Source organism: Paratissierella segnis (assembly GCF_014385195.1).
Classification (GTDB): Bacteria; Bacillota; Clostridia; order Tissierellales; family Tissierellaceae; genus Paratissierella; species Paratissierella segnis.
In genome coordinates this window covers 57,672-115,342 of record NZ_JACRTG010000008.1, presented here as the reverse complement: position 1 = coordinate 115,342, position 57,671 = coordinate 57,672, and the positions used below count along the sequence as shown (strand labels likewise).

Annotated in this window: 52 protein-coding genes and 4 pseudogenes (2 of these 56 cut by a window edge); 9 read left to right on the top strand and 47 right to left on the bottom strand. The window is 33.2% G+C overall.

Annotation, left to right across the window (positions count from 1 at the left end):
* From H8707_RS03045 to msrB, 13 genes are all read right to left on the bottom strand, one after another.
* On the bottom strand, positions 1-748 hold the 5' portion of the coding sequence (locus tag H8707_RS03045) for a dihydroorotate dehydrogenase (RefSeq protein ID WP_262428682.1). The gene continues 155 nt to the left of window position 1, outside the view; 748 of the gene's 903 nt are visible here — the first part of the coding sequence; it begins with the start codon at positions 746-748; the stop codon falls past the left edge of the window.
* Positions 741-1,445: a dihydroorotate dehydrogenase electron transfer subunit gene (locus H8707_RS03040; RefSeq protein ID WP_262428681.1), complete on the bottom strand. Its 705-nt coding sequence runs from the start codon at positions 1,443-1,445 to the stop codon at positions 741-743. Before H8707_RS03040 ends, H8707_RS03045 begins: the two co-directional genes overlap by 8 nt.
* Positions 1,446-1,447: 2 nt before the next feature.
* Positions 1,448-2,920 (bottom strand): sodium:solute symporter family protein, encoded by a 1,473-nt coding sequence (locus H8707_RS03035; protein ID WP_262428680.1) that lies wholly within the window; start codon positions 2,918-2,920, stop codon positions 1,448-1,450.
* A complete protein-coding gene (locus H8707_RS03030; protein WP_262428679.1) occupies positions 2,917-3,126 on the bottom strand; it encodes a hypothetical protein in 210 nt (69 codons plus the stop codon). The genes H8707_RS03035 and H8707_RS03030 overlap by 4 nt, the downstream gene beginning before the upstream one ends.
* A gap of 11 nt (positions 3,127-3,137) precedes the next feature.
* Complete coding sequence (locus H8707_RS03025; protein WP_262428678.1) at positions 3,138-4,403, bottom strand: dihydroorotase; 1,266 nt, start codon at positions 4,401-4,403, stop codon at positions 3,138-3,140.
* On the bottom strand, positions 4,400-5,611 hold the full coding sequence (locus tag H8707_RS03020; RefSeq protein WP_262428677.1) for a M20 family metallo-hydrolase: 1,212 nt from the start codon (positions 5,609-5,611) through the stop codon (positions 4,400-4,402). Before H8707_RS03020 ends, H8707_RS03025 begins: the two co-directional genes overlap by 4 nt.
* Before the next feature lie 158 nt (positions 5,612-5,769).
* The gene (locus H8707_RS03015; protein ID WP_262428676.1) at positions 5,770-6,945 is read right to left on the bottom strand and encodes a PucR family transcriptional regulator; all 1,176 of its coding nucleotides are present in this window, start codon (positions 6,943-6,945) and stop codon (positions 5,770-5,772) included.
* Between the two features lie 175 nt (positions 6,946-7,120).
* Complete coding sequence (locus tag H8707_RS03010; protein WP_262428675.1) at positions 7,121-8,734, bottom strand: DEAD/DEAH box helicase; 1,614 nt, start codon at positions 8,732-8,734, stop codon at positions 7,121-7,123.
* 142 nt (positions 8,735-8,876) lie between these two features.
* The gene (locus H8707_RS03005) at positions 8,877-10,352 is read right to left on the bottom strand and encodes a sensor histidine kinase (RefSeq protein WP_262428674.1); all 1,476 of its coding nucleotides are present in this window, start codon (positions 10,350-10,352) and stop codon (positions 8,877-8,879) included.
* Positions 10,342-11,028: a response regulator transcription factor gene (locus H8707_RS03000; RefSeq protein WP_262428673.1), complete on the bottom strand. Its 687-nt coding sequence runs from the start codon at positions 11,026-11,028 to the stop codon at positions 10,342-10,344. The genes H8707_RS03005 and H8707_RS03000 overlap by 11 nt, the downstream gene beginning before the upstream one ends.
* Entirely contained in the window at positions 11,006-11,581 is a 576-nt protein-coding gene (locus tag H8707_RS02995) for a DUF4342 domain-containing protein (RefSeq protein ID WP_262428672.1), read from the bottom strand. The genes H8707_RS03000 and H8707_RS02995 overlap by 23 nt, the downstream gene beginning before the upstream one ends.
* A 148-nt stretch (positions 11,582-11,729) precedes the next feature.
* Complete coding sequence (locus tag H8707_RS02990; RefSeq protein WP_262428671.1) at positions 11,730-12,221, bottom strand: hypothetical protein; 492 nt, start codon at positions 12,219-12,221, stop codon at positions 11,730-11,732.
* Between the two features lie 65 nt (positions 12,222-12,286).
* Positions 12,287-12,739, bottom strand: coding sequence for a peptide-methionine (R)-S-oxide reductase MsrB (gene msrB, locus H8707_RS02985; protein WP_262428670.1), 453 nt, complete (start codon positions 12,737-12,739; stop codon positions 12,287-12,289).
* Between the two features lie 79 nt (positions 12,740-12,818).
* On the opposite strand from msrB, the gene H8707_RS02980 reads away from it, so the two are divergent.
* Together H8707_RS02980 and H8707_RS02975 are read left to right on the top strand one after the other, a co-directional pair.
* Positions 12,819-14,588: a M3 family oligoendopeptidase gene (locus H8707_RS02980; RefSeq protein WP_262428669.1), complete on the top strand. Its 1,770-nt coding sequence runs from the start codon at positions 12,819-12,821 to the stop codon at positions 14,586-14,588.
* Positions 14,589-15,198: 610 nt separating this feature from the next.
* Positions 15,199-15,924: a hypothetical protein gene (locus tag H8707_RS02975; protein WP_262428668.1), complete on the top strand. Its 726-nt coding sequence runs from the start codon at positions 15,199-15,201 to the stop codon at positions 15,922-15,924.
* 57 nt (positions 15,925-15,981) lie between these two features.
* Here the strand turns inward: H8707_RS02975 and H8707_RS02970 are convergent, their stop codons facing one another.
* From H8707_RS02970 to H8707_RS02955, 4 genes and pseudogenes are all read right to left on the bottom strand, one after another.
* Complete coding sequence (locus H8707_RS02970; protein WP_262428765.1) at positions 15,982-16,410, bottom strand: MOSC domain-containing protein; 429 nt, start codon at positions 16,408-16,410, stop codon at positions 15,982-15,984.
* 15 nt (positions 16,411-16,425) lie between these two features.
* Positions 16,426-16,875 (bottom strand): annotated as a pseudogene (moaC, locus tag H8707_RS02965) (cyclic pyranopterin monophosphate synthase MoaC); the annotation flags it as partial.
* Positions 16,876-16,877: 2 nt separating this feature from the next.
* The gene (gene moaA / locus H8707_RS02960) at positions 16,878-17,834 is read right to left on the bottom strand and encodes a GTP 3',8-cyclase MoaA (protein ID WP_262428667.1); all 957 of its coding nucleotides are present in this window, start codon (positions 17,832-17,834) and stop codon (positions 16,878-16,880) included.
* A 41-nt stretch (positions 17,835-17,875) separates the two neighbouring features.
* Positions 17,876-18,901 carry a molybdopterin-binding protein gene (locus tag H8707_RS02955; RefSeq protein WP_262428666.1) on the bottom strand — a complete coding sequence of 342 codons (1,026 nt, stop codon included), beginning with the start codon at positions 18,899-18,901 and terminating at the stop codon, positions 17,876-17,878.
* Between the two features lie 173 nt (positions 18,902-19,074).
* Between H8707_RS02955 and H8707_RS02950 the strand changes: the two genes are divergently transcribed.
* Positions 19,075-20,112 carry a sulfate/molybdate ABC transporter ATP-binding protein gene (locus tag H8707_RS02950; RefSeq protein WP_262428665.1) on the top strand — a complete coding sequence of 346 codons (1,038 nt, stop codon included), beginning with the start codon at positions 19,075-19,077 and terminating at the stop codon, positions 20,110-20,112.
* Between the two features lie 56 nt (positions 20,113-20,168).
* On the opposite strand, the gene H8707_RS02945 is transcribed toward H8707_RS02950, so the two are convergent.
* On the bottom strand, positions 20,169-20,657 hold the full coding sequence (locus tag H8707_RS02945; RefSeq protein WP_262428664.1) for a MogA/MoaB family molybdenum cofactor biosynthesis protein: 489 nt from the start codon (positions 20,655-20,657) through the stop codon (positions 20,169-20,171).
* A gap of 143 nt (positions 20,658-20,800) precedes the next feature.
* On the opposite strand from H8707_RS02945, the gene H8707_RS02940 reads away from it, so the two are divergent.
* The 4 genes from H8707_RS02940 to modB all read left to right on the top strand — a co-directional run bounded on the left by H8707_RS02940 (position 20,801) and on the right by modB (position 23,330).
* A complete protein-coding gene (locus tag H8707_RS02940; protein ID WP_262428663.1) occupies positions 20,801-21,079 on the top strand; it encodes a DUF1294 domain-containing protein in 279 nt (92 codons plus the stop codon).
* 336 nt (positions 21,080-21,415) lie between these two features.
* The gene (locus H8707_RS02935) at positions 21,416-21,754 is read left to right on the top strand and encodes a winged helix-turn-helix domain-containing protein (protein WP_262428662.1); all 339 of its coding nucleotides are present in this window, start codon (positions 21,416-21,418) and stop codon (positions 21,752-21,754) included.
* A gap of 96 nt (positions 21,755-21,850) precedes the next feature.
* On the top strand, positions 21,851-22,651 hold the full coding sequence (modA, locus tag H8707_RS02930) for a molybdate ABC transporter substrate-binding protein (protein WP_262428661.1): 801 nt from the start codon (positions 21,851-21,853) through the stop codon (positions 22,649-22,651).
* Between the two features lie 13 nt (positions 22,652-22,664).
* Positions 22,665-23,330 carry a molybdate ABC transporter permease subunit gene (gene modB / locus H8707_RS02925; RefSeq protein ID WP_262428660.1) on the top strand — a complete coding sequence of 222 codons (666 nt, stop codon included), beginning with the start codon at positions 22,665-22,667 and terminating at the stop codon, positions 23,328-23,330.
* Between the two features lie 5 nt (positions 23,331-23,335).
* Here the strand turns inward: modB and H8707_RS02920 are convergent, their stop codons facing one another.
* From H8707_RS02920 to H8707_RS02820, 22 genes and pseudogenes are all read right to left on the bottom strand, one after another.
* A complete protein-coding gene (locus tag H8707_RS02920; RefSeq protein WP_262428659.1) occupies positions 23,336-24,127 on the bottom strand; it encodes an XdhC family protein in 792 nt (263 codons plus the stop codon).
* The gene (gene yqeB, locus H8707_RS02915) at positions 24,128-24,922 is read right to left on the bottom strand and encodes a selenium-dependent molybdenum cofactor biosynthesis protein YqeB (RefSeq protein WP_262428658.1); all 795 of its coding nucleotides are present in this window, start codon (positions 24,920-24,922) and stop codon (positions 24,128-24,130) included.
* Positions 24,923-25,000: 78 nt separating this feature from the next.
* Positions 25,001-25,738, bottom strand: a complete 738-nt coding sequence (gene yqeC / locus H8707_RS02910) for a selenium cofactor biosynthesis protein YqeC (protein ID WP_262428657.1) — start codon at positions 25,736-25,738, stop codon at positions 25,001-25,003.
* A gap of 38 nt (positions 25,739-25,776) precedes the next feature.
* Positions 25,777-26,484 (bottom strand): gamma-glutamyl-gamma-aminobutyrate hydrolase family protein, encoded by a 708-nt coding sequence (locus H8707_RS02905; protein WP_262428656.1) that lies wholly within the window; start codon positions 26,482-26,484, stop codon positions 25,777-25,779.
* A gap of 12 nt (positions 26,485-26,496) precedes the next feature.
* A complete protein-coding gene (locus H8707_RS02900) occupies positions 26,497-27,294 on the bottom strand; it encodes an alpha/beta hydrolase family protein (RefSeq protein ID WP_262428655.1) in 798 nt (265 codons plus the stop codon).
* A gap of 595 nt (positions 27,295-27,889) precedes the next feature.
* Positions 27,890-28,027, bottom strand: a complete 138-nt coding sequence (locus tag H8707_RS02895; RefSeq protein ID WP_262428654.1) for an AgrD family cyclic lactone autoinducer peptide — start codon at positions 28,025-28,027, stop codon at positions 27,890-27,892.
* A gap of 64 nt (positions 28,028-28,091) precedes the next feature.
* A complete protein-coding gene (locus H8707_RS02890; RefSeq protein WP_262428653.1) occupies positions 28,092-28,829 on the bottom strand; it encodes a DUF4367 domain-containing protein in 738 nt (245 codons plus the stop codon).
* Positions 28,813-29,373 (bottom strand): RNA polymerase sigma factor, encoded by a 561-nt coding sequence (locus H8707_RS02885; RefSeq protein ID WP_262428652.1) that lies wholly within the window; start codon positions 29,371-29,373, stop codon positions 28,813-28,815. Before H8707_RS02885 ends, H8707_RS02890 begins: the two co-directional genes overlap by 17 nt.
* A 515-nt stretch (positions 29,374-29,888) precedes the next feature.
* Positions 29,889-30,014, bottom strand: a pseudogene (locus H8707_RS02880) (uracil-DNA glycosylase); the annotation flags it as partial.
* Positions 30,015-30,039: 25 nt separating this feature from the next.
* On the bottom strand, positions 30,040-30,858 hold the full coding sequence (locus H8707_RS02875; RefSeq protein ID WP_262428651.1) for a hypothetical protein: 819 nt from the start codon (positions 30,856-30,858) through the stop codon (positions 30,040-30,042).
* Between the two features lie 37 nt (positions 30,859-30,895).
* Positions 30,896-31,012, bottom strand: a pseudogene (locus H8707_RS15205) (hypothetical protein); the annotation flags it as partial.
* Between the two features lie 495 nt (positions 31,013-31,507).
* Positions 31,508-32,139, bottom strand: a pseudogene (locus tag H8707_RS02870) (uracil-DNA glycosylase).
* Between the two features lie 12 nt (positions 32,140-32,151).
* Positions 32,152-32,889: a TIGR03915 family putative DNA repair protein gene (locus H8707_RS02865; RefSeq protein ID WP_262428650.1), complete on the bottom strand. Its 738-nt coding sequence runs from the start codon at positions 32,887-32,889 to the stop codon at positions 32,152-32,154.
* Between the two features lie 207 nt (positions 32,890-33,096).
* A complete protein-coding gene (locus tag H8707_RS02860; RefSeq protein WP_262428649.1) occupies positions 33,097-34,347 on the bottom strand; it encodes a putative DNA modification/repair radical SAM protein in 1,251 nt (416 codons plus the stop codon).
* 100 nt (positions 34,348-34,447) lie between these two features.
* Positions 34,448-35,125, bottom strand: coding sequence for a uracil-DNA glycosylase (locus H8707_RS02855; protein ID WP_262428648.1), 678 nt, complete (start codon positions 35,123-35,125; stop codon positions 34,448-34,450).
* 126 nt (positions 35,126-35,251) lie between these two features.
* On the bottom strand, positions 35,252-36,700 hold the full coding sequence (locus H8707_RS02850) for a TrkH family potassium uptake protein (protein WP_262428647.1): 1,449 nt from the start codon (positions 36,698-36,700) through the stop codon (positions 35,252-35,254).
* Positions 36,651-38,054, bottom strand: coding sequence for a Trk system potassium transporter TrkA (gene trkA / locus H8707_RS02845; RefSeq protein WP_262428646.1), 1,404 nt, complete (start codon positions 38,052-38,054; stop codon positions 36,651-36,653). The genes H8707_RS02850 and trkA overlap by 50 nt, the downstream gene beginning before the upstream one ends.
* A 104-nt stretch (positions 38,055-38,158) precedes the next feature.
* The gene (locus tag H8707_RS02840; protein ID WP_262428645.1) at positions 38,159-39,484 is read right to left on the bottom strand and encodes a glutathionylspermidine synthase family protein; all 1,326 of its coding nucleotides are present in this window, start codon (positions 39,482-39,484) and stop codon (positions 38,159-38,161) included.
* 14 nt (positions 39,485-39,498) lie between these two features.
* A complete protein-coding gene (locus H8707_RS02835) occupies positions 39,499-40,785 on the bottom strand; it encodes a glutamate--cysteine ligase (RefSeq protein WP_262428644.1) in 1,287 nt (428 codons plus the stop codon).
* A 129-nt stretch (positions 40,786-40,914) separates the two neighbouring features.
* On the bottom strand, positions 40,915-42,087 hold the full coding sequence (locus tag H8707_RS02830) for a cation diffusion facilitator family transporter (RefSeq protein WP_262428643.1): 1,173 nt from the start codon (positions 42,085-42,087) through the stop codon (positions 40,915-40,917).
* A gap of 119 nt (positions 42,088-42,206) precedes the next feature.
* A complete protein-coding gene (locus tag H8707_RS02825) occupies positions 42,207-42,758 on the bottom strand; it encodes a hypothetical protein (protein ID WP_262428642.1) in 552 nt (183 codons plus the stop codon).
* 67 nt (positions 42,759-42,825) lie between these two features.
* On the bottom strand, positions 42,826-44,505 hold the full coding sequence (locus tag H8707_RS02820) for an ABC transporter ATP-binding protein (protein WP_262428641.1): 1,680 nt from the start codon (positions 44,503-44,505) through the stop codon (positions 42,826-42,828).
* 256 nt (positions 44,506-44,761) lie between these two features.
* On the opposite strand from H8707_RS02820, the gene H8707_RS02815 reads away from it, so the two are divergent.
* The gene (locus tag H8707_RS02815) at positions 44,762-46,252 is read left to right on the top strand and encodes a polysaccharide deacetylase family protein (RefSeq protein ID WP_262428640.1); all 1,491 of its coding nucleotides are present in this window, start codon (positions 44,762-44,764) and stop codon (positions 46,250-46,252) included.
* 14 nt (positions 46,253-46,266) lie between these two features.
* On the opposite strand, the gene H8707_RS02810 is transcribed toward H8707_RS02815, so the two are convergent.
* The 4 genes from H8707_RS02810 to H8707_RS02795 are packed head-to-tail and all read right to left on the bottom strand — an operon-like array spanning position 46,267 to position 52,417.
* Entirely contained in the window at positions 46,267-48,096 is a 1,830-nt protein-coding gene (locus tag H8707_RS02810) for an ABC transporter ATP-binding protein (RefSeq protein ID WP_262428639.1), read from the bottom strand.
* Positions 48,071-49,834, bottom strand: a complete 1,764-nt coding sequence (locus tag H8707_RS02805) for an ABC transporter ATP-binding protein (RefSeq protein ID WP_262428638.1) — start codon at positions 49,832-49,834, stop codon at positions 48,071-48,073. Before H8707_RS02805 ends, H8707_RS02810 begins: the two co-directional genes overlap by 26 nt.
* Before the next feature lie 57 nt (positions 49,835-49,891).
* Positions 49,892-50,671, bottom strand: a complete 780-nt coding sequence (locus tag H8707_RS02800; RefSeq protein ID WP_262428637.1) for a hypothetical protein — start codon at positions 50,669-50,671, stop codon at positions 49,892-49,894.
* A gap of 9 nt (positions 50,672-50,680) precedes the next feature.
* Positions 50,681-52,417 (bottom strand): sigma-54 interaction domain-containing protein, encoded by a 1,737-nt coding sequence (locus H8707_RS02795; protein WP_262428636.1) that lies wholly within the window; start codon positions 52,415-52,417, stop codon positions 50,681-50,683.
* Between the two features lie 319 nt (positions 52,418-52,736).
* Between H8707_RS02795 and H8707_RS02790 the strand changes: the two genes are divergently transcribed.
* Complete coding sequence (locus H8707_RS02790) at positions 52,737-54,023, top strand: L-cysteine desulfidase family protein (protein WP_262428635.1); 1,287 nt, start codon at positions 52,737-52,739, stop codon at positions 54,021-54,023.
* A gap of 61 nt (positions 54,024-54,084) precedes the next feature.
* Here the strand turns inward: H8707_RS02790 and H8707_RS02785 are convergent, their stop codons facing one another.
* The 3 genes from H8707_RS02785 to H8707_RS02775 form a co-directional block, all read right to left on the bottom strand.
* On the bottom strand, positions 54,085-55,029 hold the full coding sequence (locus H8707_RS02785) for an LCP family protein (protein WP_262428634.1): 945 nt from the start codon (positions 55,027-55,029) through the stop codon (positions 54,085-54,087).
* A gap of 479 nt (positions 55,030-55,508) precedes the next feature.
* Positions 55,509-57,320, bottom strand: a complete 1,812-nt coding sequence (pepF, locus tag H8707_RS02780) for an oligoendopeptidase F (RefSeq protein WP_262428633.1) — start codon at positions 57,318-57,320, stop codon at positions 55,509-55,511.
* Positions 57,321-57,374: 54 nt separating this feature from the next.
* Positions 57,375-57,671, bottom strand: the end of a protein-coding gene (locus H8707_RS02775; protein ID WP_262428632.1) for a hypothetical protein. The gene runs 639 nt beyond the window's last position; the window shows 297 of its 936 coding nt (coding positions 640-936); its start codon lies beyond the right edge, outside the window; it ends in the stop codon at positions 57,375-57,377.

The following is a 57,671-nucleotide window of genomic DNA, read 5'->3' as shown; positions in this document are numbered from 1 at the left end:
CATCCTGCCAAGTGCTAATTCCACCTAGTCCCATAACCGGAATTTGAACTGCTTTGGATACCTGATGAACCATTCTAAGGGCAATTGGTTTTATTGCAGGGCCGGAAAGTCCCGCATAACCATTGTCGAAAATTGGCTTTTTTCTATATATATCTATTGCCATTGCCAAAAATGTATTTACCAATGAAATGCCATCTGCACCCTCTTCTTCGCACATCCTAGCCAAATCAACGATATCTTCAGCATTAGGGGACAATTTGATTACAAGCTTATGCTTGCAAAGCCTCCTAACCTCTCTTACCAATTGCCTTGCAACTTCAGTTTTTATACCAAAGTTCATTCCGCCTTCTTTTACATTGGGACAGGATATATTCAATTCAATTATATCAAGTTTTTGGTCATTGAGCTTTTCGATTCCTTGAAAATAATCGTCAAATGAATGTCCACTTAGGTTAACAATATTGACCAAATCCTTGGAATTTATAAAGCTCAAGTATTCGGAAATAAATCCGTCTATTCCGGGGTTTTCCAATCCAACACTGTTCATAATTCCTGAGGAGGTCTCCCATATTCTTATGCCTTCATTGCCTGATCTTTTGTTCAGTGTTAATCCCTTAGATGATAACCCGCCTAATTTCTCTATATCAAATATATCATCTAATACTGTTCCGAAGCCGCAAGTCCCCGAGGCCAAGACTACCGGATTTTTAAAATCAACCCCGCTATAATTAACATTCAATTTAGTCATCTATAAATACCTCGCTTCCTAAGAAAACCGGACCATCTTTGCAGGTCAACTTATTTCCGTTTTTTGTCTTGCAAGTGCATACATAGCAGATTCCTATGCCACAACCCATTCTATTTTCTAAGGAAGCATATACTGTAGCCTTTTTATCTTTTGCATTAGTATATATATCTTTCATTAAGCTTTTTGGTCCGCAGGTGAAAATATAGTCGTATTTATCAGCGTCTACAAGGCTCACTACTCTTTCATTTGTCTTTAGAATTAAATTGTCTGATACGGATGATAGCTCTTCTCGAAGTATCTCCACACCTCTTAAGCTAAAATATATATCTATTATATTATCTTCGTCTTTGGACAATTCCTTTGCTGCAAGATACATAGGGGCAATCCCGACGCCACCTGCTACTAAAGCAATCTTTCCCTTTACCTTGGGAAAGCTGCTTCCATAAGGTCCATGGCAAATGATGTCATCTCCTGCTCTAAGCTTAGACATTATCTTTGTACCTTTGCCTACTATCTTATATAGAAATGTTAGAGATGAATCATCTCTGTCATAGATGCTCAATGGTCTGGATAATAAGGGATCATCATCCCATGCTCTTAACATACAAAACTGCCCCATTTTCCCATTGTTTTTATGTTCAATCTTTATCAAATAATATTCATCTGTCAACCTTTTATTGTAAATTATGTTTCCCATTTTTACCCCCTAAGTTCTGAAAAAAACTTTTCCTCAACAATAGTATTGTCCTTAGATTTAAATGCCAATGATACTACAACTGTAATGATTATATTTAAGAAGAATGCCCACATAAATCCAGGGTATCCAAGAGGACTTACCTGCATTATCCTCATAGCAAATAATAGTATAATTCCCACTGTCATTCCTAAAGCTGCGCCTTCTTTTCTTGTGCCTTTCCAATATAATCCCAATATAAATGCAGGCGCTAATTGTGCCAATCCCGTATATGCTATATCCTGAACAACTTGTACTAATGATTCAGGTGGTTTAAGTGCAATTATTGCCGCCAATATAGCTAATCCAAATACTACGATTCTTGATATAATCATATTTTTAGAATCAGAAACCTTATCCTTACTTTTTAATAGGATTAAATCCTGAGATACAATCTGAGAACTAACCAACAGCATTGAGTTTATAGTTGACATACCTGCTGATATAGCTGCCGCCATAATTAGGGCCGCTACAAACCAATTGGAATAATTTCTCATCATAAGCGGCAATACAGTATCAGCAGCCTGTACATCTGTCAATAACTGATGCCCTGCCAATCCTATAAATAATGTTGAAAACCCAAATATTAGTATTTGAGATACCGGAATGCTGATAGCTGATTTAGCCAGTGCATTCTCATCCTTAGCCATTAACGATCTAGTCCAAATATGAGGACAGAACCAAATTCCAAAGGGAAGCACTATAAATTGCATAACCCAATATTTGTTGGTATACATTCCTTGTGCTCCCGGTCTAGAGAGCAATTCCGGAGTTTTTTCAATTGCTGTTTTAAATAGATTTACAATTCCCCCTGCAGGTGAGATAGCTACGTATGCAGCTAATACTATGCCTACCATCAGAACTATTGCCTGAATAGCATCCAGTAAAACTACTCCCCCCGCTCCTCCTATCAATACATAAGCTAGTGAAAATAGTACACAGAGTATAATAGCAACTTGATATGATACTACATTCCCTGTAATTACCTGCATTGCTCTTGCGTTTCCTACATACTGCATAGCTAAGAATACCATTGTCATAAGTACAGATATTATTGAAGCCAATACTTTGATGTAATTGGAGTCATATCTATCTTTAAAATAATCTCCAATTGACATATAATTGTATTTGTTTGCAAGCTTTCTAATCTTATTTCCAAAATAAATTACCATCAATGCAACCCAAACTTGACTAAGTACTATAACAATATATGATATCCCGTGAGAATAATACATTCCGGGAGCACCTAAAAATGCAAAGGTACTTTGCATGGCTGCTATCATGGTAAGCGGAAGCAAAACAGAACTTACTCCTCTGCCTGCCAAGAAAAAACCTGTAGCGTCTTTTGATTTAGCTCTTTTGCCTTGCCATACGGTAATACCAAGCATCATTATCAAATAAGCTACAATTATCAAAAAGCTAAGTAGATCTGTATTCATTTCTTTTCCTCCTTTGCACTTTCAGTGAATTTTTTTGCTACCCATAGTACAAATATTAGATTTATAACCATCAAGCTCCACCAATATAATAGCGGTAATGGTAGCCAACCAAATATATATGGTTCCGGGCTGGCAGTAAATGAAAACGGAATTATTGCTAACAATAACAATACTACAAAAATGCTTAAAATTAATTTATGATTCATTTTGTACCCTCCTATTTTAAATTTTTATATACTATGTTTCCACCACAGATGGTGTACTTTACTTTTCCATAAAGGGTCTCCCCTATAAACGGAGAATTAGAGGATTTTGACTTGAATTTACTGACTACGTACGATTCATTGTCATCGAATATTACTATATCGGCCTTTGAGCCAATACTTAAGCTTCCGCAATCTAGATTATAAAGCCTTGCAGGGTTAATTGTCATTTTTTCAAGTAATTTCATAAGGGATAAATGCCCATTTCTAACCAAGTTGGTAATTCCTAAAGGCAATGATGTCTCAAGCCCTATTATCCCACTAGGAGTTTTTGTTAATTCTCTCATCTTCTCTTCTGAACTATGGGGTGCATGGTCTGTAGCTATAATCTCAATTGTGTCGTCCTTTATCCCTTCGATAATTCTCATTTTATCCTCTTTTGTCCTCAAAGGAGGATTCATCTTTGCTAAGGATTTGTGTTCTAAAACTGCATCTTCCGTTAATGAAAAGTGATGTGGTGTAACCTCAGCATATACATTAGCCCCCAATCCTTTTATAAATCTAATCATATCCACAGAATTACCGGAACTGATATGCTGTATATCAATGGTGGCTCCTGTATATAATGCCAACATAGAATCCCTTGCTACCATAACATCTTCAGAAACATATGAAGCACCTTTGATTCCTAATCTCTTTGAAACCTTACCATCATTTATCCCCGGTATTCCGATGAAATTAGGATCTTCCTCATGAAAGCTCAAAGGTACATTCAATTCTTTTGCTTTTAACATTGCCTTAAGAATTGTAGCTTCATTATTTATTGGTATCCCATCATCGCTAAATCCCACAGCTCCTAATTTATAGAGCAAATCCATATCGACTAATTCTTCCCCTTTAAATCCTTTAGTGACTGCCGCTACTGTATGAACGTTTATCTTTGATTTTCCCATTTTTTCTAACACAGATTTCAATGTGTCTTCGTTATCTATTATCGGATTGGTATTTGCCATTGCAATAACAGTAGTGAATCCTCCTGCTGCTGCTGCATCTGAGCCTGTCTGTATATCTTCCTTATAGGTAAATCCCGGATCTCTAAAATGGACATGAACATCTACAAGTCCCGGAGCAACTACCATATTTTCAGCATCGATGATTTCATCATCATAAATATCATCAAATTGACCTATTGCCTTAATCTTACCATCTCTAATCAACAAATCTGCATTTTCATTGTATCCGCTACTTGGGTCTATTATTCTCCCATTTTTTATTATCATTGTTGGTCTCCTTTCAAATATTCTAAGATTATCTTTGCACCAAGAGCTGCATCATCAGTTCTTGCTTCTTCCTCGGGATTGTGACTTATCCCTTCTTTGCACGGTATAAAAATCATCCCCGTTTTAGTTATGTTAGCTAATTTCATGGCATCATGTCCTGCACCGCTGGGCATAATTTTATGTTCTATTCCTAAGTTTTCAGCAATACTCGAAAGCTCTTTTATTAAATTTACGTCCAATTTCACTGCTTCTGTTGAAGATATAAATTGTATATCACAAGATAAGTTCCTCTTTTTACATACTTCATTGATCAATCTCTCAATCTTAATTCTAATATCTTCCATAACGCTATTGTCTCCATCTCGAATATCAATTGAAAATATGACTTCTCCTGGAATTACATTGATTGAATTTGGAAAATTGTCTATGACACCTACTGTTGTTACTGCATTGGAAGTAAAATCTCCTTGACCGATCTTTTCAATGCCTAAAATAATCTCTGCCGCACCACAAAGTGCATCTTGTCTAAGATTCATGGGTGTTGCGCCTGAATGTTCAGCTAATCCTCTGATTTTAACTTGTAGTCTGATATTACCTGCAATTGCGCTTACAACTCCAATTCTAAGACTTTCACTTTCCAAGATTCTGCCCTGTTCTATATGAAGTTCCAAATAGTTCTTAACTCCTTTTATCTTTTCCGGTGATTCATTATATCCTCTATTTGCAAAGATATCTTCCAGTTTTTCTCCTTTTTTGGACTTAAGAACTTGAAAATATTTCGGATTAACTCCGTTTGTAATCAACTCACTCCCAAGAGTACTCTTCATAAAATTGCTTGACTCTTCACATCGAAAGGCAACTACTTTTAAAGGAATGTTAAGCTTTTCTTCCTTTATTATCTTAATGAGCAATAAGCCTACGGCAACTCCCAATACACCATCATACCTTCCGCCATTTACCACAGAATCCAAATGTGAACCAACCAAGTAGTATTCTTCATAGTCACCTAAGCTTAAAAAGGTATTTCCCACCTCATCAGCTGTTACTATATATCCTTCCTCTAAACCGATACGACTTAATTCTTCATGCATTTTATCTTCGTCTACAGTATATGCAAGTCTTGTAACTCCACCGTTTTTATCGGCACCAATATGGTAAAATCTTTTCATAATATAATTTAAGTAATCAGTTGATTTCTCTAATTCCATGCTAATCACCTCCACACTATTGAATTTAATTGATGCAAACCATTTCACTTCTACTCAATTAAATATTATCACACTTTACTTGTTTCCAATATGTACAACTGTACAAAATTACCATCAATTATTTGTATAAAAAAATCCCTAGGATTTTTATCCTAGGGTCAGCCTTTAATCTTTTTATATAATAAAAATAAATATAAATTGAAATTGTGTTCAAAGATTGAAGTATCATATCCGGTTATCTCTTTGACTTTCTTCAAACGATATCGTACGGTGTTTTTGTGGATGAATAGATCCTCACTGCATTTTGCAACATCCATATTATTGGCATAAAATGATTCTAATGTAAGCAATAAATCACTATCTATATTATCAAATTTTTTATCAAAGATTACATCTCCATTTTCCCTTAGACATTTCTCCAAAACTGAATAGATTTTTAATTCATCGTAGCAATATACGTAGCAATATACATAGTTATGATTGTTAAATACCTTACCAAGCTCCAAAACCTCTAATGAATGAAAATAGGATTTCTTGAGACATTCTAAACCCTCTCCTATAGAACCAACACCTACTTTTACATCTTCCAATCCACAGATCTTAACGTTTTTATCTATAAGTTCAAGGATACTTTTTAAATTATTTTCGATATCTTTTTCTTCACTTGCAAAAAACAATATTGTTGATTTTTCTTCCATAGTAACTACCGGGTTATATGTGAATTTTATTAAAGTATCACTTTCCTTAGCTATTGATTTTGCAGTCTTTCTCAATATATTTTCTTCTTTATCATTTGTTTTATGATTGATATTTAAGGTTATGGCTAATGTATAACTTTCTTGTATATTGAACCCTAAAAGCTTTCCTCTTTGAAGCATGATTGCATAATTGTCATAATTGTTAAATATTATATCTTTCATATATTTTTCAATCATGTAATCAATATCCCTATCTTCAAGGATTTTATCCATAGCATTTACAATTATCTCAATATATGTCATTTCTACCGGAATTTCAACTAAAACCAAACCCCTGCAATCTGCTCTTTCTATTATTGATTTATCCAATTCTTTCACATACGGAACTATTTTAATTGCCAAGCATGAACAATTTTCATCTGCCAAACTATCTATTAGCTTTGTTTGTTCTATTATACTGTCTTTGAACGCAAAAAGGCTTGTAATTAAAAAGTCGTTACCCTTTAACCATTTAACTATATCCGGGACTTCCAGCACAGTTACATATGAAACTCTTTTATTTAAACCTTGTTTGCCACCGATAACTTTTAATTTTCTTAATGCAGGTATAGATAAGATATCTTTAACAGTTGCCAATGTTTAAACCTCCTATGTAATGCAATTCACAACCTAATTCAATTCATAATTAAAAACAGTAAAGAACTAATAACTAAGAGTGAAGAGTAAAGGTGTCACTCAACTGAAAGGATAAACAAAAATGCTCTTTTAAACCTTAAGTTATGGCCATAAAGAGCATTAGCTTCAGCAATATTTATCTGGTTTTAGGGTTGGCAATTTCCACCTTTACCCTAGTACCTTTTATCCTCTTATCCGTTAATTGACTTACTACATCCTTACCATATTCTTTCGGTACTTCAACAAAAGTAAATTTATCAAACATGTCAATATTGCCTACTAAATTCTTATTCAAATTAGTCTCCTGAAGCAGCGCAGACAATATATGTCTAGGACTTACTCCCTTTCTCTTCCCTATATTGATATAAAGTCTTACCATTCCTCCGGTGTTTTTACAACCTCTTGATTTGGACTTATTCCCTTTATCCACCATATCCAGTTCTTCATGCCCATCCAGTCTGTTTTCCTGCATGTAGAATTTAAGAAGCGCTGCTGCTATGTCGATTGAGGTATAGTCATCTTGCAATAGGGAGTCTACTATCTTTTCATATTTGGATAATTCTCCTCTATCCACTTCTTCTTTTATCTTTTCAAGCATACTCAAAGTATATCTTTCTTCTATATCCTTAAGGGTCGGCAAGTCTCTTCTCTCTATTTTAGTCTTTGTATACTTTTGAATATCCTTTAATTTATAGATATCTCTGCCTGCAACAAAGCTAAATGCAACCCCAGCCCTGCCGGCTCTGGCTGTTCTTCCAATCCTATGGACATAATACTCTTCATCTTGCGGCATATCATAGTTTACTACAAGGTCAACATTGTCAACATCCAATCCTCTTGCAGCAACATCTGTAGCTACCAATATATCGATTGTACCCTTTCTGAATTTGCCCATTACAGTATCTCTTTGAGGTTGCTTCAAATCCCCGTGAAGTCCGTCAGCAAAATATCCACGGCCTTGCAGCTCAGTAGTAAGCTCATCTACCCTTTTCTTAGTATTGCAAAATACAATAGTCAATTTAGGGTTGTGCATATCAATCAACCTGCTTAAGATTTCAGTTTTCATATGCTCTTTTAATTCAAAATAGCATTGCTCAACCTTTGGAACTGTTAGCTCCTTATGCACTACTTTGATCATTTCCGGATCTTTCTGATATTTGGATGCAAATCTGACTATTTCATGGGGCATGGTTGCCGAGAAAAATATAGTCTGTCTTTCTTTAGGCAATGTATTCATTACAAGTTCAATATCGTCTCTAAACCCCATATCAAACATTTCATCGGCTTCATCCAGTACCATCATCTTTATGTTGTCAGTCCTTATGGTTTTTCTTCTGATATGATCTATTACTCTACCGGGTGTCCCAATAACTATTTGAACGCCTTTCTTTAAAGCACGAAGCTGTCTTTCTATAGGCTGCCCTCCATATACAGGCAATACCTGCAATCCTTTTTTAAATCTTCCCAACTTACTTACTTCTTCTGCCACTTGTATAGACAATTCCCTCGTTGGGCACAAGACCAATGCCTGTATATTTCTTTCCTCGGAATCACACATTTCAAGAATCGGTATGCCGAAAGCAGCTGTTTTTCCCGTTCCTGTTTGAGCTTGACCTATGATATCCATACCTTTTAGCAATAATGGGATGGATTTAGCCTGAATCGGCGTCATTTCTTCAAATCCCAGCTCTTGAATTCCTTTTTTTATCTCATTTGATAAATTTATCTCTTCAAAACGTAATTTTTCCATTAAATAAATTCGTCCTCCTTAATCCTTAACTTATTAAGTATATATATAATACCTACAAAATGCAAGAAAAATATTGTTTCGTCAAGCATTAATTTCTATATCAGCGTCAAATATTATTCTTTACTTAACTGTCGATATTTAGTCAATAATCTTCCATTTGAATTGTACTATCAGCCTCAGGAAATGCAATAGTTATACGAGTGCCTACATTTATCCTGCTTAATATTTCAAAATATGCTCCATGACGTTCTATTATCCATTTGGCAATAGATAAACCTAATCCTGCACCTCCGCTTTTTCGTGCTCTTGATTCGTCTGAACGGTAAAATCTATCAAATATATGAGGAAGATCATTAGAATCTATTCCAATTCCACTATCCTGTACCGTAATATTAACTTTACCTTGATTTCTTTCTACCTTCAATATAATCTCCTTTCCACTAGGTGTATATTTTATACTGTTATCAACTACAATTCTAACAGCCTGCTTAAAAAGCTGTTTATCGGCCTCCACATATGCAGGAATAGTCATATCCATTTTAAACATATGGTCTTCATCAATCATCTGCATTTCACGTACAATTTCTTCCACTATCTCACAGGAATCGAACAACTCCTTTTGAAGTACAATAGTTTCACTATCTCCTCTGGCAAGAAATAATAATTTTTCTACTAACTCCTTCATGCCCTCTATCTCACTTTTAATCGCATCAATAGACTCCTGAAGAGTCTTTTCATCTTTTTTACCCCACCGATCAAGTAAATTTATATAGCCCTGTATAACAGATATTGGAGTTCTAAGTTCATGAGATGCATTTGAAACAAATTCTACCTGTGATTGATAGGAGTCATTAATACGATTTAACATCTGATTTATAGCTGATGCTAAAGCTTTTAGTTCATTCTGTGAGCTATCCACAGATATACGTCTGTCAAGCCTACTTGCATCTATATTGCTGATTTCTCCTGCCAAATCCTTAAGATTTTGCCCATCAAAAGATTGAGCTGTATTGAGACTTTTAGTTGTTTCCGCTAATTCCGTAAGAGGTCTTAATGTCCTTCTAATTATTTTTTGACCCTTTCCTATATTTCTAAATAAAATTATTCCTTCTACTATTATTAAAATAGCAAATAACCTTAAAAAACTCATCACTTCAAGACCGATAGGATATACCACCTGATAATGCGATGAACTTATAGAAAATCCTATGGAATAACTTATAGAATTTATCTTATCTGATAATGTTCCGTTATCATATGTATGAGATATAAAAATATTTCTCCTTGCATTGTTGATTTTGACAGGCAAATAGTTTTGTATAAGCTTTGGAAGAACAATTCCTCTGGATGATTTCTCTTTTAATATCGTATATCCTTGTTCCTGATGTCTAACAGAATCTCTATTGATATCCGAGGTAGTTATTGTTTCAATTACCTCCTGAATCTCTATTTCGGTTTCCCATAAAATTACAAAAAAACTCATCAGGAAAATAAGGATATTAATCGCCAAAAATCCGGATAATAACCTTCCTATCATTTCCAAGTTGAGTTTTAATACAAGTGATGAACGTATTTTACTAGAAAAACTAATTGGGTTTTCTTCCTTTTTAAAGCTCATCTTTTATTACATACCCCACTCCTCTTACAGTGTGAAAAATTTTTATTCCAAAAGGCTCTTCAAGTTTTACTCTAAGATACCTAATATATACATCCACAGCATTTGTTCCGCCATAAAAATCATATCCCCAAATACGATCAAGTATCTTTTCACGACTTAAGACTATCCCTTTATACTCTAATAAAAAATGCAATAGATCAAATTCTTTCTTTGTTAAATATACCAATTCATCATTTACATGAACCTCTCTATTTTTGGTATTAAGACTTAAAGCTCCTGATACTAATATGTCCTTCAGCTGACCCTCATTATTAACCTCTTTTTTCCTAAGAACAGCTCTAATTCTCGCTAATAACTCTTCTATTGCAAAAGGTTTAGTGATGTAGTCATCAGCCCCACTGTCGAGCCCTGTTACTTTATCAACTATAGTATCTCTTGCAGTAAGCAATATAATGGGTATATCAGAGGACTGCCTTACTCTCCTAAGAACCTCTATACCGTTCAATCCTGGAAGCATAATGTCCAATAACACAAGGTCAAAAAGACTGGATTTGACTAACTCCAGCCCCGATCTTCCATCAAATGCCTTTTCTACTTCATACCCTTCATACTTAAGTTCAAGCTCTAAAAAACGTGCAAGTTTTTCTTCATCCTCAATTATTAGAATTTTTACCATTAGTATTATCACCTTTGAATTCTTTCTTTAAGTTTTCAGCTGCACTGGAAACTGAATCCATCGCACAATTAACCGTATCCTTTCCAAGTTCAGGACCACTAAATGCATATTTATAACCTAAGAATAGTCCTATAATCATAATTGGAATTGTAATCCAAAAAGCAAATATTATTAAAACTACTAGAATAGTAACCGGGATTGACATAATTCTTGTCTCATTTTTTATAACCTCAAAGTTATTTCTATTTCCTTTTTTAAACAGTTTCTTGACAAAGGAAATGAATTTGTTCAAAATCTCCGAAAAGGATGAGCCGGATTCATCATAAATTTCTGGTTGGACATTCCCTACAGCATCATTACTTTGATTATCTTGATATGAATCCTTGGAACTGTAATAGCCTCCATCCTTAGGGGCTTTGATTTTACCTTTCTTCTCAAGATTTATTATGGCCTCAAGAATATCTCCATTAGTCTCCTCTAGTGCATCTTTTGCTTCGTTGAAAGTAATATTTGCATACCTTCTTAATTCTTCTACTTGTTGTAAAGTAACCATAAAATAAATACCTCCTACTATTTAATATGATTAAATTATAGTAGTGGAAGCTTTAAATACAATTCAAGAAAGATTAAAATTAGATTAAAAAATACATCTGGCTTTTCATTTTACTTTCATCTCATTATAGCAAAAGAAGTCCACTTTATCAAAATTTATCACTTAAAGGGGTTGTCGCACGCGTATATACATTAATAAAATAATCTTCCTTATTATTATTCAACAATTTTATTGTATCAAAAGCATCTCCGGATTCTTTTTCTATTAAATAAAGCAATTTACTATTACCACTGGTGCTTTGAGATTCATAGGAAATTGTAAATATCTTGTTTTCTAAATCGAATGTAACATTCTTATAAGTATTTTCTACTCCATTAAATAATATATAGTGCTTATCTCCCTTTGAATAATAATACTCAAAGACTCCGTTTGCAAGATTATTTTCAGTTATGAAATCATTTAACTTTTTATCTCTTAACCTATCTATATCTATCTCTTTGACTACGATTCCATCATCTAAACTATATACATCTTTATATACCTCTCTTGTCTTAAAAAAATAACAAGCACTTAATATCAAAATAATAATTAATGAAACTAAAATTATCCTATATGATTTACTTTTCTTAGATTCAGACATTCCCAATTCCCCCAATTCTTTAAATTTATCACTCAATAGCTATATTGTACAATATAGCTACCATATTACTCAAACAATTTCAAATATTCCCCATACCCTTCTCTTTCCATATCTTCCTTTTTAATAAACCGCAAAGATGCGCCATTGATACAATATCTAAGTCCACCTTTATCCTTAGGTCCATCAGGAAATACATGGCCTAGGTGTGAGTCTGCGTATTTGCTTCTGACCTCTGTCCTTCTCATACCATGTGATGTGTCATTTTTCTCAATTACATGCTCTTCCTCTAATGGATTTGTAAAACTAGGCCATCCACAGCCTGCATTGAATTTATCCTTAGAAGAAAATAATGGCTCACCGGAAACAATATCCACATATATACCTTCTTCATAGTTTTCATTGTATTCATGTGTAAATGGTCTTTCTGTTGCATTTTCTTGTGTCACCTTATATTCTATTGGAGACAATTCTTCAATTAAAGACTCCCTTTCTGGCTTTTTAAAATCCTTATATTTCATATTTTTCACCTCAATTATATTGTTACCCATTTACAATATGATATAATATTAAGAGCATCGAAATATAGGAGGGATTGTTATGAGATGGAATTTAGATAAGCTATATACATCTTTTGAATCAAAAGAATTTCAAAGCGACTTAGGAAAATTAGATGAACAAATTATTGAATTTAACAATTGGGCTAATGAAAACTTATTATCATTGGATAATCCGGCCAAAAAAATTGAAGATTTCATAAAATTTTCAGCAGAAATTTCAACTATCCTTACAAAATTAAGGTCTTATGCCTCACTTACATCTAGTGTAGATGCCAAAAATGAATCCGCATCAAAATATAAGGATATATTATCTGTTAAAGCTTCTGAAATGACTAAACCCAATGTAATGTTTCAAAGTTTTATGAAAAATATCCATAACCTGGATGAATTGGTTGAAACCTCCGAATCCTTAAATGAACATAAATTTTATTTAAATCAAATAAAAGAAAAGTCAAAATATATGCTAAGCGAACAGGAGGAAATACTTGTATCTAAAATGTCCAACAGCGGTTCAACTGCATGGTCAAATCTTCAAAATAAAATATCCTCAACATTGCTTGTTGATATAACATTGGATGGAGAAAGAAAGCAATTGCCTCTACCTGTTGTAAGAAATTTAGCTTATGACAAAGACTCTGACATAAGGCATACAGCCTATGAAGCAGAACAAGCAGCATATATGAAAATTGAAGAATCCTCAGCAGCCGCATTAAATGGGATAAAAGGCGAAGTTATCACCACTTGCCAATTGAGAGGATACAAATCTCCGTTGGACGAAACGTTTATTATGTCCAGAATGGATGAAGAAACCTTGAATGCTATGCTTACCGCTATAAGAGAATTTCTGCCGGTATTTCACAAATATTATAGAAAAAAAGCTGAAATTCTAGGCTATAAGAATGGATTACCATTCTACGAAATGTTTGCTCCTGTTGGAAAGGTAAATAGAACTTTTACCTATGAAGAGGCTATGGAATATGTAGTTGATAATTTTAGAACCTTTAGCGATAGACTGGCTGATTTTGCACAAAATGCATATGAAAACAATTGGCTTGATGTAGAACCAAGAGATGGTAAAAGGGGTGGCGCTTTCTGCTCCAATCTCCATCCAATAAAAGAAAGCAGGATCATGGCAAACTTCAATGGAAGCTTTTCAAATATGATTACTCTGGCTCATGAATTGGGGCATGGCTATCATGGATTGAATTTAAGGGATGAATCCATCTTAAATAGCAGATATCCAATGCCAATTGCAGAAACAGCCTCCATATTCTGTGAAACTATAGTGGTAAATGCGGCTTTAAAGGAAGCAAATGAAGAAGAAGCATTTGAAATATTGGAATCTTCAATTTCGGATGCCGGTCAAGTAATAGTTGATATATTGAGCCGTTTCTTGTTTGAATCAGAAGTATTTGAAAGAAGAAAAACACACTCCCTATCGGTTAATGAACTTAAAGAAATAATGATGAATTCGCAAAAAGAAGCTTATGGGGATGGACTTGATCACGATATCCTGCATCCATATATGTGGGTAAATAAACCTCATTATTATAATGCAGAGCTAAGCTATTATAACTTTCCATATGCCTTTGGACTGTTATTCTCCAAGGGACTGTATGCAAAATATCTAAATGAAGGGAAAGAATTTGTTACAAAGTATGATGAGTTGCTAAGTGCTACCGGAAAGAATAATATTAGAGACGTGGCATTGAGAATGGGAATTGATGTTCATGATCCGGAGTTTTTCAGAAGCTCATTGAGATTGATTGAACAGGATATTGAAAAATTTATGGAACTGGCTGATAGATAAAAAACAATTCACAATTCACAGTTCACAGTTCACAATTCACAATTCACAGTTCACAATTCACAATGCACAATCGACCCTTGGGTCATCCTGCCGTGTACCCTTTGTAGTCTAAGGGTGAGGTGGACAGTATAAGCACTGCTTTCTAAGGATCTCCGGTTTTAAAGATAGGTAAAAAGTAAAAGGTAAGAGGTAAAAGATAATGAAGAACTAAGAGTGAAGAGTGAAGAGTTTGTTAGGGTCGAACTTTGGGGAATTACGCATAGATTCTTCGCTACGCTCAAGAATGACTCAATCAATGATTATACTGCACTTATAGACCCAAGATTTCTGCTGTTGTCATCCTGAGCATAAAGCGAAGGATCTCTGTTTTATTGATATTATAAATGCTATAAGATTCTTCGCTACGCTCAAGAATTACCCAAGCAATGAATCGGGGTCTTAAAAGGGATATAGTAAGGTTGTTGATGTGAAATCGACAACCTAAAATTTTTCGCATTTTTTTATAATATTTTGTTGACATCCTTTATATTTTATTATATACTAAATTTAACAACTTACTATATTGCATTGAGTTGTCAGTTGGCAAATATATGGAAAGGAGGCCAATAAAATGTTATTAACTACTGGATACCTAATAAAGGATAAATATAATACAAGAAAACGCGAAGAATATACTATTGAATTGATACCTAAGGCTAATTTAAATGAAGTTATAGATTTACAGCTTGAAGTGTATGAAGGAATTGATAATAAAGAAATATTATATTTAGATTCCTATGATGAAATGTATGAAGATTTAAAAAATGGAGCTAAGGTAATTGGTGTCCGCAACAATAGAGGTAAACTCATCTCATATAGATATATTGGCTTTCCGGGAAAAGATTCTCGAAATTTAGGGTACGATATCAACCTCCCTAAAGATGAATTGGATAGTGTAGTGCATTTAGAAACCACAGTAGTGAAACCTATTTATAGGGGAAATAACTTACAAAGTTTGACCCTAGAAATTGCAACTGAATTGGTTAAAGAAGAAGGCTACAAACATTTGCTATGCACAGTTTCACCATATAATTTTTTTAGTTTGTATAATGTAATGAAAAATGGTCTAAAGATAAAAAAGTTGAAGAAAAAATATGCGAGAACTGAAAATGAGGAAGGCATGTGGAGATTTATACTACATAGGGATTTGAAAAATCCTTATTCCAATCCGGTAGATTTAGTAGTCTCCAAATGGGCTAATCTTGAAAAACAAAAAGAACTAATAGAAGATGGCTATATAGGGTTTGAAATATTTAAAGATACTAGGCTTTTGAATTATATGAAATTCGAAAATTAATAAAAGGACTTGGTGCTCCCCCTGCACCAAGTCCTTTTTTCATGAATAGACATGGATTTAGTAAATTTCTATTGAATCCTCTTCTTTTATCGTCCCGCCCTTTAAAACCTTAGTAAATATGCCTTCCTTTGGCATTACGCATTTCCCCACAGTCTTAGCTATTTCACATCCCGTGTGACATTCCTTTCCTATTTGAGTTACCTCCTGAACGGTCTCACCAATTTTCAATTTTGTGCCTATAGGCAATTCATATACAACTATTCCTTCGGTTGTAATATTCTCAGCAAAATCTCCCGGATATACTTCCAGACCTTCTTTTCGCATTTTATTGATGCTTTCGATTGCAAGCAAGCTTACTTGTCTATGCCAACTACCGCTATGAGCATCATTTTCCAGTCCATAATCTTCTATAAATAACCCGCTTCCTATAGGCTTTTTAGCTATACCTTTTGTATCTGATATATTGACAGAAACAACCTTACCCAAACATCTCCTATATTCACCGGACTTTCCACCGGTCTTTTTTATCAATTTTACTTCTTCTATAATCATGCCTCTATCAATAGCCTTGCACATATCATAAATAGTAAGACAAGCTATGGATACAGCTGTCAAAGCTTCCATTTCCACACCGGTTTTACCTGTTGTTTTTATCTCAGCCTCCACGTCTATATAATTTTCTTGTATTGAAAATCGGATATCCGATCCGTTTAAATTTATATTGTGACACATGGGTATTATATCGCTTGTCCTTTTAGAACCCATAATTCCTGCTACTTGGGCTACAGACAAAACATCTCCCTTGGTAATAAGACCTTGTTTTATTTTTTCTACTGTTTCTTCCTTCATTTTTATTCTTCCGGTAGCTATTGCCGTTCGCTTTGTATTTTCCTTTTTAGATACATCTACCATATGAGCTCTGTCGTTTCCATTGAAATGAGTGAATTCCATAACTAACCTCCTATCTGATTCATATTTTTGTAAATATATTTTTCATACTCAAGATGATGTTCTTCTTCCTTTATTAAAATGGATTCCATAATAATCTTCTTAACATCTTTCCCTTCTGCTAAAGCGCTCCTTAAATCTATTTCCCTATCTGAATGTAAACATAACTTCAATTTTCCTGTTGATGTAAGTCTTACTCTGTTACAATTCTTGCAAAATTTACATGATATAGGGCTAATTAAACCAATTTTCCCTATGGCGTTAGGTAGTTTATAATAAACTGCCGGAGAAGACTTGTCCTCACATTCTAGAGCTATAAGTTCCTTTGCCGATTTCAATACCTCATTGTTTGAAATAAAATTATCCTTTGCAAAATCGGCTGCCTCACCTATAGGCATAAGCTCTATAAATCGTGCCTCTATATCATTATCAATAGTTAAGTTGATGAAATCTTCAATCTCATCATCATTAAACCCACCAATTAAAACAGTATTTATCTTAATGGGAGTAAGTCTCATTTTTTGAGCCTCCTCAATACCCTCTAATACACTAAAGATATTGCCGCCACCAGTTATGGATTTATACTTTTTTTCATCCAAAGTGTCAAGGCTTATGTTAAGTCTATTTAATCCTGCATTTTTTAAGCCTGCAATATTGTCCTTGATTAGTGTCCCATTGGTTGTCATAGTTAATTCCCTAATTCCGTTAAGCTTTGAAACCCTTTCTATTAAATCAATTACGCCATGTCTTATTAAGGGCTCCCCGCCGGTGAACCTAATCTTTGTGATGCCTAATTGTACAAATATCTCTATGAGTTCATAAATTTCCTCTAAGGACAATATATCATCATGCTTTAATTTATCGATGCCTTTTTCAGGCATACAATATTTACATCTTAAATTGCATCTGTCGGTTAATGAAACCCTTAAGTAATTTATCTCCCTATCAAAGGAATCCTTCATGATATCACCATATTCTCATTAAATAATTTATTGTTCTATACCTACACTCCCCCACCAAATTGGCAATTTGGATAATGACACTTTTCACAATCCAAACAAAGTCCGCCATAACCCAATTTTGACAGATGAGCCTTGTCAATTTTTATGTTTGCCGCGGCATAGGGGAGTACAATATCAAAAATGGTATTTCTCTTGTACATTGCGCACCCCGGTACTCCCATAACAGTAGTATCATCATCAAAATAGGCTAACAAAAACATGGCTCCGGGTAGTACCGGCGCTCCATAAGTGACTATTTTAGCTCCGCTTATCTTTATAGCTGCCGGAGTTAAATCATCCGGATCAACGCTCATACCTCCGGTACAAATAATCAAATCCGCTCCTCTCTCTTTAATTTCAAGAATAGAGGATTTAATTCGTTCAGTATCATCATCACTGGTAATATGTTCTATAACTTCGACCCCTTGATTTTTTAGCTTTTCAGCTATAATTGGAGTAAAGGTATCCTTGACCCTCCCATAAAATACTTCATTGCCGGTAGTTACAATTCCGGCTTTTAGTTTTTTAAATGGAGTAATCTTTAATATAGGTTTATTCCCTACTATTTTTTTAGCACTATTCAACTTTTCATCCTCAATAACTAAAGGAATAATACGCATTCCGGCAAGCTTTTCTCCTGCTTTCACAGGCAGATTTCCCATTCTTGTTGCTATCATTATATCGTCCAATTGATTTATTCTATTCAATTTTTCCACATCAACTTGGAAAAAACCCTCTTGAGTTGCCTTAATCTCTACCTTCCCTTCCTTTACATCTGTTGCAGCCATATAATCGTTTAGACATAATTTAGACAATATATAAGCCGCCTCATCCTCATGGATCATTCCTTCTTTTTTTTCATATACGTAAATATGTTCTTTACCCATTGACAAAAGAAGGGGAATATCCTTTTTTTCAATTATATGCCCTTTTCTGAAAGCAGCGTCTTTTATCTCATCTTTTACTATTCTGGTCATATCATGACATAATACACTGCCTACCGCATCTTCTATCCTTATTCTTTTCATAATATCATTCCTCGAATAAAAGTAATTCTTTGAGATAATTCATCATATATAATTTATATATAATACATATCAAAATATGCTATATATCGTTAAATTGATATTAATCGGTAGTAATTCACTATATTTGAATTAGGTTTTAATTGAATGCCTATAGTTTGAAGGAGTGATAAATAATGCTCTTCGTAGACATAAAAAAGAAATTGGGTAATTTTGTTCTAGATGTAAATTTCAATATAAATTCCGAAGTTTTGGCTTTATTTGGTCCTTCAGGCTGCGGGAAAAGTATGACCCTAAAATGTATAGCAGGATTGGAAATTCCTGATGAAGGCATAATTCAACTGAATGGGCGAACACTTTTTGACAGCAATAACAAAATAAATTTAAAACCTCAAGAAAGAAGGGTAGGACTTTTATTTCAAAATTATGCCCTATTTCCAAACATGACTCTTAAGCAAAATATTGAAATCGGTATACCAAAATCCAATAAAAATAAATATGCTACAGTAGAGGAGATCATGAGTGATTTCCATCTGAAAAGCTTAGAATACAATTACCCTCATCAATTATCCGGAGGTCAGCAGCAGCGGACAGCCTTGGCAAGAATGCTTGTTAATTCCCCTGAAATACTAATGTTTGACGAGCCCTTTTCTGCACTGGATGATTTTTTGAGATGGCAAATGGAACAAGAACTTATATCCATATTAAAAAAACATAAAGGAAGCGCTCTATATGTTTCGCATAATGGTGACGAGGTATTTAGAATAAGCGACAAAATAGCTATTATGAATGATGGAAAGATAGAAGAAATAGGTGAAAAAGAAGAATTGTTTAATAATCCAAGGTCAAAACATACTGCTATTTTAACCGGATGTAAAAATATATCCAAAGCCGATAAAGTAAATGATTATGAAGTTTATGCTAAGGATTGGAAAATTAGATTAAAAAGCAGTAAGTACATAAAGGATAATGTTAAAAACGTGGGCTTATATCAAGATGGAATCAAGTTCGCAAATGATGAAAATTGTGAGAACTTATTTAGATTGAAAATTAAAGACATAGCAACAAATCCGTCTTCAACCACTCTGATGCTTGAAAATAAAAATTCTAACTATATTTATTTAGAGATACCTAATAGCGAGCTGAAATCTAAAGTCAATGCTGAACACATTGATGTCAGTATAGACAAAAATAAATTGTTATTATTATATTAAAACGCATTTACAAACTAATTTTATATATGCAGCATTTATTCTTTTGTTTATTGTATCTAACTTCCACACTCGGAGGTTTCGCCTTTTAATATTTCCAGTCCATGATGGATGCTATCTAAAATATAGTCCAAGGATTCTCTTACTGCCTTAGGGCTTCCCGGCAAATTTACTATGAGCGTTTGATTTCTTATTCCTGCAACACCCCTCGAAAGCATACCCCTAGGTGTTATTTGGAGGCTATTAGACCTTATAGCTTCAGCTATGCCGTTTGCCATTCTGTGACAAACTTTTGCAGTTGCTTCCGGCATCACATCTCTTAAGCTAAATCCTGTCCCACCTGTGGTTAAAATTAAGTCAACTTTCAAATCATCTGCCATTGAAATCAATTCTTGTAAAATAATTTCTTCCTCATCAGGCACGATTATTTTTCTTTCTACTTTATATCCCTTAGCTTCTACCATTCCCACAATCAATTCTCCTGATTTATCTTCTCTTTGTCCCGATGAACCTTTGTCGCTTGCTGTTATTACCCCTACTTTAAACATAAACTCACTCCGTCCAATTAGATTATTAGTTATATCCTTTTCTAAACTTCTATTATTATAACAACGATAAAGCTAAATTTAATAGTTCTATTCCTATTATTATACTATATAATTATTTTATAAGAACTGAAAGGATGATAGCTTTGTTACATAATATAAATGATAATATACTTTTAAATTATTTAGTTTTAGTAAATCTAATAACTTTTGCTGCGTTTGGAGTGGATAAGTACAAGGCGAAATGGAATAAATGGAGGATACCTGAATCCAATTTAATTTTTTTATCAATAATAGGGGGATCCGCAGGTGGTATACTTTCTATGTTAATCTTTAAGCATAAAACTCATAAGATGAAGTTTAAAATAGGGATGCCAATTATTTTATTGTTGCAGATACTAATTTTCATATATTTTATAATATAATTTCAGGGGTTATAAATTGTGAATTGCCCCCAAAGGTGTCATCCAGAGCAAGGAGCAGGCATCTTCGGTTTTAAGACCACGATTCACTGCTTTCGTCATTCTTGAGCGTAACGAAGAATCTCATATTTTATTGAATTTTAAATAGACATAAATATCCTAGTGGGCGGATAGGACCATCCGCCCCTACAAAATGACAACAGCAGAAATAATACTGCAAAGCTCGATCCTAGCCTCTCTTCACTCTTAGTTCTTCACTCTTCACTATCTTTTCAATTGTGAATTGTGAATTGAATTAAGTTGTGAATCGTAAATTGTGAATTGGTCAGGAGTGTTATTATGTCCTATACAAATTTAAAATATCAATTAAAAATAAAAATTTATAAAGATACTCCAAGTTTTGGTCCGGGTGTCGTTGAGATAATGGAATTGGTTGAAGAAACCGGAAAGTTGTCCGAAGCTTATAGAATTATGGGACTATCATCGAGTAAAGGTTGGAAAATAATTAAACGCGCTGAAGATGACCTTGGATTTCCCTTGATTATTAGCGTTGTAGGGGGAAACGGCGGAGGAAGTTCTGAACTCACTAAAGAAGGCATAGATATATTAAATAGGTATCAAAGTTTTATAAATGAAGTCAAAATTGATGCGGATAAAGCTTTTAAAAAGTACTTCTAATATTATTCGTATTGTGCGCCCTAAAAGGAAAAGGGCGATTAAAAAAATAAGCGTTCATCTCGATTGAGATGACTGCAAATTAAGGGGGATTTAAAGATGACTTTTAAAAAATTAATTGGTATTTGTTTGGTAATTCTGTTGTCCTTATCATTATTAGCCGGATGCAATAAAGAGCAAGAAAAGATTCCAGCTGCCAATGAAGAAAATGTTGAATTATTAATTTCTGCAGCAGCAAGTTTGACAGATGTACTGAACGAAATCAAGGAAATTTATAAGGAAATTGAACCTCATACTACTCTTACATATTCATTTGGAAGTTCGGGGGCTTTACAAACACAGATAGAAGAAGGCGCACCGGTTGATATCTTTATGTCAGCTGCACAAAAACAAATGGACACCTTGACAGAAAAGGGTCTTATATTAGATGAAACAAATAAAACATTATTAGTCAATAAAATTGTGCTAATAACCCCTGCTAACAGCAATTTGAGTCTTTCTTCTTTTGAGGACTTGATAAAAGATGAAGTCGGGAAAATTGCAATAGGGGATCCGGGAAATGTGCCCGTCGGGCAATATAGTGAAGAAATATTTGAAAATCTAAACATAAAAGATAAAGTAAGTCCAAAAACAGTATTAGGTAATGATGTGAGAGCTGTATTAACATGGGTTGAAAATGAGGAAGTAGATTGTGGCATTGTATATGCTACCGATGCTTATACAAGTGATAAAATAAAAATAATAACTGAAGCTCCGGCAGGAAGCCATAAGGAAGTAAATTATCCGGTAGCTGTAGTTAAAACAAGTAAAAATGATGAAGCTGCAAAGAAGTTTATAGACTTTTTATCTACAGATAAGGCTATAGCTCTATTTGAAAAATACGGCTTTTATATGAAATAATTAGGACACTATTATGAATTATTCTCCATTGTTAATATCCTTAAAGGCAGCTATAATTTCTACATTTATTACTTTCATTATAGGCATTTATAGTGCCTATTTTGCAACAAAATTGAATAAATTAAGGGGACTGTTAGATGGGATTTTAACTCTTCCGCTGGTGCTGCCTCCCACAGTTGTTGGATTTTTCCTATTGACCTTACTTGGGAAAAACAGCATTATAGGAAAACTCTTATCTTCATTTGATTCATCAATTATATTTTCCTCCAGCGCAACCATTATAGCTTCTACAGTGGTATCTTTCCCCTTAATGTACAGAACCGCCCGTGGCGCTTTTGAACAGCTGGACAGAAATATTGTCTATGTTGCTAGAACACTTGGATTAAAGGAACATGAGATATTTTGGAAAATTGTAATGCCAAATTGTTTTTCCAGCATTATGGCAGGTACTATTCTCTCATTTGCCAGAGCCATGGGAGAATTTGGCGCAACAATTATGATTGCAGGCAATATTCCCGGAAGAACGCAGACTATGGCGGTAGCGGTTTATAGTGCTGTACAAGCCGGCGATAGGGCATTGGCATATAGATGGGTTTTAATAATGGTATTGTTATCGTTTGTCTCGATTCTTCTTCTGAATAATTTTGAAAGCAAGCGATATGGTAAGCTGAGAGCGTAAGAAAATCAATTTAATGCTTTCATATGTCCTCCGCTTTTATGGTTTTTGACCGATAAGATCTCAGCAAGTATGCTAATTGCAATTTCTTCAGGGGAATTGTCAGCAATATTAAGCCCAATAGGAGAATATACCTTTGATAATTGATAATCTGTAATACCCCTGTTTTTCATCGTACTGAACATATTCATGACTTTCTTTTCGCTGCCTATAACTCCAATATATTTTGCTCTTGAATTTATTACTGCTTCTAGGGCTTCACCATCATATTTATGCCCTCTTGTTACTATGACAATATATGTATTTTCACTTATCTTGTACTCTTTCAATTCTTTATCAATTTTTCCTATAATTAATTTCTTGGCATTGGGAAATCTCTCATGACTTATGAATTCTTCTCTATCTTCAAATATTACGATATCAAAATTTAAGAGAGACGCCACATTATATAATGCCAATGAAACATGCCCTCCTCCTACAATTAATATCTCCGGACTAGGTTTAAACACCTGAATAAATATTTCAATTTCACCGCCGCAAACCATTCCTTCATCTGCTAAAGTTAAAAAGATACTTTTATCTTCTCCATCTTCTATAGCTTCTAATGCTAATTCTATAATCTTTTTTTCTATGGCTCCACCGCCTATCGTTCCAATAATTGAGCCATCTTTTAGAACTGTCATTTGAGTTCCGACAACTCTTGGTGTAGACCCGTTGGATTTTGTAATGGTCACCAAGGCAAGCTCAGCACCTTTTCCTGCAAGTTCCAGTGTTTTCTTTAAGATAAATATATCCAGCATTTATTTTTCCTCCTTACGTAAATACAAGAGTGCCTCCAATACGCCGCCGCCTATGGATCTTGCTTTATCAGAAATCGTAAATGCATTTATCCTCATGCTTCTAGGGTCAATATCCCCTATTTTGAGTCCTTTGCTTACAGACAACCCGTCTTTTATAAGCCCCCTTACTATTCCTGAAATTCCGGCACAAATATATTCATCCCCTATTTTACAGATGGGAGTGTCTTTTTCAACGTAGTCACCTATTTTATAGATATTAGAAATAATTCCATCCTTTAAAGCTCTAATAACCCTTTCTTCACTATACCCCATTATAGTTCCCGGAATCCCTGTATCCACCTGTGCGCTTCCTTCATACAAAACCTTTCCGAGATTATGACCTCTTATACTTTCGACAACCAAGTCCACATCTACTCCGGTCTCAAATCCCGGTCCTACCCCTATCGTTATAGGAGCCATCTCCCTCGTAGTGCCTAAATTCTTCTTAGCTAAAATGCTATCTACGACTGCTATTGGCTTTAATATCTTGATACATTCTCCAGCTTCATCTACAAAAACAGGTATCTCACCCTTGTTTATAGAGTTATAGATGCCTCCTATTCCCTTTACATGAACTGCCTTTACACCTTCTACTATTACTTCTTTTTCATATATAGCTTCACTAAAGGAGACTGCGCGTCTTACAGACAAAGGATTTTTGATTTCCAGTATAACAACATTAAATCCGGACATAAATAATCTATGAGCTATACCAGTTGCTACGTCTCCTCCACCCCTTATGATTACTATATCCATATAAACACCTTTCTTCACAATTCACAATTCACAGTTCACAATTAAAGAAGAGTGAAAAGTGAAAAACAATTTCTACATTTATGGCTTTAGAGGCAGATTCATTAAGAAACTTTTCCCAATAACAACTTCTATAGCGGTATCTTTCAATTCCAATTCAATTTTCTCAACAACACCTAGTTTACTATCATCTACTTTGTTTAGAAAAAGAATTTTTCTCCCCTTTGCACCTTTAAAAACCCCATCTTTATGTATTGATAATTTTACAATATCATTATACTCGATTATATGATAAATTGATGTTTTAAGAACATCTGCCATTATTTCCTGTCTATGAGCTATGTCACATATTCTTTGACCCAAACAATCAATGCCAATCATACCTACTGTAATAGTTGTAAGATTCGATACAACCGGCTCATGACTTAAAGGAGCTTTTATTGGCTTTCCTCTAGAGCCATCTGCTTCTATTAAAATATAATCAAATATATCCATATTGATTAAATCATCTATTTTTGAAATATTGCTAACTTTAAGTTTACCGTCTGTCTCATATTCTCCATAAACTGTTATTGAATTTTTTCTAGGGATATAACCATAAGGCATATCCCCAATAAAAATAGCATCATATCCTTTTTTAGGCTTAAATATTGCTGTTGACGTTGTTGATAATACAGTCCTGCCCTCATTTTTTAGTTCGACAGCCAGCATCTCTATAACTGTAGTTTTACCGCCTCCGCCAACAAAAGAAATCACTTCTTTTTCGTTTAAGTTTAATTTTTTGATTAAATATTCTTTACTCATTGCTTCTAAATCCACTTCTACTCTCTCTTTATACTATGCTGTCTTCCTTGGGATTATTTGCATTTATTCACAAAGTAATTGAACAATTTTGCAAATTCAATATCATTATATATCATTGCCTCAGGATGGAATTGAACCCCTAAAACAAATTTATCATTTGTAGATTCTATTGATTCAACTATTCCATCGACAGCAGTGGATGTTACCTTTAAATTTTCTCCTAAATCTTTTATACTTTGATGGTGTTGAGAGTTTACAACCAATTTATCCTTTTCAAATATCTCATATAGTAGGCTATCCTTTAATACATTTATAGTATGAAACCCCTGACATACATTTTCGCTGTACACATGGGCAATGGAGTAAGGCAATTGGACAAATATATCCTGATAAATTGTCCCCTTCAATGCAATATTTATTATTTGTAAGCCTCTGCATATTCCCAATACTGGAATATTTCTTTCATATGCACGTTTAAATAATTCCAATTCCATTTTATCTCTAGCTATAGAAATAGAGCCGATTTCTTTAATTGGCTCCTCACCAAAATTTAAAGGTGAGATGTCTCCTCCGCCTGTCAATAGTAGACCATCTACCAAATCAAGGTAATTGTCTATTTTATCCCCATCCATTACTATAGGAAGTACTATTGGAGTTCCTCCACCGTCAAGTATTGCGTCCACATAGTTATTGTTTATTTCCAACATTTTTCTATTTACTAATTGTTCATATTGGGCTGTCAAGCCAATTATTGGTCCCATGAAACCTCTCCTTTATAGATATTTATTAAACCAAATACAAGCTTCTTCCATCATGTTGGTTGTTACAAAATGATTCAAATAAGGGTATTCAACAAATCTTACCCTTGACTTATCCTTATATAAAGGTAATATTTTCTCATAAAACTTCCTTTGAGGATTGGGATTTACTACCATATCACTGCCACCATTTAACATCAACACAGGTCGGTCAACTAATTTGTCAAGATGGTTCATTGGATCAAATTTATCAATCTTTTCTTGTATTTCCATTGCAGGCTCTCCAAACCCTTCTAAAGATTCCTTAAATATAATATTCGATTGCTCCCAATTAAATGATCCATTAAATACAACTGATGCTTTAATATTCGGAATTTTAGTAAAAACTCCTGCCGTTGTAAAGCCCCCCATAGAATGCCCCGCAACCCCTATTCGTTCCGAATCTGAATTTAAGCTATTTATAGCATAATCTATAATTTCATTTGCTTCGTCAATATTTTTTAAAATTATATTCCAAAAATACTTAACAGCACTTTGTTGGTTATAATTATGTAGTGCATTTCTTTCTCCATGATAGATGGAATCCGGAATTATAACCTGATATCCCAGACTACATAATATGAAACCCCTAAATCTTTGTGCTGCCTTACTAGATGACCAGCCATGATAAAACACAATAGTTGGAAAGTACCCTATTTCCTCCTTTGGAGTAAATATCAAGGTAGGTATATCCCCAATCTTTATATTCTTTTCAATAATATTTTTAAACTCCACAGTTCGTACTCCTCCCATGTACAATATTATATTATTCATTATATCAATTTTCCGTTCTAAAAACCAATAAAATACCCCACCTATTAAGATGGGGACTTGTTTTTATTACTTATAGGACTTCCTCTTGTCTAGTAAGTTTTTTTGTTATCCGGTCTTTACCTTCAACAATACGAGTTACCATCATCGAAGCAACGGTATCCCCAGTAGAGTTTAACCATATCGCAGGTGGAGCAACTAAAAATCCTATAGGGATGTTGCATACCCTACCAACATAAAATAGATACTACGCCAAAATCCACATAACAAGTGATGGTAACAAAATATTCAAATATTTATTTTCTTTCATTTGGTATTTTCGTTTAAGATTTGTAGTTATTACAATCATCCATGAAGCCGAATGTTATAATTGGTGAAATTTTATGATATTTTTGGGCTAGATAAGCAGACTTACTTATAACGGAGCATGGCCATAGGGCACTTATAATTAATATAATTACAAATATTATTATAAGAGTATTAAACATCTTATCTGTCTTATTTATCTTATCCATTTATAAGTCTCCCACGATTATATTTAATACCTAAAGTGAACCTATTTTGATTTCTATTAATTTCTATTTCATGGTTTGAGTAACTAGATATTCTTTAGACTATCAGGTGCCTTAGGTTGATATAATGCTCCCCAACAACCTACCCCAATGCAAGTTTTAGGAGTTAGCGACAATAATACTATCAAACATACAATACAAATCTTTACATTAGATTTTTTCATATAAAAATTCCCCCTTTAATATATAAACAATCGAAGGGGGAATTTTGTTACACTTATTTTAAATTTATTTGTTTTTTTCTAAGCTCTCTGCCATCTTAATCATTTCTTCTAATTCTATATCTGATAAAACATAGAAACTTGATTCTTCATTATTCCAAAATAATGCAATGAAATCTCCTTTTATTAAAGCTATTCCTTCTTCTCCATTGATCTCTACATCTTCTTTCACTGCATCTTCAGAATCTAATTGATAACTAGTACCATTTGGCGATTGATCAAACAATATTTTCTGGCTGTTCTCATTTGTAAAAGTAATTATTACTGTTTTACCGAATTCCTCTATGGAGTCTAATTCAAAACCTTCAGGGATATATCCTGGAACATAGTATCCTTTTATTTCATTGTAAGAATTATCTTCTATTGATTTATCTTCTTCAACTTTAATACCTAAATACCTTTCAGTGCTTTCTATTATTAAATTAAATACTCTTGCCCTAAACGCATCTACGGAAACTGTCAATACTGTCATTGAAATAGCAACTACAAGAAATATAATAGCTGCTTTATTCGTGATATTTTTAAATATACTCCAATTTCTGTTTTTTCTTTTAGTGTTGTTAATATCACTATTGAATTTATAAAACCATTCATCTAATGATTTAGGCGTGTTCATTTTATTTATTTCTTCTCTATTAGAATCAAGGTCTTGATTAAGATTTTGAACATGATGGTATCCAACATAACTAAAAAAAGCTTTATCTAATATTTCTTGCTGTTCGTTATTGTCATTGTTTAAATTCAACAAAATCTACCTCCTGCTCTAAAATTCCCTTTATTGCTCGCTTTGCTCTATGTAATCTAGCCCTAATATTACCTTCTGTTATATTTAGCAATTTGGAAATTTCCGAATTGGAATATTCGTGATAATATTTCAGTGTTAGTATATCAGCATATGACGGGTTGATTTCTTCTAATTTCTCTGCTATTAACTTAGCTTGATCTAATCTTATGATTTCTTCTTCCAAGCTCAAATCCTCCGATTGAAGTTCTATTTTTTCATCATATGGTGTAGGAGATATTTGTTTTCTTCTGTTATATATATTTATAGAAAGGTTTCTAACTATAATAACAAATAACCCTCTTGTTTTGTTACACTCAATTGTATCTATTTTTTCAATTATTGAAGATATTTTTATTATTGCCTCTTGGACAACATCTTCTGCTTCCTGTTCATCTTTTAGTATGTTGTATGCAGTCCATAATGCATCCTTTTTATAGCTAATATATATTCGCTCCAACTTACTCCTTACTTCTTCATTTTCGATAACCATTAAAAAAACCAGCAATATGATTCCCCCTTTTATCGAAGATACTTGTTATACTTGGACTAAACCTATTCTCATCAATGTTCATATTAATTGTCTATATGTTGAAAAGGTGCATATATTGCCTTAAGAATATCAATTATCTAAGTATAATTCAACCCTAACTGTATAGATGACATGTTTCAGGGTGTAAAGACATAAAAGATAATTTTATAAAATTATTTTTTACAATTTATAGTAAGAAGAGGAGATTTCTCCACTTCGGTCGAAATGACGCCTTCAGCGTAATTAATATAAAATAAAGGCACTAATCATTAAAGACATATTAAATAAAGCTATAATTAATTAGTACCTTTGTTAGAAATGTCAAATATAGATTGAAATACACTTACATTACTGAGTATTGGTGTAATTGTGATTTTACATATATAAATTCTCCCTTTAATATATAAACAATTAAAGGGGGAATTTTGTTACATTAATTTAAAATTCATTTATTTTTATTACTTTCTGCTACTTTATAATCAATATATTCCCTATATATTCTCAATCTGCCAATCTATAGGTTCTTTTCCGATATGCTTTAGAAAATTGTTGGTCTTTGAAAAAGGTTTAGAGCCAAAGAATCCTCTAAGTGCTGACAATGGGCTTGGATGCACTGATTATTAGGTCTTCTCCAATGAACATCTATCTAAATTGTATGTTTAAAAAAGGTAAATCTTCCCCTGATTCATCGGGTATTCTTTTATATAAAAGATATTCCTTTGTTGTATCACTTAAGTCTATTGAAATAATAACTTGATCTTCAAATTCCTTAAAATCAATACTATCAACATATATTAGATTTATATCCTTTAAAATACCTAAATCTAAATCATCTGATATTTTAGATTCTCTAAGCTCGATTATCATATTATTGTCTATAAATTTTACATAAGTTGATGGGATATCAGGAAATGCCGCATAAAATTGAGCCTCTTCTCCTTCATATGCTGAAAAATAGATTTTCAGTCCATTCCTCTCTATTTTCAAATCTCTTATAACACCTTTATCCGAGGATTTAGCTGCCATACTTTCCCCTACTTCACTCCACTTATCTTCCTTTGATAATTCATATTCTTCATCTTTTTTAGTAGCACGAACTAAGTATGGGAACACTTCATAAGAATTAATGTTATTTCCACCACTTACCTCAAATATTAATTCATGGTCACTTATAGCAGATTTAAAAATAACTGTATTCTCTAATATAGGTAATATATATTTTTTTTTCTCTTTAAAATTAACTACATTAAAATATATGTCATTTTCGTTTTTGAATTTTACTAATACCTCGCTATCATTAATTCTAGTGTATTCAAGAAAATTCTTTCCGTAATATTCTTTTGTATCTTCTATAGATGTAGGAAAGTCTTGGATTTTCGTTTGTCTAATATTATTGCATGAAACTATGAAAATACTAGCCAGTAGAATCATAATTAAATAAAAAATATTTTTTGTAGTCATATATAACCTCTCTACTTTTTAATACCTCTACACAAATTTAGTTCATAGGATAGTCCTTTCTACTACTACTCCTACCGCCAAAACCATACCATATACACTGAGAAACAAAATTTTGACAGTCCGTATCAGCATATACTTTAAATTGTGAAGTATTATAACTACTAGAATTAGTAGTTCCTGCAGACCCAGCTTCTAATCTAAAGGTATATACTGATGTTACAGTTGCTGTTTTTCAAATCTTAGCGTAGCTAATAATCAATTGCACTACTAGTATCAGAGGTGCTTTCCACCACTTAGTCCCCTGATATACATATCCATATGTAACTAACCTATAGGAGTATCCACTAACTACATACCAATCATGTGACATACTACAACTAGTTCCTAATATAGAATTTGACCAATTTAAAATTGAAAAAATTTTATATCACTAAACATTGGTGCAATTTGCTCACAACCATTTAACTTTATTGCATTTGCATAATTTGGAGCTAGTGACAATAATACTATTAACATACAATAAAGATTTTTTCATATATAAATTCCCCCTTTAATATATAAACAATTAAAGGGGGAATTTTGTTACACTAATTTTAAACTTATTAATTTTTCTTAAACTTTTTGCTACTTTATATAATCAATATATTCCTTATATATTCTCAATCTGCCAGTCTATGGGTTCTTTTTCTATACTCTTTAAAAAATTGTTGGTCTTTGAAAAAGGTTTAGATCCGAAGAAACCTCTAAATGCGGACAATGGACTTGGGTGTACGGATTTAATAATATAATGCCATTTATTTGTTATAAGTTTTTCTTTGCTTATGGCATTATTTCCCCAAAGAATAAAGATAACAGGGTCCGTTCTATCCTTTAATAATGAGATAATCTTATCCGTAAATATTTCCCATCCTATATCCCTATGGGAATTTGCTTCACTTGTCCACTTTTCTAAATATCCGTTGTTTGGGATGTAGCATCCTAAATCATCATGAAGTTCCTTGTACATATTGACTAATGATGGAGGTATTCTTACACCCGGTTTAACTGAAAACTTAACCCATGGGCTTGATTTGGTCCATGATATGGGTCTTGTCCAAGGATTACAGCTTTTACATCTTTATAAGCTGTATAATGCAATGCGTTGAATATATCATACATATTTGGATATGTAGTCTTTGTCCTATATTCCTGAATCAAAAATCCTCTTAATCTTTTGTAATAGTACTTCTCTAATTCCTCGTTTAATAATTCACTCCAACCATTCTTGAAAATTTCAGCCATATTTACACCACCCTAATTTATTTCAACTAAATGTTTCCAATATTTCATAGGCATATGGTTCTTTTTAAGTCTTAAGTTTTTTCTGCTCTCAATAGATATATGCTTGTAATATGCCTTCCACATATCTTGGTATTCCTCTTCATCTTCTCTAATTATTATGTCATCTTCCAGGGTGAAGTCCTTGATAATCCATTCTTTTCTGTTGTATAACACAGCTATGTCTCTTTTCATATCATGAATAATCCAATTTTCATTACTTAATCTATTTGCGAAATGAGGTGCAAGTAGCCCAATGATATTATATTCAGGCTCCACCGATGAATAAAAAAATCCATTTTCAAGCATCTTAAACCTCAATAGCCCAACTAATCGATGTTTTTCCGTAGCTACTTTATGATATACCCTATCCATGGTCAAAACTGCATCATTGGATAAATTACTATCAACATTAGCACCCATTTTATACCCTATACGCAGATAATTTAATATAGCCATTCCGCTCTTGGGAATCTCAGAGAGATAGGCATAAAATACTCTTTTCAATGATTCCTCAGATATTTTTTCTTCAATTGATTTATATACTTTTGAGGCTTTTTGTGCATCTGTTTCTATGCGGTATCTTTGAATTAGAAAGTTATCCTCTTCCCAATCTTTGGGGATAATATCATCCGGGTTTTCATGTCTATAATATACTTCATAAATGGAAGTCAATAGCCCTTCAAATGTACCATCATATATGTAATGAATCATAAAAACACCTTCTTTCAATTCACAATGCACAGTTCACAATTGTTGGGGTCGAGCTTTAGGGTCTCAAAAGAGGAGATCCTTCGGTAGTTAAGTTAATACTGCCCGTCTCAGGATGACATCCCGAAATGATTATACTGTCATTAAACAGTTTACTTATAGAACCATTTATGACCTTAGAGGCAGATTCATTAAGCAATTGTGAATTAACTAATACACCTTGTCAAACATAGACAGTTGCACTATTCCATCCGTCACTATTTGTTTATCTACAATTCTATTTCTAATAGCTTCTTCATTCATACTCTTTAGTCCATAATGCTTTCCTTTACAGGTAATGAAGTATTGAGCTCGTTTTAGCACTATTCCCATTTTCTTCAAATCATCAAAACCTAAAGATGCAAATCTCCTTGCAGACATTATCTTCATTGCTGATTTTACACCGATACCAGGTACTCTAATGAGCATATTATAGTCGGACTTGTTGATTTCAACCGGAAATAAATGAATGTTTCTCAGCGCCCAATCACATTTTGGATCCAGCATCAAATCAAGATTGGGTTTATTCTCATCTAATAACTCTCCTGCCTCAAACCCATAAAACCTTAGAAGCCAGTCAGCCTGATACAGTCTATTTTCTCTTACCAATGGAGGAGATTTTATTGCCGGGAGATTGGAGTTGTTTGATACCGGAACAAAAGCCGAATAGTAGACCCTTTTTAAATCGAAACCCTTATACAACCCTTCAGACAATCTAAGGATTTTTAAATCCGCATCAGGAGTTGCCCCCACTATCAATTGTGTGGTTTGCCCTGCAGGCACAAATTTTGGGCTAAATCGAAATTTTTTCCTTTCATCTACAGATCTCACTATAGAATTTTTGATTTGCTCCATGGGTTTGAATATATTTTCCTTATTTTTCTGTGGGGCTAAGATTTTCAACCCCTCTTCTGTGGGTAACTCTATATTTACGCTCATTCTATCCACAAGATGACCAACCTTATCCACAATATCCCTATCTGCACCGGGTATTGCTTTCACATGTATATATCCATTAAAATTTTCTTCTTCTCTTAATTTTTCTACCACCTTATATATCATCTCCATTGTATAATTTGGAGATTTATAAACTGCTGAACTTAAAAATAGCCCTTCGATGTAATTTCTTTTATAAAAATTTATAGTGATATCAACAATCTCTTCCGGGGTAAAGGTAGCTCTAGGTACATCGTTGGAAACCCTGTTTACGCAATAAGCACAATCATAAACACAATAATTAGACATCAATATCTTAAGCAAAGATATACATCTTCCGTCATCAGTCCAACTGTGACAAATACCTGACAGGCTTGCATCTCCTAACCCGCCATCTTTGTTTTTTCTATTGCTTCCGCTTGATGAACAAGATACATCATATTTAGCCGCATCGGCTAAGACCTTTAACTTTTCTATGACATCCATAAAAAAACACCTCAAGAATTTTTTCTTGAGGTTATTATATCATCATTTATTTATTTTGGCAAACATATGTTTGTACAAAGTGTTATATTTTTATATTTCTTTATATATTTTCAATCTGCCAGTCAATCGGTTCTTTTCCAATGCTCTTTAAAAAGTTATTGGTCTTTGAAAAAGGTTTAGAGCCAAAGAACCCTCTTGATGCGGACAAAGGACTGGGATGTACGGACTTGATAATATAGTGCCAATCATTTGTTATGAGGCTTTCTTTGCTTATGGCATAGTTTCCCCACAATATGAATACAACCGGATCAGTCCTATCATTTAATAGTGAAATAATCTTATCAGTAAATATTCTCCAGCCGATATCCCTATGTGAATTTGCTTGCCCTGCTCTCACTGTAAGCGATGCATTTAAAAGCAATACTCCTTCTCTTGCCCACTTTTCCAAATATCCATTGTTTGGAATATAACAACCCAAATCATCATGAAGCTCCTTGTACATATTGACTAATGACGGCGGTATTCTCACACCCGGTTTGACTGAAAAGCTTAAACCATGCGCCTGATTCGGTCCATGATAAGGGTCTTGCCCGATGATTACAGCTTTTACATCTTTATAGTCCGTAAAATGCAAAGCATTGAATATATCATACATATTGGGATATATGGTCCTCGTTCTATATTCGTTTATTAAAAATGCCCTTAATTTTTTATAATAATCTTTCTCCAATTCTTCGTCGAGGAATTCTGCCCATCCATTCTTAAAAATTTCGGCCATATTTACACCATCCTTGTATTGATTTACATCCTCTACCGTCTTTCACTGTCAACTATAATCTTTCATATGTCATCTGTCAACTTTCCACTGTCAATTGTCCACTGTCCACTGTCAACTGTCAACTGTTTAAACTTCCTTCCTCCAATTTCTTGGAGCCAAAAGTGCTATTATAGTAAATAACTCAAGTCTACCTAATAGCATTAAGAAAGTAAATAGCACTTTAGTAATCTGATGATATTCAACAAAATTTCTAGTAGGTCCTGCAAAACCCAATGCCGGACCGATATTGCCTAAGGCTGAAGCCACAGAGCTGGCAGCACTTTCCAAATCAACACCTTCTAGTGTGACTAACAAGGTAGATATTACAAATATCAGCAAATATAAAGCTATGAAGCTATTGATTCCTGCTATGGTTTCATTTGGCATTACCTTATCATTACTTTTTATAGGCATTACTGCTCTGGGATGAAATATCTTACCTATTTCTCTTCTAATTAGCTTAAGCATTATCAATATCCTTATTACCTTCATACCTCCGGCCGTTGAACCCGCACAGGCACCTATAAACATTAATAGCAACAATATTCCCTTACTAAAACTCGGCCATAAGTCAAAGTCTACTGTGGAATATCCTGTGGTGGTCATTACAGAGCTAACTTGGAAGAACGAATCTCTCATTGCCAATCTAAAGTTATCGTATGATGTTGCAAATAAATTTAATGCTATTGCTAAGACCGATATTGCAATAATTACAACATATAGTCTTAATTCTTCATCCCCTAAAAATTCCCTCACTTTACCTTTAAATAATAAATAATAAAGTGAAAAATTCACCCCGGAAAACACCATAAAAAATCCGATTACTAAATGTATATAGGTGCTGTCATAATATCCTACGCTTGCATTTTTTGTAGAAAATCCTCCTGTACCCACTGTTCCAAAGGTATATACTAAAGAGTCAAATAAATTCATTTTACCAATTAAAAGCAGTATAACCTCTATTATAGTTATTACAAGGTATATCTTATAGAGTGTCTTGGCAGTATCCCTTACTCTGGGAGCTATTTTACCTGCTACAGGTCCCGGACTTTCTGCCTTATATATTTGAAACCCTCCTACCCCAAGAGCCGGAAGCAATGCCAGAGTAAATACCAGTATACCCATGCCTCCAATCCAGTGGGTAAATGACCTCCAAAATAAGGTACCCTGTGGAATCACTTCAACATCTGCCAATATAGTAGCACCCGTTGTTGTAAATCCGGATACAATCTCAAATAAAGCATCTATATAAGTCTTTGTACTCCCCGGCAAATAAAGAGGCAGTGCTCCAAATAAAGAAGCAACTAACCAGCTTAATGCCACTATTGCCAAACCGTCATGCGCGCTTATGCTATTGTCTTTGACCTTTCTCTTGGCTAGAACCATTCCTAATATAAAGGTTACTAAAATAGTAAATAAAAATGCATTCTTATCTACTCCATTTGTGTATATGGATATTACATAGGAAGGTATCATTAAGACGGATTCAACTATTAGGATGAATCCTAGAACCTTTAGTACGATTCCATAGTTCACTTAAAATTCCTCCCTTATTATCTGTAAAAAACATCTTAAGGCTTGGTAAATCCTCTGTCAAGCAAAATACTACAATTCTATCCTTGGGTTTAATAACTGAATCACCCTTAGGTACAAATACCTTGCCATCTCTTACTATAGCTCCGATAATAATTCCCTTAGGTAAATTCAATTCACGCAGCGGTTTATTGATAATAGGCAAATCCTTATCAACTATTATTTCTGTTACTTCCCCATCACCGCCTAATAGCAAAGATACAGAAACTACCTTACCGCCTCTTATATATTTTAAAATATAACTTGCAGTTATATAAACAGGATTTACAGCTGCATCTATGTTTAGCCTATCAACAATCTTAGCATAATTAGGTCTGCTTATCTTTGCCACTGCTTTACCTACACCTGCTTGCTTTGCCATAAGAGCCATTAGCAAGTTCTCCTCGTCAAAACCTGTAGTACCGATAAAAGCATCCATAGAGCCCATATGTTCCTCCTCTAATAGAGGTAAATCTGTTCCATCCCCATGAATTACTAAAACATCATTTAGCTTTTCGGTAAGCTCCTCACATCTTTTTTTATCCTGCTCTATTAGTGTTACTTGTATTTTGGATTTGGACAATTTATCCGCAAGATAATATCCTATATTTCCTCCTCCTAATATCATAACATTTTGGACTCTCTTTTTCCTGTAATCATCTTTAAATAACTTATTTATCTTTTCAATTTCCTCACTCTTACCAATTATATGAATGATATCTCCTTCTAATATTTCAGTAGAGCCGCTTGGAATTATAATAACTCCATTTCTGGATATTGCAGTTATTAAGAGATTTTCAAAACCTTTTAAATCCATGACCTTTTTACCAACAAAATACTCATTGCTACGAATATTGAAATCTACCATCTGCACTTTACCGTTGGCAAAATCTCCTGAAAAACCATAGGATTTTAACAAATACTTTTCTATTGAATTTGCAGTTGCTAAATCCGGATTGATTATATGATCAATTCCCAGCCCTGTCTTGATAAAATCCAACTGAGCCATATATTCAGGATTTCTAATCCTTGCTATAGTTTGCTTACACCCTAATTTTTTAGCTAATGTACAAATTAAAGTATTGGTTTCATCACTATCTGTTGAGGCTACCAACAAATCATATTCGGAGATATTTATTTCTTTTAATGCTCTTATATCTATGCCGTTAGCAGTAACTGTCAACACATCCAAATGTTCATTTACTCTATCTAGAATCTTTGCATTTGTATCCATCACAGTTACATCCATATTCTCAAAGACCATGGATTCTGCCAGCTTGATGCCAAGCTTTCCGGCACCTACAATTATTACTTTCATATAGAATTTCACCTCATCTAATTAATATACCACGATTTTTAAAATATACAATAACTAAAAATAGCAAAAAAAATATATTTTTTTTGCTATTTATATCATTGGTGCTATCTACCTTTTACTATGACATTTGGTAAGGTAAAATAATCCGTTATCCCAGATATTACATTGTTTTTTCCTATCCTTGTATAAATTCCGGCAAATTTTTCTTTATACATAAATAATCCGAGAATGCTCTTAAATTCCTGTATCTTTAGTTTGCCTTCTTCAAATACTACAAAATCCCTAGTAAATGGCTCAAAATATTCCTGATATAGATAGTCCTTATTCCATATTTCCTCCAATTTTATCCTCCATTCATCAAATGTTAAATCCTTACCGGCAAATACCCCTTGTGATGCATTTAAATCCAAAGGTTTCAGTATATACTTATCTTTGTTGCTCAAAACCAAGTCAAATACTACCTTATCCCCTTTAAATAATCCCGTAACAGGTATATGTTTTTTTATAAATTCTCTTTCTTCTCCCGACAAAAATTCTTGAGTATCTTCATCATGCAATATCTTGAAAAATATTTTATTGTGAATTACTTGGGATTTGATCGAACCTATGCAACAAAACGCTCTGTTTTTATAGGCTTCAATGAAGTCATGTATTTCATCAGACTTTTCTATCAATTCAAATGTTACAATCCTTCTATATACCAAATCGATTCTATATTGATCATGATATAATTTACCATCCCTGTATTCTAAATCTCTAGGATCTGCAATTATACAATTGTACCCTTTTCTTACATAGGCTTTCTGGAATTCCTGGAATTCTTTAATAGTGCCGCTTTCTTCAAAATCAATGATTGCAACATTGGGTTTCAAATTTTTAGGGTCATATTTTTTATACAACTCTATACTGCTATCAACCCATGTATCAAACAGTTCAAAATAACCTAATCTATACTTAGTTTTAAATTCCTTAAGGCTTTCTGTTTCCAATAATATCTTGCCTATTGTATTGTCCTCATTCATAGCTGAAGAACCATCTGTATTTAGCTCACAAAACATGAAATTGTCATAGTCCTTATAAAATATATCAAACCTTCCCATGGGTACATTTATATCATAGCCATTATCTATTTGTATGAGTTCTTCAATAAGCCTAGGAAAATTAAACTTCTTCCTAAATTCTCCATCATTTACATATCTATCTGTAACTTTGTTTGCTATGGAAATCATCATATCCCCAATTTTGTTAAAATCATCTATGTTTTCCTCTGTAATAAACATTGGATGATATAAAAATGGTATAGGCTTTCCCTTATATTGTGCATTTGAATTCTTCACCTTTTCAACAGTTAAATTATAGTCTTTATAGTATCTATCTTGGTCTGATTGTATCAAATCTATATACTCTTTATTTATTTTCTCTTCTTTCATTAAATCACCTCATCTCACTCTTTTAATACACACCAATCTAATGCCTTCTTCTTGCCTTGCCCCAACATCTCTTCGGTTATCTTATAAGGATTTGTGTCTTCTGAAACCATCCCTTCTAAAGGATATATATATGGAACTTCATCCTCATCCAGACCATTTTTTGCTAAAGAAACAAGCCATTTACCTAATTCCAATATACTCTTATCCTTATAATGCGCATTAAGTCCTAATTCAAACATTTCTTCCTTTGTTTTTTCTACATCTTCAATATTTATATCTTTAGTATATTCATAAACTATGTCTAAGTTCTCCTTATTATATAATAAGCCTTTCCACAATGCTACTACTGCAAAATTTAGTGGATATGGTATTGAATCCATCATTCTGATTTCAATAAATGTTTTAGTTCTTACATCAGGAAAGAACATAGTAAGCAAATGTTCCAGTTCTTCTTTTTCATAATCTTTAGGGTTGAATACTTCTTTGACCAATTTCTCATCGGTAAATTCTAATTTGCCTTTCTTAATGGTAAATATTGGGGGCCTATTAAGAATATACTTCGCATATGATTCATAATTAAAACTTTCGTCTAAAGCTCCCTCGGCTACGCCGGACCTATTTGTGTCACAATTTTTCCATATAAAAGCTCTTAAATTATGCTTTTCATATCTCTCTCCTTCAAAGAATACCGCATTTTCAAATAGGGAATACATAATAGGCGAAAGAGCATTGGTTACTCTAAATTTCTTTTTATAATCCTCTTCATCCTTATAGTCCATAGATACCTGCAGTGCAGCAGTCCCTTTCATCATATTATGAGCATGACTTCCTCTTTTTTTGAAATACTCAAACATATAATCATATCTCTTTTTAGGAAGAAGCTTAATCTCATCTATTTTAGTTACCGGATGATATCCAACTGCAATTAATGCTTGATTTTTACTATCCAAAATTGGTATAAGTTCCTTTAAAAATTCTAAATAACCTTTTTCGATATTCTTTATGCTTCTATCAGCTGACAAACTGAGTTCCAATTGACTTCCGGGTTCCAGGGTGATCGTCTTGTTTCCTTTTCCCAATTCTAATATATATTCTCCTTCATATTTGGAGTTCCAACCGCTTTTTTCTAAATCTTTTAGGGTTTCTGCTACTCCATTTTCACCATAGTAGGAAACCGTCTTAAATGTATCCTTATATATTACAAAATGCTCAAATTCAATTCCTATTTTGAAATCCTCTTCTTTTTTCTCTCCATCTTTTATATATTTTACTATTTCTTCGACTTGTCTGTTATAGTCCATGATAACCTCTCTCCCATATAATTAATTTTTCTAATTTACAATCCAGAATTCACAATCCTTTTATACTATTAATCTTAAGATGCCCAGATTACTGCTTTCATAATTGTAATTTGTACATTGTGAATTGTCCTAGTATTCAACATCCATTACTAAATTGCATTTAATACCCTTACATCTCTTTTCCATATTCCGTTCCAACTCAGCCTTAATATCTTCTATGTTATCCTGTTTGCTCAATGCATTTCCATCGAGTACCAAGTGGAATTCTACAACTTTTTCTCCTTCGACTTGAAAAATCTGAAAATCATGCATAGACTTAATATTCGGATTTTCTTTGATAATTTGTTTAATTTGCTGTCTTAATTCATATCTTTCTTCAGATTCCGGATATAAGGGGTCCATATGTATTACCAAGTGTAAATTGTATCTTTTCCCAATTTCTCTCTCTGCAAAATCTATTATATCATGTATAGTAACCGTATCAATATTGCTGGGAAATTCAACATCTATTGTGGCCATGGTTTTCCCGTGTCCATAGGAATGTATCGTTAAATCATGGGCACCTGTCACATAATCATAAGATAAAATATCTCTATATATCGAATTTATAAGCTCCTTCGGCGGAGCTTCTCCTATCAAGGGACTAATTGTTTCTTTAACTAAATTATATCCTGAGTAGATAATCAAAATCGCAACTACCATTCCAACAAAGCCATCTATCGGAAGGGTAGTAAATTTTCCGATTACAAGGGACAAAACTACTACAGATGTAGTCAATACATCTCCCAAGGCATCTGCTGCTGTAGCCTTTAACCCGGAGGAATCAATTTTTTCACCCAAATCCTTATTAAAACGACTTAGCCATATCTTTGCTGTTATGGAAATTAGCAATATTACGAAGGGTATTAGTTCGAATTTTACAGCCTTTGGATTTATTATCCTATCATATGATGATTTTATAAATTGAATCCCTACTAAAATTACCATAAAAGAAACCATTAGAGCGGATATGTACTCAACTCTTCCATGTCCATGGGGGTGCTCTCTATCCGGCGGCATATTGGATATTTTAAACCCAACTAACGTAATAATTGATGAAGCGGAATCAGAAAGATTGTTGACTCCATCTGCAATAACGCTGATTGATGAAATGAGTACCCCAATAATCAATTTAGTTATGGATAATATTACGTTTATTATCAATCCCACAATACTTGCCAAATATCCTATTCTCAGTCTATTTTCACTGTCATTAAAATCTTGACTGCCTTTTGTTGCAATATTTAGAAGAAATTTTATCAAATTTATTCCCCCAATTTATATATAAATGATATATACAAGATATAACCTATCTTTTAATATTACCCATTTATAACATAAAAAAACAACCCCCATCAAAAGATGAGAGCCTATACTTTAAATTATATGCTGGACTTAATCCTAGCAATATCCTTCCAATTTTCTGCTGTATTGATTTCAACACGAGACAGATCATTTCTAATGGATAAGATATTATTTTTTAACTCTATATGTTTTGTTGCATTTTTAGCCTCTATTTCATCCAGTTTATTTTCCAATGTATCAAATCTATTATCCACTCCGTCAAAGCGTTTATCTATTGCATCAAATTTTTTGTCTACTCTATCAAAGCGTTTATCTATTGCATCAAATTTTTTATCTACCTCGTCAAAGCGTTTATCTACTACATCAAATTTTTTATCTACCTCGTCAAAGCGTTTATCTACTACATCAAATTTTTTATCTACCTCGTCAAAGCGTTTATCCACTACATCAAATTTTTTATCTACCTCATCAAACCGATTATTTGTTTCATCACTAAATTCTGTTAATTTCCCCTCTAGTTTATCAAATCTACCTTCTAGCGTATCAAATCTACCTTCTAGCGTTTCCATCCCTTTTTCCACATTATCGAACTTACTTACTAAAAGTTCAAGTAATTCTCTATCGGTCATATGTGTCCCCCCTATAAATTTTTATTTCCGAATAGAATTTATATTACTATTATAGTATCATAATTAATTAAAGATTTCCATCTAATAGCTTTTTGGTCTTCTCTAATATATTATGTCCTTCAATATAATAGATCCTATCATACAGTGTTGATAAATCTATATCTTCTCTATGTGATGTTGAAATTATTGTCTTATCCATTTTATTGAATATGCTTTCTAAATCTACAGCCTTTGACAGGTCCAGACCAGATGTAGCTTCATCTATTAAAACTATAGAAGTATCTTTATAGATAGCTCTTGCAACTTCTATTCTTTGCTTTTCTCCACCTGACAAATTGTCTCCTGAATCCAATAATACAGTATATAATCCATCTTCCAGACTATTAATAAATTCATTTAGTCCTGCATTTTCAATAGCCTTATTTAATTTTTCATAGTCGATGTCTTTCTCATCCTTAAATAATACAATGTTTTGTAATATACTGTCTCTAAACAACATTGGATTTTGAGAAATAACAGAAATACTATTAAATAAATCCAACCTGCTCATTTCATTTATATTGATATCTCCTATATAAATATCTCCTTTTCCCGCGGTTAATTCCCTTGTTAACAGCTTCAAGAAGGTTGATTTACCTGACCCGCTATTCCCCCTGAGCAAAATATGTTCTTTGCTATTTATATGTAAGTCTAGATTCTTAAAGATGCCCTTATCATCATAAAGAAAATCTAAATCTTTAATCAAAATATCAGAATTCTTAATGTCGTCTTTCATGCTACTTATATCTTCTACAGGAAAATTTAACTCTTCCTTTAAATTATTGGCTATACCTTTACAAGCTCTAATCTGACCATATTGTGACATTATTGTATACATTGGATAGATTATCAAGTTCATTAATGACATAAATACAGGAAAATAAACTACATCTATATGACCCTTAATTATTAATATTGTTGCTATAAAAAATAATAGGGTTTGAATAGATAATGAAACTTGATTTATTAAACTATTCATCAATCCAGTAGTAAATACTGATTTGCTATAATTTTGTTCCGTTGATTCAGTTTTATCTCTGAACAATTTCATAAATCCAAACAATGCATTTGATTTATATAGTACTTGATAGCCTCTTAACCCATCATCAATTGTTTCGTTGTATAAACCTAAGGAATCCATATATGCTTTATTGTTTTTTGCTGCATATGAAGATAATTTATTTGTTATGACTATTGTCAATATTCCCGATATTAGAATTACTAGGGTCATTATGTGATTTATGTAGAAAGAATAAACTAAAGCAAAAATAAATAAAAATAATTGATTTATAATATCCTCTATAGCCAACAATAAATTTTGTTCTAAAAACTTAATGTCGTTGTTGAAAATAGAAGCAAAGTATGATCTGTCTTTTTTCTTAAAGTCAATAGGAGATCTAGATAAAATATTTTCCATTAAAGTTGACTTAATATTATAATTCCATTCATATATAACCTTCTTCTTAAAGTATAAATACAAAAACCTAATTAATAAACAAAATGCTGTCCAACACACTAAAAATATAACTGCCTTTTTAAGTAAATTATATTTCCCATCAATTACTATACTAGATAATAATTGAGTTAAATATGTTAGACCTAAAGATGTAAAAGACATACATGCAGAAAATAAGATAAATAAAACCCAATTGATACTTTTAGGGACAAGCCCTTTTATTGAACTATTTCTATTATAAGATGATCCCATAAATATCATCAGCCCCCAATTCCCTGTTTCCCATAATATGAAACATGCCCTTCTTTATTTTTCGGCAAACCTCCCTAATAATATGATATAATATAAACAAAAAATAGTAAACCCAATTCGAATTGGGGTGAAATTCATCTTCTGAAATCACAAAATAAAATCCCTATTGTTTATACCCATTCTCCTTCCTTTTTAGCATATTATCTAAATATTTGCTATATAATATACTACTTGATAGGTGAAAGGTAATGATAATATGAAGAAGAAAAAAATGACAGCTTACATCGTTTATTTATTCATTTTTGTATACATATTCAATCTAATTTTTAATATAAAAAATCCCAAGGTTGAGACTACATCCGCAACAAAAAAAGACACTCCCTATGATTTCTATTCTCTCGGCACAATTGAATCAATTATCGAATATGGTGAACATTCCGTTATCGCTGTTCACTATCCTGTCTTTGACGAGGAAAAGATCGATTATATAGTTAAAGACATGGTACAAAATGAGATTTCTAATTTTAAACTAATGGTTGAAGATGAGTCTATACATAATAATAAAAATTATAAATCAGAGTTGAATATAGACTACGAATTATATAAAGGTCCAAAGGATATCGTAAGCATTAAATTTATAATCTTTGAAAACACTCCCTATTATGCAAATCCTAAAGTTGAATTGGATACATTGGTAGTTGATTTAAAGAAGGATAAAGAAGTTGCACTTAAAAATGTTTTCAAGGGAAAATTTTTAGAAAAATTATCATCGCTATCTAAAGAATATTTTGAAGAAATAGAGGGATATAAGGAATATGTAGATACTAAGGAATTCAAATTAGGGATAAAACCAAATCCCAATAACTTCTCCAATTTTTTGTTGGGTGAAGATAGAATAATTATTGTTTTTCAAAGAAATCAATTGTTTCCAGGATACCTTGGTCCGCAAATAATTGAAATACCCTTTACCCTTTTATCTGAATTCCTAAAGAAGGATTTTATAAATTCAGATTTGCTTGAAATCTTTTCATCTTCAAAGATAATTGAAAGTGGGAAAAAAGAAACAGCGGATGAAGAAATAAAGATTCCTACTGATGATATTAAACAAGCTCTGGCACCAAGCACAAGAAACATCGATCCAAACAAACCCATGATTGCATTAACCTTTGATGATGGTCCTTATCCTAGGGCTACAGTTTCAATACTTAATACATTAAAGAAATATAATTGTGTAGCAACCTTCTTTGTTTTGGGAAATAGAGTACCAAACTATAAAAATATAATACAACGTATGGCAGACGAGGGAAATGAGATAGGAAATCATAGTTATAATCACAAACAATTAACAACCTTGACTCCTAAAGAGTTAAAAGATCAGATAAATAAAACTCAAAAAGCAGTCTTTGATGTTGTAGGAAGCGAACCAAAGGTTTTGAGACCAACCTATGGATCTTATGATGAAAAACTACGCTCTGCCATTGGTATGCCAATAATTTTATGGTCTATTGATCCTCAGGATTGGAAGATTAAAGACGCTAAAAAAATCAGCGATCATATTCTTGCCAGAGTTAAGGATGGAGATATTGTTTTAATGCACGATATATTTGAAGCCACTGCCGAGGCAGTAGAAACTCTGGTCCCAGAACTACTAAATAGGGGCTTTCAGCTAGTTACCGTTAGCGAATTGTATGAGTTAAGAGGTGAGGCTTTACTGGTAGGAAACATATATACCCATTTAAGACCATAGAAGGGTGATTTCCATCACCCTTCTAAATTTGCAAATTGGCTCATATACAAATTATAATAATGACCTTTTCTTTGTATTAATTGATCATGATTACCTGATTCTACAATCTGCCCCTTGTCAATGACCAAAATTATATCCGCATCCTTGATAGTTGACAATCTATGAGCAATTATAAATGTGGTTCTGTCTTCCATCAAATTTGCCATGGCTTCCTGAATCTTCAACTCGGTTCTTGTATCAACCGAACTTGTTGCTTCATCCAAGATTAGAATCGAAGGATTGGATAAAATTGCCCTGGAAATGGCTAAAAGTTGTCTTTGCCCTTGACTTAAGTTTGTTCCGCCTTCGTTTAATATGGTATCATACCCATTGGACAATTTCATAATGAAATCATCCGCCCTTGCCAACTTTGCTGCTTCTTTTATTTCTTCGTCTGTCGCCTCTAACCTTCCGTATTTTATATTTTCCAAAATGCTCCCTGAAAATAAATAAGTGTCCTGAAGCACAATCCCAAAAATCTTTCGTAAATTATCCTTCTTGTAATCTTTTATGTTGATTTCATCTATCAGAATTTCACCGGCAACAATGTCATAGAATCCTGTTAATATATTGGCTATAGTAGTCTTGCCTGCACCCGTAGGACCCACCAGAGCTATATTCGTTCCGGGTTTCACTTTAAATGAAATGTTTTTCAAAACAGGCTCACCTTTTTTATATTCAAAGGACACATTTTTGAACTCAACTTCACCATCTATATTTTCTTTCTCAATTGCATCAATTTCATCTTTTCTTATCTCTTCTTCGTCCAATATCTCAAATACCCTTTCAGCACCGGCTATTCCTGACTGCAATGTATTGAAGGTGTTTGCAAGTTCATTTAAAGGCCTTGTAAATTGTTTAGAATAGGAAATAAAGCTGGCTATCACACCCACGGAAATCATTCCCTTTACAGCCATTGTTCCTCCGACTATTGCTATTACACTAAATCCAAAATTATTGATTACATTCATAATAGGCATTATAAATCCTGACCATATTTGTGCCTTTAAACCGACATCTCTCAATACATCATTATAAGCGATGAATTCATCTATGACCTTTCCTTCATTGTTAAATGCCTTTATAACAGGTATACCTCCTATAGTCTCTTCGATATGGGAATTTAACTGTCCTAATGTCTCTTGCTGCTCTCTGAACAAAACCCTTGTCTTTTTGGCTATAACTTTAGTCAATAAATAAACCAACGGTATAGTCACCATACTTGCTAATGTCATCAATGGGCTTAGATATAGCATCATTATCAATGACCCCAAAATATTTACAGCTGATGACATAAACTGTACTGTAGTTTGTGAAATCGTAACACTTATATTGTCTATGTCATTGGACAATCTGCTCATGATTTCTCCATGTGGATTTTTATCAAAGAAAATAATAGGCAATAATTGCAGCTTCTTAAACAAATCTTCCCTCAAATTGAATACAAGTCTTTGAGATATTCCTGCAACTAAATATTCTTGTAAAAATACCAATAAATTATCTATGATATAAATGGAAAGCAAAGTAATAAGTATTATTTTTAAATTGTCGAAATCAACCAAGGATTTGCCAAGAAACATCGTATCAACAGCTTTCCCAATTAAAAAAGGAACCATAAGCGCCAAAACAGCTGATAGCATAATCATTAAAAAGGTGATAATTAATTGCTTTTTCTCCGATTTGAAAAGATCCCATAGCCTTTTTAAAGTATATTTAATATTCTTAGCCTTTTTAGGAGGCATTCTAACTCCCTTTGTGCCTGAAATCCCTGCGAGTCCTCTACTCCGGGTTTGCCTTGGATCCATTGAGATCCACCCCCTTCCCAATTTGAGAAATATATATATCTTGATAGGTTTCAGAAACGCTCATTAATTCTTCATGATTGCCTACACTCACAATCCTGCCTCTATCCATAACCAATATAATATCAGCGTCCATCACAGAGGTAATCCTTTGTGCAATTAAAAAGACAGTTGTTTTTTTTAGATAATCTCTCAATCCCTCTTTGATTTTCCTTTCAGTAATCAAATCTACCGCAGAAGTGCTGTCATCTAATATCAGTATTTTAGGTTTCTTTATCAAAGCTCTGGCTATAGATATTCTTTGCTTCTGTCCTCCGGAAAGATTCACTCCCTCTTGACCTAAATAGGTATCATAACCATCATTAAAAGAAATAATAAAATCATGGGCTTGTGCTATCTTCGATACTTCTATCACTTCTTCATCACCGGCATACTTATCTCCCCACTTTATATTTTCCTTTATACTTCCTGTAAAAAGTAATGTTTTTTGGGGGACTATAGCTATATTTTCTCTTAATTCCTCCAATTCCATATCCCTTACATCAATTCCGTCTATCTTTATGCACCCCTTTATACAATCATAAAATCTTGGAATTAGATTTATTAAAGTGGATTTACCAGCACCTGTAGAGCCAATTATAGCCACAGTATCCCCGGGGCTTACTGTAAAATTTATATCCTCCAAAACGTAATTACTCTTTTCATGGTATTTAAAATATACATGATCAAATTTTATTTTCCCTTTTAAATTTTTGAAAGTAACCGGATTTTCTTTTTCCAGAACGGTATTTTCCTCATCAAAAACTTCCCCTATTCTTTCAGCTGATGCCTTGGCGCGTATAAATGTATTTAAAATTCTAGTCATCATTATCAGCGAAAATAATACTTGGGTCATATAATTGACAAATGCTATGATTTGACCTACTTCCATCTGCCCTGTATTGACTCTTAATCCGCCAAAATATAAGACTAAAACAATACCTATATCGACTATAAGTGTAACTATTGGGTTAAATACCGCTACAATTCTCATGCCTTTTAAGGTAATATCCTTTAACTTCTCATTTACATTTCTAAAGCGAATAGACTCATATTTAAATCTATTGAATGCCTTTACTACTCTGATACCGGATAAATATTCCCGCATTACCCCATTTACCTTATCTAACGCAATTTGGATGTTAGTAAATATAGGATAAGAAATTTTCAGGTTTAAAAGTATTATAAATGCAACAAAAGAAATGATGCCAAAGATTATCAGGGCAAGCCTTTTATTCAATAAAAATGCCATGACTACAGATCCGATACCTAATATGGGAGCTTTTGCAAATATACGCATCAGTCCATGGGAAAAGTTTTGAATCTGGTTCACATCATTAGTAAGTCTTATAATCAATGAAGCATCTTGAAATTTGTCAATATTATCAAAAGAGAAGTTTTGAATTTTAATATATAAATCCTCTCTTAAATCAGCACCAAAGTTTTGCGATACTCTTGAAGACACTATATTTCTTGTCGAAGCAAAAATAGCACCTAATGCTGTCATAAATAACATTAGGCCGCCTAATTTAAATATGTATTTAAGGTCTCCCGTTTTTACTCCCTTATCAATTAGCCTAGACATTATTGTTGGTTGTATCAAATCCCCCATGGCTTCCAGAATAAGAAATATAAGTGCAATTAAAAATTTATCCTTATATCTATATATATATTTGTTTAAATATTGATATTGTCCTTTCATACAAATCTCCTGTAATATTAGTATTTAAAAAAGTTAAGGTTTCAAATCCTTAACTTCCTATTTAGAATTCAAATGGATTATCTCATGGATGTTTTCGTAAAAGTATAATGTATTTTGACCATTCAAGTCTCCATTATCCTTACTCAATTCATCTACATATTGTGTAAGGATCTTAGCTGTATAGGTGCCATTATCCTTATCAATGATTTCATTATAGACTTTAAGTACTTCATCCTTTATAATAGAACTGCTTTCATTTGCATATATATACTGATTACCTGAGCCTAATATCGCTCCGTAAATATAATTTTCATACATCTCATATGCCTTTTTATTGGTTTTCCCGGTAGGATAATCCTTCAAATGCTTTTCCGCATTAAGAGCCCTATTCAGCAGTTCTTCTACCCCAATATTCAAATTGTCACCATCGGTATAAACATTTTGACTTTCAGCCTTTAACAATTCAAAATATGATTTTACTTCGTCTGATGCATGATCAATATATTTACTTGCTGTATCATAAGTATGTTCAAAACCAAATGATTTTTTCAATAGATAATCTTCCATTTCCAATATCATATCATCTGCATTTTCCGTATCCAAACTACCGATATGTTCATCAACAAACTTGACTATAGTATCTTCATCAGCATTCTCAATCAGCAAATCATAAAACTCTTTTAAAAGTACACTCTGTTCTTTTAAAGTCAAAGGTTCTTCAACTTCTCCGCTATGTTCATCTACAACCTTGCCGGGATAAGCAGGTTTATCTTGGGGTTTACTGCAACCGACTAACAATGCCATCACAACTATATAAAACAATGTTTTTATATTCATCTTTACCTCCTAGTCTTCCAACTTGCGATACAGTGTAGCAATACTGATGCCAAGTTTTCTTGCAACATCACGTTTTGCGTCAAGACATTCACCTGCCAATTGTAATTCATTTTCGATTACAGATTTTTCATAGGCTTTAGTTAATTCCGCTAATGATAAATTGTTTAATCTTTCTTTTTTAAAACCTATTTTGCTCTTTATCGTTTCTAAACTTACTAAGCTATTTTCCTCAAAGATAACAGCGTACTCAATTAAATTCTTAAGCTCCCTAATATTTCCGGGGTAGTTGTATTGAAGTAAAAGTTGTTCACATTCGGCAGTAAATCCATCTAAGTTTTTATCATACACTTCTGAAAAATACCTTAAGAAATATCTGGCAAGAATAATTACATCAAACCCCCGCTCTCTTAATGGCGGTATATGAATTGGGATTATATTTAGTCTATAGAATAAATCTTCTCTAAATAAATGCTGAGCAACCATGTTAGCAAGATCCTTGTTTGTTGCAGAAATTATTCTGGGATTTACCTTTATTGGTTCATTACCGCCAACTCTTGTAATTTCCTTTTCCTCTAAAGCTCTCAATAGATTTACCTGCATAGAATAAGGCAAGTCTCCAATTTCGTCGAGAAATAAAGTACCATCTTTGGATGCCTCAAATTTACCTACCTTCCCGGTTCTATTTGCGCCGGTAAATGAGCCTTTTTCATATCCGAACAATTCACTTTCAATTAAATTTTCCGGTATTGCTCCGCAATTAATAGCCATAAAAACATTATCCTTACGGCAGCTTGCAGTATGGATTGCTCTTGCAAATACCTCCTTTCCAGTTCCGGATTCGCCAAATAATAATACTGATACATCCTTTCCGGCTACCTGTATGGCTTGTCTTCTTGCTTCCAGAAGTACCTCGCTCTCCCCTATTATATCATCAAAGGTAATTATATCTTTGGACAAATTAGACTTCAATACTGATTCCTTCATCTTTCTGAAATCTGAAAGAACTAAAACAACACCCTGTTTTTTATCCTTAATCAATATCGGACTGGAATTTATAATAAATTCAAACCCTCCAAGTTTTACCGGACCGATTTCGCCTTTAAAATTATTCTCAATTAACTTTTTAAAAATCTTATCAGGGAGTATGTTATAAATCGGCGGAATTTGATTTATATCCAATCCTAATTTGTCAATTATATAATTATTTATAGTTATAACTTCTTTATTATGATTTAAAATTATTATGCCTTCGTTAAGAGAATTAATTAAGGTCATAAGCTCCAAAGATTTGTATTCCAGCATCATCCCATACTCTTTTTCTCCCAATATGGTAGAAATAATACTGCTTAATTGTTTTTCAAATCTTGCGTAGCTGTCTCGATTATTGATTAAATTATCCTTAGCTCTCTCATTAAATGCACACATGCCAAGAACACCGATTATATTATCATTATAATGTATAGGTATACATAACTCCGATAGTTCACTGCAATTTACCTTGTTTGCACAATCTAAACAAATTGGACTCGACCGAGCGTCCTCGATAAAAATCTGTTTTCCAGTTTCAATGCAATGATGGAAGGCAGAATGAAAAGGTGCCTTCTTACCAACTGAATATTTAAGATTATTAGTTGCAGCTATTCTGTATAAGTTCTCATCAACAATTGTAAAATCAATATTAGTTACCGCATACATAGCCTCAATCATATGCTGAACCTCTGAACGAATTCCCTTGAGTAAGCTCATAAAACCTTCCCCCAAATTCAAGCACAAATTATTAATTTAAATATTATCACATTAATTTATTACATTCAAGATTTTAAGTAAAATATTTATCAAGATTGAGAATGTATCAAACAGAAATGATAATTCCATAAAAACAATGATATTAACATTGTTTGCAAACTCTTTATCAAATTACTATTTAAACAAATTATTATATTTGATAAATTACTAATTCTAAATGTTGGACAATATCTTGTAATTAAGCAATAATGCAGCTTTTGTTCATGAATTAACTCTTGGCATAAAAAGTGCAATATTTAAGAATTAGGAGGTAGTATAAATGGACGATAACAAATTATTAATAGATATTTTAAAAAATCAAGTGACTCCGGCCCTTGGATGTACTGAACCCGGCGCAGTAGCTTATGCGGTGGCAAAAGCTAAAGAAATACTAGATGATGAAGTTAAAAAACTAAATATTACTGTAAATACTAATATATTAAAAAATGGATTAGGAGTAGGTATCCCTGGTACAGATGAACGTGGAATAGTGTTTGCCGCAGCCTTAGCGCTTGTAATTGGGAAATCCGAGTATGTCTTGGAAGTTCTTAAGGATACAAATAAGGATAGTATTCAAAAAGCACACGACATAGTTAATTCCAAAATAATAAATCTGGAATTGGACAAAGATGCTGATAGCCTATACATTTCGGTCGAAGCTTTTGGCAGGAAAGACAAATCAAAGGTTATAATAAAAGATGCCCACACAAATATAGTTTTTCAGAGCAAAAACGATGAAATTTTAATGAATAATGATTATCCATTACCTGAGCAAGCTAAGGAATCTAACCCTTCCAATGAAATTAAATATAAAATTAAAAAATTTAGTTTTGATAATCTAATAGATTTTGCAAATAATGTTCCTTTAAATAACATATTGTTTATTCAAGACGGTATTGACATGAATTTATTGCTCGCAGATGTCGGACTAAATAACAATATAGGCATAGGAATGGGAAAATACTTAAATAAAAATGTTAGTAATGTATATTCCAAGGCCAAGGCATATACGGCAGCAGCCTCAGAAGCTAGAATGTCCGGATATCCACTCCCGGTAATGAGCAGTGCAGGCTCTGGTAATCATGGTCTTGTAGCAATTACCCCCATTTCTGTAATAGGAAATGATTTGGAAAAATCAAGAGAAAAAATAATCAGATCCGTCACTTTAAGCCATCTTGTTACAATTTATGTTAAGGTACAAATAGGTGCACTATCTCCTGTTTGCGGATGCGGAGTTGCTGCAGGTGTTGGTTGTGCCGCCGGCCTTACCTATTTAAGGGATGGAAATATTAATCAAATAAAAAATTCAATAAAAACCATGATAGCGGGTGTAACCGGAATGATATGCGATGGTGCAAAACTTGGCTGCTCTTATAAGCTTGCTATAGCTGTTGATTCAGCAGTTGATGCTTCTAATATGGCTTTGGAGGATATATTTATTCCTTCAGATAATGGAATTTTAAGTGAATCTGCAGAAAAAACTATAGAAAATCTAGCTGAGATTTCAAATGTAGGAATGAAAAACACCGATAGCACTATATTAAATATAATGCTAAGCTGGTGTTAAAAAGTCATATGCTCAATTCGCATATGACTTTTTAAAAAATAAATGACCCTAAATGGGTCATTTAATCTATGTAATCACCAAACATTTCATTAACTAATAAATCCATTTTTTCTCTATCATATATCCAATAACTAACGTTCTTTATATATTCACCATCTCCGGGGATTGTATCGGTTTTGATATTATCCACATTTATTTTCTTAACTGATGATGCTGCCTTAAGGGCAGTACCCAATGATATATTGGTTTCAACATTTGAAAAATATGTTTCTACTAGTTTAGGCAGCTTTAACAAATTCTTAGTTTTCAATGTTTGTTTTATTAGCTCTTTCATGAAATATTGCTGCGCCTTTATCCTGCCTATATCTCCATCTTTATATCCTACAGTCATAGCGTTGTTATTTCTGAATCTTAAAAAATCATGTGCATTCTTTCCATCCAAAAGCTGTTGCTCCCCTTTTTTTATGTCTATATTCAACGGCGGTACAGATGGGTCATACTCCTTATACTTCATATCAAAGGGCACATCTACTCTTACACCACCTATAGCATCTACAACTTCCTTAACAATATTATAATCAATCTTAACATAGTAGTCTAAGTCTATCCCTAAGAAATCCCTTACAGTGTCCATAGTCGATTCTACACCACCATATACATGTGCGTGATTTATCTTATCTGGCTTCCCATCTATCATAACGCGTGTATCACGAGGAATGGATAGTATACTTACATCCCCGGTATCAAAGTTTACCTTGGTTAGCATCATAGTATCTGTACGCTTCCCCTTTGACTCTTTTACATCTTCAGCATCTACACCTAAAAGCAAGAACAAAATCTCATTTTTTACCTTGGGTTTATTTTCATTTTTGCCATTGGTGTCCTTCGACCCATCCGGCAATGTTGCCGCTAATTTCTCTGTGAATACTGACTTGAGTACAGTAGAATACAAGAACACAAAACATATTATAGACACGAAAAACACAATGCGAAATTTTCGTTTCATCCTGACACCTCTTTTTAAGTTACCAACATTAACTTAATAATACTATAAGTAAATTTCTAATTCAATAAAATGCATAATTAAATTGATTACAATATGGTTACAGGACAATTCACAATTCACAACTTAATTCAATTCACAATTCACAGTTCACAATTCACAATTGAGAAGATAGTGAAGAAATAAGAATTAAGAGTGAAGAGTTAGTCAGTGAACAACAATTAAGAGTTTGTTAGGGTCGAGCTTTGGGGAATTACGCATAGATTCTTCGCTACGCTCAAGAATGACGCAAGCAGTGAATCGGGGTCTTAAAACCGACTATCCATGCGCCTTGCTCGGGATGACACTTTCAGGGTCAGTTCACTTATAGAACATTTATGGCTTTAGAGGCAGATTCATTAATTAACTTTTAATTGACTGGATAGTAAAGAGAAAAAACCTCTATTTCAAAATATTAATAATAGAGGTTTTTTATATCTTATTTATTCCTTTTCAATTTCATCTGTCAATTGAATTATCTCATCTATGATATTGCCTATATGATCTATAGTATCTAAAAGCGGTTTATCCGTTGTAATATCTACTCCTGCCATCTTTGCAAGCTCAACCGGAGTCTTTGTACCTCCTGCCTTTAATACATTTTTCCAATCATCCAAAGCTACTTGACCTTCTGTTAGAATTCTCTTAGATACTTCTGTTGCAATGGTAAGACCCGCACTATAAGTATATGAATATAATCCATTGTAATAGTGACTCTGTCTCATCCAAGTAAGTTCAGCGCCTTCATTGATTTTGACAGTATCTCCCCAGAATTTTTCAAGAGTTGCTCTTTTTAATTCATTTAATTTTTCAGCATAGATGCTTCCACCTGCATCTATTATCTTATAAACTTCCCTTTGATAATGAGCTTCTAAAAGGTGTGTTACGAAGTTGTGATAGTAGGTTCTGCTTATAAGCGAAGATAGTACCCACCTTTTCATTCTCTTTTCATTAGTGTTTTTCATAAGATAGTTTGCCATTAGCATTTCATTCATAGTTGATGGAGATTCTATAAAGTATAGAGAAGGTCTGGAATCAAATATATTTTGATTTTGATGTGCCAGATAAAAATGCCCTGCATGACCTAATTCATGGGCTAGGACAAATACCTCCCTCATTCTCTCCGTCCAGGAGATCAATATATATGGATGTGCTCCATATGGACTTGAGCAAAATGCACCAGTTGACTTGCCCTTATTTTGAACAAAGTCAATCCATCTTTCATCATATGCCCTATCTACCGCCTCTAAATAGTCCTCTCCTAAAACGCCTAATGCACCCTTTATATATTCCTTAGACTCCTCAACTGATATCTTGGGTTCAAAATCCGGATCCACATCCAATTTTAAATCTGCAAATGTCATTTCATCTAGTCCATGTATTTTTTTGAGTAGTTTTGCAAATTTTCTCATATGAGGTGCCAGATTTTCCATAGTTAAATCTATCTGTCTATCATACAACTCCCTTTCTACCTTTTGAGGGAGCAACAAGCTATCTATTACCGAATCAAATCCCCTCAATGTAGCAAGAGTCTTTTCCTTTTGCACTTGTGTTTTATATGTGCTTGCAAATGTATACTGATATTCCCTTAGTTTTTTGGAAAAAGCCTCAAATGCAGCACGTCTCAACTTTGTATCTTTTTCATATTCCCATTCACCTTCAAATAGTACAAAGCTTAAAGGATATTCTTTACCTTCTGCAGTAAAAGTACCAAAATCCATATCAGCCAGCTTTGCCATACTGTATATCTCCTCAGGTGAATCAAGTACAGGTGCCAATGCTGATAATGCTCTCTCAACTTCAGGATGAAGTGCATATTTCTTTATTCTCAAAAGATCTTCAAGATATCCCTTATTTTCTTTGGAACTATTTATCGCTTCTTGGATTACTTCTTCATCTGCTTGGATTATTTCACTGTCCACAAAGCTCAATCTGCTGTCAAGAATTGAACTTATATTGGTTAATTTCGACTGCCTGCTAATGTTTTCTGAATTCGTTTGATCTACAGCTACGGCAAGATGTGCATATGTTCCTGTTAGTGTAGCTAATTGATAAAATTCCCTCAACTTGTCAAGGCATCTATTTATATTAGCTGCAGAATTTAGTTTGCCTTTGAATTCACTTTCAATCTCGTCAGTTAGTTTCTGAGACTTTTCTACTGCCAATTCATAATCTTTTTCTGTCTTAAAAATACCTGTCAAATCCCATGTTAAGTTAACATCTACTTCATTTCTCGTCTGCATAGCTTTTGGCATAGTAACCCCTCCTTATTCTTTCGTATCTCTAAATATATAATATACCTATTATACCTACATCTCAAGGATATTCTTTGCTTCTGCTTCCAAATTTATTAATTCGCTGTTTAAGCTGTTTAAATGCCCGTCTAAATTGCCAACTATACCCTCGACTTTATTAATAACATTATCAACATTATCTATTGAATTGTTTATTTTGGATTGAACAAACCAATCAACAAAGAATCCGTCAAAGAAGAAGTCTGCAAAGGTAGCAAATCCTGAAATATTTACCCTTATATCGGTAAATTTATTTACATCACTTAATTCTTTTTGGAATGCCTTTAATAGATGTTGGACTTCATGGGAGAT

What these genes read in the sequence shown, in the direction of transcription:
- H8707_RS03040 (WP_262428681.1), bottom strand. Translation starts at nt 1,445, where the DNA reads ATGGGAAACATAATTTACAATAAAAGGTTGACAGATGAATATTATTTG.
- H8707_RS03035 (WP_262428680.1), bottom strand. Translation starts at nt 2,920, where the DNA reads ATGAATACAGATCTACTTAGCTTTTTGATAATTGTAGCTTATTTGATA.
- H8707_RS03030 (WP_262428679.1), bottom strand. Translation starts at nt 3,126, where the DNA reads ATGAATCATAAATTAATTTTAAGCATTTTTGTAGTATTGTTATTGTTA.
- H8707_RS03025 (WP_262428678.1), bottom strand. Translation starts at nt 4,403, where the DNA reads ATGATAATAAAAAATGGGAGAATAATAGACCCAAGTAGCGGATACAAT.
- H8707_RS03020 (WP_262428677.1), bottom strand. Translation starts at nt 5,611, where the DNA reads ATGGAATTAGAGAAATCAACTGATTACTTAAATTATATTATGAAAAGA.
- H8707_RS03010 (WP_262428675.1), bottom strand. Translation starts at nt 8,734, where the DNA reads ATGGAAAAATTACGTTTTGAAGAGATAAATTTATCAAATGAGATAAAA.
- H8707_RS03005 (WP_262428674.1), bottom strand. Translation starts at nt 10,352, where the DNA reads ATGAGCTTTAAAAAGGAAGAAAACCCAATTAGTTTTTCTAGTAAAATA.
- H8707_RS03000 (WP_262428673.1), bottom strand. Translation starts at nt 11,028, where the DNA reads ATGGTAAAAATTCTAATAATTGAGGATGAAGAAAAACTTGCACGTTTT.
- H8707_RS02995 (WP_262428672.1), bottom strand. Translation starts at nt 11,581, where the DNA reads ATGGTTACTTTACAACAAGTAGAAGAATTAAGAAGGTATGCAAATATT.
- H8707_RS02990 (WP_262428671.1), bottom strand. Translation starts at nt 12,221, where the DNA reads ATGTCTGAATCTAAGAAAAGTAAATCATATAGGATAATTTTAGTTTCA.
- msrB (WP_262428670.1), bottom strand. Translation starts at nt 12,739, where the DNA reads ATGAAATATAAGGATTTTAAAAAGCCAGAAAGGGAGTCTTTAATTGAA.
- H8707_RS02980 (WP_262428669.1), top strand. Translation starts at nt 12,819, where the DNA reads ATGAGATGGAATTTAGATAAGCTATATACATCTTTTGAATCAAAAGAA.
- H8707_RS02975 (WP_262428668.1), top strand. Translation starts at nt 15,199, where the DNA reads ATGTTATTAACTACTGGATACCTAATAAAGGATAAATATAATACAAGA.
- moaA (WP_262428667.1), bottom strand. Translation starts at nt 17,834, where the DNA reads ATGAAGGATTCCTTTGATAGGGAGATAAATTACTTAAGGGTTTCATTA.
- H8707_RS02955 (WP_262428666.1), bottom strand. Translation starts at nt 18,901, where the DNA reads ATGAAAAGAATAAGGATAGAAGATGCGGTAGGCAGTGTATTATGTCAT.
- H8707_RS02950 (WP_262428665.1), top strand. Translation starts at nt 19,075, where the DNA reads ATGCTCTTCGTAGACATAAAAAAGAAATTGGGTAATTTTGTTCTAGAT.
- H8707_RS02945 (WP_262428664.1), bottom strand. Translation starts at nt 20,657, where the DNA reads ATGTTTAAAGTAGGGGTAATAACAGCAAGCGACAAAGGTTCATCGGGA.
- H8707_RS02935 (WP_262428662.1), top strand. Translation starts at nt 21,416, where the DNA reads ATGTCCTATACAAATTTAAAATATCAATTAAAAATAAAAATTTATAAA.
- modA (WP_262428661.1), top strand. Translation starts at nt 21,851, where the DNA reads ATGACTTTTAAAAAATTAATTGGTATTTGTTTGGTAATTCTGTTGTCC.
- modB (WP_262428660.1), top strand. Translation starts at nt 22,665, where the DNA reads ATGAATTATTCTCCATTGTTAATATCCTTAAAGGCAGCTATAATTTCT.
- H8707_RS02920 (WP_262428659.1), bottom strand. Translation starts at nt 24,127, where the DNA reads ATGCTGGATATATTTATCTTAAAGAAAACACTGGAACTTGCAGGAAAA.
- yqeB (WP_262428658.1), bottom strand. Translation starts at nt 24,922, where the DNA reads ATGGATATAGTAATCATAAGGGGTGGAGGAGACGTAGCAACTGGTATA.
- H8707_RS02905 (WP_262428656.1), bottom strand. Translation starts at nt 26,484, where the DNA reads ATGGGACCAATAATTGGCTTGACAGCCCAATATGAACAATTAGTAAAT.
- H8707_RS02900 (WP_262428655.1), bottom strand. Translation starts at nt 27,294, where the DNA reads ATGAATAATATAATATTGTACATGGGAGGAGTACGAACTGTGGAGTTT.
- H8707_RS02895 (WP_262428654.1), bottom strand. Translation starts at nt 28,027, where the DNA reads ATGAAAAAATCTAATGTAAAGATTTGTATTGTATGTTTGATAGTATTA.
- H8707_RS02875 (WP_262428651.1), bottom strand. Translation starts at nt 30,858, where the DNA reads ATGACTACAAAAAATATTTTTTATTTAATTATGATTCTACTGGCTAGT.
- H8707_RS02865 (WP_262428650.1), bottom strand. Translation starts at nt 32,889, where the DNA reads ATGATTCATTACATATATGATGGTACATTTGAAGGGCTATTGACTTCC.
- H8707_RS02860 (WP_262428649.1), bottom strand. Translation starts at nt 34,347, where the DNA reads ATGGATGTCATAGAAAAGTTAAAGGTCTTAGCCGATGCGGCTAAATAT.
- H8707_RS02855 (WP_262428648.1), bottom strand. Translation starts at nt 35,125, where the DNA reads ATGGCCGAAATTTTTAAGAATGGATGGGCAGAATTCCTCGACGAAGAA.
- trkA (WP_262428646.1), bottom strand. Translation starts at nt 38,054, where the DNA reads ATGAAAGTAATAATTGTAGGTGCCGGAAAGCTTGGCATCAAGCTGGCA.
- H8707_RS02840 (WP_262428645.1), bottom strand. Translation starts at nt 39,484, where the DNA reads ATGAAAGAAGAGAAAATAAATAAAGAGTATATAGATTTGATACAATCA.
- H8707_RS02835 (WP_262428644.1), bottom strand. Translation starts at nt 40,785, where the DNA reads ATGGACTATAACAGACAAGTCGAAGAAATAGTAAAATATATAAAAGAT.
- H8707_RS02825 (WP_262428642.1), bottom strand. Translation starts at nt 42,758, where the DNA reads ATGACCGATAGAGAATTACTTGAACTTTTAGTAAGTAAGTTCGATAAT.
- H8707_RS02820 (WP_262428641.1), bottom strand. Translation starts at nt 44,505, where the DNA reads ATGGGATCATCTTATAATAGAAATAGTTCAATAAAAGGGCTTGTCCCT.
- H8707_RS02815 (WP_262428640.1), top strand. Translation starts at nt 44,762, where the DNA reads ATGAAGAAGAAAAAAATGACAGCTTACATCGTTTATTTATTCATTTTT.
- H8707_RS02810 (WP_262428639.1), bottom strand. Translation starts at nt 48,096, where the DNA reads ATGGATCCAAGGCAAACCCGGAGTAGAGGACTCGCAGGGATTTCAGGC.
- H8707_RS02805 (WP_262428638.1), bottom strand. Translation starts at nt 49,834, where the DNA reads ATGAAAGGACAATATCAATATTTAAACAAATATATATATAGATATAAG.
- H8707_RS02800 (WP_262428637.1), bottom strand. Translation starts at nt 50,671, where the DNA reads ATGAATATAAAAACATTGTTTTATATAGTTGTGATGGCATTGTTAGTC.
- H8707_RS02795 (WP_262428636.1), bottom strand. Translation starts at nt 52,417, where the DNA reads ATGAGCTTACTCAAGGGAATTCGTTCAGAGGTTCAGCATATGATTGAG.
- H8707_RS02790 (WP_262428635.1), top strand. Translation starts at nt 52,737, where the DNA reads ATGGACGATAACAAATTATTAATAGATATTTTAAAAAATCAAGTGACT.
- H8707_RS02785 (WP_262428634.1), bottom strand. Translation starts at nt 55,029, where the DNA reads ATGAAACGAAAATTTCGCATTGTGTTTTTCGTGTCTATAATATGTTTT.
- pepF (WP_262428633.1), bottom strand. Translation starts at nt 57,320, where the DNA reads ATGCCAAAAGCTATGCAGACGAGAAATGAAGTAGATGTTAACTTAACA.